The 45,269-nt window shown below is 66.1% G+C and carries 49 protein-coding genes and 1 tRNA gene; 49 read left to right on the top strand and 1 reads right to left on the bottom strand.

Features of this window, described 5'->3' with window-relative positions:
• The first annotated feature begins 6 nt into the window (after window positions 1-6).
• The 43 genes from tuf (WCD84_RS11570) (at window position 7) to WCD84_RS11780 (ending at window position 34,943) form a co-directional block, all read left to right on the top strand.
• Window positions 7-1,197, top strand: a complete 1,191-nt coding sequence (tuf, locus tag WCD84_RS11570) for an elongation factor Tu (RefSeq protein ID WP_343281467.1) — start codon at window positions 7-9, stop codon at window positions 1,195-1,197.
• Window positions 1,198-1,368: 171 nt separating this feature from the next.
• Window positions 1,369-1,444 (top strand) — tRNA-Trp (locus tag WCD84_RS11575).
• A 24-nt stretch (window positions 1,445-1,468) separates the two neighbouring features.
• Window positions 1,469-1,852, top strand: a complete 384-nt coding sequence (gene secE, locus WCD84_RS11580; RefSeq protein ID WP_343279935.1) for a preprotein translocase subunit SecE — start codon at window positions 1,469-1,471, stop codon at window positions 1,850-1,852.
• A 32-nt stretch (window positions 1,853-1,884) separates the two neighbouring features.
• Window positions 1,885-2,442: a transcription termination/antitermination protein NusG gene (gene nusG / locus WCD84_RS11585; RefSeq protein WP_449280113.1), complete on the top strand. Its 558-nt coding sequence runs from the start codon at window positions 1,885-1,887 to the stop codon at window positions 2,440-2,442.
• Window positions 2,443-2,620: 178 nt separating this feature from the next.
• Entirely contained in the window at window positions 2,621-3,049 is a 429-nt protein-coding gene (gene rplK, locus WCD84_RS11590; RefSeq protein WP_343255893.1) for a 50S ribosomal protein L11, read from the top strand.
• Window positions 3,050-3,053: 4 nt separating this feature from the next.
• The gene (rplA, locus tag WCD84_RS11595; protein WP_343255892.1) at window positions 3,054-3,752 is read left to right on the top strand and encodes a 50S ribosomal protein L1; all 699 of its coding nucleotides are present in this window, start codon (window positions 3,054-3,056) and stop codon (window positions 3,750-3,752) included.
• Window positions 3,753-4,099: 347 nt separating this feature from the next.
• A complete protein-coding gene (gene rplJ, locus WCD84_RS11600) occupies window positions 4,100-4,624 on the top strand; it encodes a 50S ribosomal protein L10 (RefSeq protein ID WP_343255891.1) in 525 nt (174 codons plus the stop codon).
• A gap of 65 nt (window positions 4,625-4,689) precedes the next feature.
• Window positions 4,690-5,061, top strand: a complete 372-nt coding sequence (gene rplL, locus WCD84_RS11605; protein WP_343255890.1) for a 50S ribosomal protein L7/L12 — start codon at window positions 4,690-4,692, stop codon at window positions 5,059-5,061.
• A gap of 228 nt (window positions 5,062-5,289) precedes the next feature.
• Window positions 5,290-9,447 (top strand): DNA-directed RNA polymerase subunit beta, encoded by a 4,158-nt coding sequence (gene rpoB / locus WCD84_RS11610; RefSeq protein ID WP_343255889.1) that lies wholly within the window; start codon window positions 5,290-5,292, stop codon window positions 9,445-9,447.
• Window positions 9,448-9,536: 89 nt separating this feature from the next.
• On the top strand, window positions 9,537-13,781 hold the full coding sequence (gene rpoC, locus WCD84_RS11615) for a DNA-directed RNA polymerase subunit beta' (protein WP_343281466.1): 4,245 nt from the start codon (window positions 9,537-9,539) through the stop codon (window positions 13,779-13,781).
• A 352-nt stretch (window positions 13,782-14,133) separates the two neighbouring features.
• Window positions 14,134-14,508: a 30S ribosomal protein S12 gene (gene rpsL, locus WCD84_RS11620; RefSeq protein ID WP_343255887.1), complete on the top strand. Its 375-nt coding sequence runs from the start codon at window positions 14,134-14,136 to the stop codon at window positions 14,506-14,508.
• Between the two features lie 102 nt (window positions 14,509-14,610).
• Window positions 14,611-15,078: a 30S ribosomal protein S7 gene (gene rpsG / locus WCD84_RS11625; protein ID WP_343255886.1), complete on the top strand. Its 468-nt coding sequence runs from the start codon at window positions 14,611-14,613 to the stop codon at window positions 15,076-15,078.
• A 132-nt stretch (window positions 15,079-15,210) separates the two neighbouring features.
• On the top strand, window positions 15,211-17,301 hold the full coding sequence (gene fusA, locus WCD84_RS11630) for an elongation factor G (protein WP_343255885.1): 2,091 nt from the start codon (window positions 15,211-15,213) through the stop codon (window positions 17,299-17,301).
• A gap of 52 nt (window positions 17,302-17,353) precedes the next feature.
• Entirely contained in the window at window positions 17,354-18,544 is a 1,191-nt protein-coding gene (tuf, locus tag WCD84_RS11635; RefSeq protein ID WP_343281467.1) for an elongation factor Tu, read from the top strand.
• A gap of 469 nt (window positions 18,545-19,013) precedes the next feature.
• Window positions 19,014-19,325, top strand: a complete 312-nt coding sequence (gene rpsJ / locus WCD84_RS11640; protein WP_024891232.1) for a 30S ribosomal protein S10 — start codon at window positions 19,014-19,016, stop codon at window positions 19,323-19,325.
• A gap of 10 nt (window positions 19,326-19,335) precedes the next feature.
• Window positions 19,336-19,989: a 50S ribosomal protein L3 gene (rplC, locus tag WCD84_RS11645; RefSeq protein WP_343279942.1), complete on the top strand. Its 654-nt coding sequence runs from the start codon at window positions 19,336-19,338 to the stop codon at window positions 19,987-19,989.
• Between the two features lie 12 nt (window positions 19,990-20,001).
• On the top strand, window positions 20,002-20,607 hold the full coding sequence (gene rplD / locus WCD84_RS11650; protein WP_343255882.1) for a 50S ribosomal protein L4: 606 nt from the start codon (window positions 20,002-20,004) through the stop codon (window positions 20,605-20,607).
• Complete coding sequence (gene rplW / locus WCD84_RS11655; protein ID WP_343255881.1) at window positions 20,604-20,903, top strand: 50S ribosomal protein L23; 300 nt, start codon at window positions 20,604-20,606, stop codon at window positions 20,901-20,903. Before rplD ends, rplW begins: the two co-directional genes overlap by 4 nt.
• A gap of 10 nt (window positions 20,904-20,913) precedes the next feature.
• On the top strand, window positions 20,914-21,741 hold the full coding sequence (gene rplB, locus WCD84_RS11660; protein WP_343255880.1) for a 50S ribosomal protein L2: 828 nt from the start codon (window positions 20,914-20,916) through the stop codon (window positions 21,739-21,741).
• A 6-nt stretch (window positions 21,742-21,747) separates the two neighbouring features.
• Entirely contained in the window at window positions 21,748-22,014 is a 267-nt protein-coding gene (rpsS, locus tag WCD84_RS11665; RefSeq protein ID WP_343255879.1) for a 30S ribosomal protein S19, read from the top strand.
• Window positions 22,015-22,024: 10 nt separating this feature from the next.
• Complete coding sequence (gene rplV / locus WCD84_RS11670; protein ID WP_343255878.1) at window positions 22,025-22,360, top strand: 50S ribosomal protein L22; 336 nt, start codon at window positions 22,025-22,027, stop codon at window positions 22,358-22,360.
• A 4-nt stretch (window positions 22,361-22,364) separates the two neighbouring features.
• On the top strand, window positions 22,365-23,105 hold the full coding sequence (gene rpsC, locus WCD84_RS11675) for a 30S ribosomal protein S3 (protein ID WP_343255877.1): 741 nt from the start codon (window positions 22,365-22,367) through the stop codon (window positions 23,103-23,105).
• 3 nt (window positions 23,106-23,108) lie between these two features.
• Window positions 23,109-23,522 (top strand): 50S ribosomal protein L16, encoded by a 414-nt coding sequence (rplP, locus tag WCD84_RS11680; RefSeq protein WP_343255876.1) that lies wholly within the window; start codon window positions 23,109-23,111, stop codon window positions 23,520-23,522.
• Complete coding sequence (gene rpmC / locus WCD84_RS11685; protein WP_343255875.1) at window positions 23,522-23,707, top strand: 50S ribosomal protein L29; 186 nt, start codon at window positions 23,522-23,524, stop codon at window positions 23,705-23,707. Before rplP ends, rpmC begins: the two co-directional genes overlap by 1 nt.
• Window positions 23,708-23,720: 13 nt before the next feature.
• A complete protein-coding gene (gene rpsQ, locus WCD84_RS11690; protein ID WP_343255874.1) occupies window positions 23,721-23,987 on the top strand; it encodes a 30S ribosomal protein S17 in 267 nt (88 codons plus the stop codon).
• Window positions 23,988-23,999: 12 nt separating this feature from the next.
• A complete protein-coding gene (gene rplN / locus WCD84_RS11695) occupies window positions 24,000-24,368 on the top strand; it encodes a 50S ribosomal protein L14 (RefSeq protein ID WP_343255873.1) in 369 nt (122 codons plus the stop codon).
• A gap of 22 nt (window positions 24,369-24,390) precedes the next feature.
• Window positions 24,391-24,705, top strand: a complete 315-nt coding sequence (gene rplX, locus WCD84_RS11700) for a 50S ribosomal protein L24 (RefSeq protein ID WP_343255872.1) — start codon at window positions 24,391-24,393, stop codon at window positions 24,703-24,705.
• 11 nt (window positions 24,706-24,716) lie between these two features.
• Window positions 24,717-25,259, top strand: a complete 543-nt coding sequence (gene rplE, locus WCD84_RS11705) for a 50S ribosomal protein L5 (protein WP_343255871.1) — start codon at window positions 24,717-24,719, stop codon at window positions 25,257-25,259.
• A 15-nt stretch (window positions 25,260-25,274) separates the two neighbouring features.
• Window positions 25,275-25,580 (top strand): 30S ribosomal protein S14, encoded by a 306-nt coding sequence (gene rpsN, locus WCD84_RS11710; protein WP_343255870.1) that lies wholly within the window; start codon window positions 25,275-25,277, stop codon window positions 25,578-25,580.
• 81 nt (window positions 25,581-25,661) lie between these two features.
• Window positions 25,662-26,057, top strand: a complete 396-nt coding sequence (rpsH, locus tag WCD84_RS11715) for a 30S ribosomal protein S8 (protein ID WP_343255869.1) — start codon at window positions 25,662-25,664, stop codon at window positions 26,055-26,057.
• Between the two features lie 13 nt (window positions 26,058-26,070).
• Window positions 26,071-26,598: a 50S ribosomal protein L6 gene (gene rplF / locus WCD84_RS11720; RefSeq protein WP_343255868.1), complete on the top strand. Its 528-nt coding sequence runs from the start codon at window positions 26,071-26,073 to the stop codon at window positions 26,596-26,598.
• Between the two features lie 30 nt (window positions 26,599-26,628).
• Window positions 26,629-26,982, top strand: a complete 354-nt coding sequence (gene rplR / locus WCD84_RS11725) for a 50S ribosomal protein L18 (RefSeq protein ID WP_343255867.1) — start codon at window positions 26,629-26,631, stop codon at window positions 26,980-26,982.
• A gap of 172 nt (window positions 26,983-27,154) precedes the next feature.
• Window positions 27,155-27,688: a 30S ribosomal protein S5 gene (gene rpsE, locus WCD84_RS11730; RefSeq protein WP_343255866.1), complete on the top strand. Its 534-nt coding sequence runs from the start codon at window positions 27,155-27,157 to the stop codon at window positions 27,686-27,688.
• A complete protein-coding gene (rpmD, locus tag WCD84_RS11735; protein WP_144892887.1) occupies window positions 27,681-27,878 on the top strand; it encodes a 50S ribosomal protein L30 in 198 nt (65 codons plus the stop codon). The genes rpsE and rpmD overlap by 8 nt, the downstream gene beginning before the upstream one ends.
• A 4-nt stretch (window positions 27,879-27,882) precedes the next feature.
• Window positions 27,883-28,317, top strand: coding sequence for a 50S ribosomal protein L15 (gene rplO, locus WCD84_RS11740; protein WP_343255865.1), 435 nt, complete (start codon window positions 27,883-27,885; stop codon window positions 28,315-28,317).
• Window positions 28,318-28,324: 7 nt separating this feature from the next.
• Window positions 28,325-29,680 carry a preprotein translocase subunit SecY gene (gene secY, locus WCD84_RS11745; RefSeq protein ID WP_343255864.1) on the top strand — a complete coding sequence of 452 codons (1,356 nt, stop codon included), beginning with the start codon at window positions 28,325-28,327 and terminating at the stop codon, window positions 29,678-29,680.
• A 344-nt stretch (window positions 29,681-30,024) separates the two neighbouring features.
• Window positions 30,025-30,381, top strand: a complete 357-nt coding sequence (gene rpsM, locus WCD84_RS11750; RefSeq protein ID WP_343255863.1) for a 30S ribosomal protein S13 — start codon at window positions 30,025-30,027, stop codon at window positions 30,379-30,381.
• A 12-nt stretch (window positions 30,382-30,393) separates the two neighbouring features.
• Window positions 30,394-30,783 carry a 30S ribosomal protein S11 gene (gene rpsK, locus WCD84_RS11755; protein ID WP_343255862.1) on the top strand — a complete coding sequence of 130 codons (390 nt, stop codon included), beginning with the start codon at window positions 30,394-30,396 and terminating at the stop codon, window positions 30,781-30,783.
• Between the two features lie 14 nt (window positions 30,784-30,797).
• A complete protein-coding gene (gene rpsD, locus WCD84_RS11760) occupies window positions 30,798-31,433 on the top strand; it encodes a 30S ribosomal protein S4 (RefSeq protein WP_343255861.1) in 636 nt (211 codons plus the stop codon).
• Window positions 31,434-31,482: 49 nt separating this feature from the next.
• Complete coding sequence (locus tag WCD84_RS11765; RefSeq protein WP_343277311.1) at window positions 31,483-32,481, top strand: DNA-directed RNA polymerase subunit alpha; 999 nt, start codon at window positions 31,483-31,485, stop codon at window positions 32,479-32,481.
• A 25-nt stretch (window positions 32,482-32,506) separates the two neighbouring features.
• Window positions 32,507-32,881, top strand: coding sequence for a 50S ribosomal protein L17 (rplQ, locus tag WCD84_RS11770; protein WP_343255859.1), 375 nt, complete (start codon window positions 32,507-32,509; stop codon window positions 32,879-32,881).
• 91 nt (window positions 32,882-32,972) lie between these two features.
• Complete coding sequence (locus WCD84_RS11775; RefSeq protein ID WP_343255895.1) at window positions 32,973-33,479, top strand: disulfide bond formation protein B; 507 nt, start codon at window positions 32,973-32,975, stop codon at window positions 33,477-33,479.
• A gap of 69 nt (window positions 33,480-33,548) precedes the next feature.
• Window positions 33,549-34,943: a class II 3-deoxy-7-phosphoheptulonate synthase gene (locus WCD84_RS11780; protein WP_343255858.1), complete on the top strand. Its 1,395-nt coding sequence runs from the start codon at window positions 33,549-33,551 to the stop codon at window positions 34,941-34,943.
• A 199-nt stretch (window positions 34,944-35,142) separates the two neighbouring features.
• Here the strand turns inward: WCD84_RS11780 and typA are convergent, their stop codons facing one another.
• Window positions 35,143-36,972 (bottom strand): translational GTPase TypA, encoded by a 1,830-nt coding sequence (gene typA / locus WCD84_RS11785; RefSeq protein ID WP_343255857.1) that lies wholly within the window; start codon window positions 36,970-36,972, stop codon window positions 35,143-35,145.
• Between the two features lie 189 nt (window positions 36,973-37,161).
• Here typA and WCD84_RS11790 point away from each other — a divergent pair, with 189 nt between their 5' ends.
• The 6 genes from WCD84_RS11790 (at window position 37,162) to prpC (ending at window position 44,852) form a co-directional block, all read left to right on the top strand.
• Complete coding sequence (locus WCD84_RS11790) at window positions 37,162-37,656, top strand: peptidylprolyl isomerase (protein WP_343255856.1); 495 nt, start codon at window positions 37,162-37,164, stop codon at window positions 37,654-37,656.
• A gap of 130 nt (window positions 37,657-37,786) precedes the next feature.
• The gene (locus WCD84_RS11795; protein ID WP_343255855.1) at window positions 37,787-38,986 is read left to right on the top strand and encodes an aminotransferase class I/II-fold pyridoxal phosphate-dependent enzyme; all 1,200 of its coding nucleotides are present in this window, start codon (window positions 37,787-37,789) and stop codon (window positions 38,984-38,986) included.
• A gap of 100 nt (window positions 38,987-39,086) precedes the next feature.
• On the top strand, window positions 39,087-40,073 hold the full coding sequence (locus WCD84_RS11800) for a malate dehydrogenase (protein ID WP_343281468.1): 987 nt from the start codon (window positions 39,087-39,089) through the stop codon (window positions 40,071-40,073).
• Window positions 40,074-40,752: 679 nt separating this feature from the next.
• Entirely contained in the window at window positions 40,753-42,639 is a 1,887-nt protein-coding gene (gene prpE / locus WCD84_RS11805; protein WP_343255853.1) for a propionate--CoA ligase, read from the top strand.
• Between the two features lie 120 nt (window positions 42,640-42,759).
• Window positions 42,760-43,641, top strand: coding sequence for a methylisocitrate lyase (prpB, locus tag WCD84_RS11810; protein WP_343255852.1), 882 nt, complete (start codon window positions 42,760-42,762; stop codon window positions 43,639-43,641).
• Between the two features lie 56 nt (window positions 43,642-43,697).
• Complete coding sequence (prpC, locus tag WCD84_RS11815; protein ID WP_343281469.1) at window positions 43,698-44,852, top strand: bifunctional 2-methylcitrate synthase/citrate synthase; 1,155 nt, start codon at window positions 43,698-43,700, stop codon at window positions 44,850-44,852.
• Window positions 44,853-45,269: the final 417 nt, after the last annotated feature.

Consider the following 45,269-nt stretch of genomic DNA (forward strand, 5'->3'; position numbering starts at 1 on the left):
GCAATCATGGCCAAGGGTAAGTTCGAGCGCACCAAGCCCCACGTGAACGTGGGCACGATCGGTCACGTGGACCACGGCAAGACGACGCTGACGGCGGCGCTGACGAAGATCGGCGCGGAACGTTTCGGCGGCGAGTTCCATGCCTATGACGCGATCGACAAGGCGCCGGAAGAGAAGGCGCGCGGCATCACGATCTCGACCTCGCACGTCGAGTACGAGAGCCCGACCCGCCACTACGCGCACGTCGACTGCCCGGGCCACGCCGACTACGTCAAGAACATGATCACCGGTGCGGCGCAGATGGACGGCGCGATCCTGGTGTGCTCGGCCGCTGACGGCCCGATGCCGCAGACGCGCGAGCACATCCTGCTGGCGCGCCAGGTCGGTGTGCCGTACATCGTGGTGTTCCTGAACAAGGCCGACATGGTCGACGACGCCGAGCTGCTTGAGTTGGTCGAGATGGAAGTGCGCGAGCTGCTGTCGAAGTACGACTTCCCGGGCGACGACACCCCGATCATCCACGGTTCGGCGCTGAAGGCGCTGGAAGGCGACCAGTCGGACATCGGCGTGCCGGCGATCATCAAGCTGGTCGAGGCGCTGGACACCTGGATTCCGGAGCCGGAGCGTGACATCGACAAGACGTTCCTGATGCCGGTCGAGGACGTGTTCTCGATCTCGGGTCGCGGCACGGTGGTGACCGGTCGCATCGAGCGCGGCATCGTGAAGGTGGGCGAGGAAATCGAGATCGTGGGCATCCGCCCGACGGTCAAGACGACCGTCACCGGCGTCGAGATGTTCCGCAAGCTGCTGGACCAGGGCCAGGCGGGCGACAACGCCGGCCTGCTGCTGCGCGGCACCAAGCGTGACGACGTGGAGCGCGGCCAGGTGCTGTGCAAGCCGGGTTCGATCAAGCCGCACACGGACTTCGAGGCCGAGGTGTACGTGCTGTCGAAGGACGAGGGCGGCCGCCACACGCCGTTCTTCAAGGGCTACCGTCCGCAGTTCTACTTCCGCACCACCGACATCACCGGCGCCTGCGAGCTGCCGGAGGGCGTCGAGATGGTGATGCCGGGCGACAACGTGAAGATGGTGGTGGCGCTGATCAACCCGATCGCGATGGACGAGGGTCTGCGCTTCGCGATCCGCGAGGGTGGCCGTACGGTCGGCGCGGGCGTGGTCGCCAAGATCATCAAGTAAGTACTCATATCCCGGCGGCCGTTGGCCGCCGCGATATGTGCTGGCGTTGATCCGGACCGGTGGTCCGGATGACGCCAGCGACCATCGGCTCACGCCGACGGCCTGTGGGGACGACGGGGCGAGTCGGGGACGGCTCGCCGTTGGCGTCTAAGAGGTGCCAAGTTTTTGTACACGCCAGTAGCTCAATTGGCAGAGCAGCGGTCTCCAAAACCGCAGGTTGGGGGTTCGAGTCCCTCCTGGCGTGCCATGCCACAACGAGGGCGATAGCGACTTGAACAGCAGGGTCCAACACACCCGGAGCCAGACTTCGGCGGCCGACATTGCCAAGTACGTGGCTGCATCCCTGCTGCTGCTTGGCGGGCTGGTCGCGTTCTACTGGTTCGACGGCCAGTGGCCGACGCCGCTGCGCGTGCTGGCCGTGGTTGCTGGCGTTGCCGCCGCGCTGGTGGTCTTCCTGACCAGCGCCAAGGGCGTCCAGATGCGCGGATTCCTTTCCGAGGCACGTTTCGAGCTGCGCAAGGTGGTCTGGCCGACGCGCCAGGAAGCGATGCGCATGAGCTGGGTCGTGATGCTGGTCGTTGTGATCATCAGCCTGCTGCTGGCCGGCTTCGACCTGGTCATCCAGTGGGTCATCCGCCTGCTGCTCGGCAACTGATGGAGATGTCTGAGTCGATGGAAAGCGAGATCATCAAGCGCTGGTACGTGGTTCATGCCTATTCCGGCTTCGAGAAGTCGGTGGCCCAGGCGCTGCGTGACCGCATCGTGCGCATGGAGATGGACGAGAAGTTCGGCGACGTCATGGTGCCGACCGAGGAAATCATCGAAATGCGCTCCGGCCAGAAGCGCCGCTCCGAGCGCAAGTTCTTCCCGGGCTATGTCCTTGTGCAGATCGCCACCCATGACGAGGGCGGGATTCCCCGCATCGACAGCGAAAGCTGGCACCTGGTGAAGGAAACCCCCAAGGTCATGGGCTTCATCGGCGGTACCGCCGCCCAGCCGCTGCCGATCCGCGACGAGGAGGCCGATGCCATTCTTGCCCGCGTCCAGGAAGGCGTGGAGAAGCCGCGTCCGAAGGTCCTGTTCGAGGCTGGCCAGATGGTCCGCGTCATTGACGGCCCCTTCAACGATTTCAACGGCGTGGTCGAGGAAGTCAACTACGAGAAGAGCCGCCTGCGCGTGGCCGTGCTCATCTTCGGCCGCTCGACCCCGGTTGAGCTGGAATTCGGGCAGGTCGAGAAAGCCTGATCCCGGCCGCTTGGCCGGGAGTACCGGAGCTGCTATAGTTGGCGGCTTCCTGCCCGGAAATCGGGCAAATCGCAATGGCCGCCGCCCTGGCGGCCTTTGCGCGTGACAACGCGATACCGGGACGCGTGATTCCCGGCCCGATGGGGAGCCTGACAGGCGTTCGCACCCGGAGAGGACAATGGCTAAGAAAGTCGTCGGTTACATCAAATTGCAGGTCAAGGCCGGCCAGGCGAATCCGTCGCCGCCGGTGGGTCCTGCCCTCGGCCAGCGCGGCCTGAACATCATGGAGTTCTGCAAGGCGTTCAACGCCGCGACGCAGAAGCTCGAGCCGGGTCTTCCGACCCCGGTCATCATCACCGCGTACTCGGACCGCACCTTCACCTTCATCACCAAGTCGACTCCGGCCGCGGTGCTGCTGAAGAAGGCTGCCAGCGTCCAGACCGGCTCCAAGCGTCCGAACACCGAAAAGGTGGGCAAGGTCACCCGTGCCCAGCTCGAGGAAATCGCGAAGATGAAGGAAGCCGACCTGACGGCGGCCGACCTCGAAGCAGCAGTTCGCACCATCGAGGGCTCCGCCCGTTCGATGGGCCTGACGGTGGAGGGCTGAGACCATGGCACAGACCAAGCGACAGAAGAGCATCGTGGCCGCGACCGTCCCGGGCAAGGCCTACGCCATTGACGACGCGCTGACCATCGTCAAGGACAACAGCAAGGCCAAGTTCGTCGAAGCCGTCGACGTGGCTGTGCGCCTGGGCGTCGATGCCCGCAAGTCGGACCAGCAGGTCCGCGGCTCGACCGTGCTGCCCCAGGGCACCGGCAAGTCGGTTCGGGTGGCGGTGTTCGCCCCGGCCGGCGCCAAGGCTGAAGAAGCCCTGGCCGCTGGCGCCGACATCGTCGGCATGGACGACCTGGCCGAGAAGATGCAGGGCGGCGACCTGAGCTACGACGTGGTGATCGCCACCCCGGACGCCATGCGCGTTGTCGGCAAGCTCGGCACGCTGCTCGGCCCGCGCGGCCTGATGCCCAACCCGAAGGTCGGCACCGTGTCGGCCAACCCGGGCGAGGCGGTCAAGAACGCCAAGGGCGGCCAGGTGCGCTATCGCACCGACAAGGCCGGCATCATCCACTGCACCATCGGCAAGGCCGACTTCGAGTCCGCCCGCCTGAAGGAAAACCTCGAGGCGCTGCTGATCGACCTGGTGAAGGCCAAGCCGGCCACCGCCAAGGGCCAGTACCTGCAGAAGATCTCGGTCAGCTCGACCATGGGCCCCGGCGTTGCCGTGGACCAGTCGACCCTGACGTTGAAGTAATCCAGGTTTTGAGGGCGTCGCCGAAGGCATGAAGCCGGAGGCGGGGCCGTCAAAGACCGCAGGCGCGGCCTGTGTGGCAACGACGACGGGCAGGGATGCTCGAACTGGCATGGATTCGCCGTCGTTGCTTCCATGGGGCGCTTAATCCTCGAACCGCGCAAGCGGCGACGGGCCTGCGCAGATGGTTGCCGACCCTCCAGAAGATCATTGCTCCATCGATCCAAACGGAAAACGGCCACCACCGGGATGCCGCTTGCGGCGTCCCCGGCACCAAGGGACTGGTGCTGCCAAAGGACCAGCCCGGCGTGGATACGCCAGGCTGGATTGCGAAGTACGGAGGAAGTGCAATGGCTCTCAATCTGAACCAGAAGAAGGAAGTCGTTGCCGAACTGGCCGAGGTCGCCGCTACGGCGCACTCGCTGGTTGCCGCGGAGTACGTGGGCCTGACCGTCGAGCAGTTGACCAGCATGCGCAAGAAGGCGCGCGCCGAAGGCGTGTACCTGAAAGTCGCGAAGAACACGCTGGTCTCGCGTGCAGTGGAGAACACCGATTACGCCATCGTCCAGGACGAGCTGACCGGTCCCCTGCTGTACGCCTTCTCGAAGGAAGACCCCGGCGCCGCCGGACGCCTGATCAAGGAGTTCGCCAAGGCGAACGACAAGTTGAAGCCGCGCCTCGTGGCGATCGGTGGGCAGAAGTACCCGGGCACCCATGTGGATGTCCTGGCTTCGCTCCCGACGCGTGACGAAGCGCTGTCGATGCTGCTCAGCGTCATGGTCCAGCCCGCCACCATGCTGGTGCGCGTGCTGGCCGAGCCGGCCTCGCAGGTTGCCCGCGTTACCAACGCGGTCGGCCAGCAGAAGGCGGCTTGAGGCAACAGTTCGGTCGACAACCGACCACAGACGTTTTCCAACATTAGATAACCAGAGGTATCGAGATGTCCCTTTCCAACGAAGAGATCATCGAAGCGATCAGCAGCAAGACCCTCATCGAGGTGATGGAGCTGGTCAAGGCGATGGAAGAGAAGTTCGGCGTGTCCGCCGCCGCCCCGGTCGCCATGGCTGCCGGTCCGGCCGCCGCTGCCGCCCCGGTCGAAGAGCAGACCGAGTTCGACGTGATCCTGAAGTCGCCCGGCGACAAGAAGGTCGAGGTCATCAAGGTGGTCCGCGCGATCACCGGCCTGGGCCTGAAGGAAGCCAAGGACCTGACCGAAGCCGGTGGCACGGTCAAGGAAGGCGCTTCGAAGGAAGAAGCCGAGAAGGTCAAGAAGGACCTGGAAGCGGCCGGCGCCACGGTCGAAGTCAAGTAAGCGTTGTCGCGTCGCCAGCGTGATCGGCGACCACCGGGGCTGGGGGCGTAAGCCCCCGGCCTTCGGCCGTTGAAGCGGCCGGATAGAACCGACACCGAGTCGGCAGTTGGAAGTGGCGGGAGAAGGCGTGCTGGTGCCGGCAATACCAGCGACTTCCAACTGGCGGTTCATTGTTCCCCCTGGGTCGCGCAGCGCGCGGCCCGCAGATGCCAAAGGCGGTAGCCCACCATGACGACGTCATATTCGTTCACCGAGAAGAAGCGCATCCGCAAGGACTTCGGCAAGCGCCGTTCGATCCTCGAAGTGCCGTTCCTGCTTGCCATCCAGGTCGACTCGTACCGCGAGTTCCTGCAGGCCGACAAGGACCCGGCGCGCCGCGAGGACCGTGGCCTGCATGCCGCCCTCAAGTCCGTGTTCCCCATCACCAGCTACAACGGCTACGCAGCGCTGGAGTACGTCGGCTACAAGCTCGGCGACCCGGTGTTCGACGAGCGCGAGTGCCGCAACCGCGGCCTGAGCTACGGCGCCCCGCTGCGCGTGACCGTGCGCCTGGTGATCTACGACCGCGAGTCGTCGTCGAAGACCATCAAGTACGTGAAGGAGCAGGAGGTCTACATGGGCGAGATCCCGCTCATGACCGGCAACGGCACCTTCATCGTCAACGGCACCGAGCGCGTCATCGTGTCCCAGCTGCACCGCTCGCCGGGCGTGTTCTTCGACCACGACCGCGGCAAGAGCCACAGCTCGGGCAAGCTGCTGTACAGCGCCCGCATCATCCCCTACCGCGGCTCCTGGCTCGACTTCGAGTTCGACCCCAAGGACGCCCTGTTCACCCGCATCGACCGCCGCCGCAAGCTGCCGGTCAGCGTGCTGCTGCGCGCGCTGGGCTACAACAACGAAGAAATGCTCAACGAGTTCTTCGAGATCAACCACTTCCACATCGACCCCGAGGAAGGCGTGCAGCTGGCGCTGGTGCCCGAGCGCCTGCGCGGCGAGACCCTCGACTTCGACCTCGCCGACGGCGATCGCGTGATCGTGGAGGCGGGCAAGCGCATCACCGCGCGCCACGTCAAGCAGCTGGTCGATTCGGGCATCGAGGCCCTGGCCGTTCCGGACATCTACCTGGTGGGCCGCATCCTGTCGCACGACGTCATCGACGCCGCCACCGGCGAACTGGTGGCCGCGGCCAATGACGAGATCACCGAGGAGATGCTCGAGGCGCTGCGCAAGGCCGGCGTCGAGGCGGTCGGCACCATCTGGGTCAACGACCTGGACCGCGGCGCATATCTCTCCAACACCCTGCGCATCGACCCGACCAAGACCCAGCTCGAGGCCCTGGTCGAGATCTACCGCATGATGCGTCCCGGCGAGCCGCCGACCAAGGACGCCGCGCAGAACCTGTTCCACAACCTGTTCTTCACCTTCGAGCGCTACGACCTCTCGGCCGTGGGCCGGATGAAGTTCAACCGCCGCATCGGCCGCAAGGAGACCACCGGCGCGCCGGTGCTGTACGACGCGCGCTACTTTGCCGAGCGCAAGGATGATGACTCCGCGCGCCTGCGCGAAGCCAACGGCGACAGCTCCGACATCCTCGACGTGCTGAAGGTGCTGACCGAGATCCGCAACGGCCGCGGCGTGGTCGACGACATCGACCACCTCGGCAACCGTCGCGTGCGCTCGGTCGGTGAAATGGCCGAGAACGTGTTCCGCGTGGGCCTGGTCCGCGTCGAGCGCGCGGTGCGCGAGCGCCTGACCATGGCCGAGACCGATGGCCTGACCCCGCAGGAGCTCATCAACGCCAAGCCGGTCGCGGCGGCGGTGAAGGAGTTCTTCGGTTCGTCGCAGCTGTCGCAGTTCATGGACCAGAACAACCCGCTGTCCGAGGTCACCCACAAGCGCCGCGTGTCGGCACTTGGGCCGGGCGGCCTGACCCGCGAACGCGCCGGCTTCGAGGTGCGCGACGTGCACCCGACCCACTACGGCCGCGTCTGCACCATCGAGACCCCTGAAGGCCCCAACATCGGCCTGATCAACTCGCTGGCCGTGTTCGCGCGCACCAACCACTACGGCTTCCTCGAGACGCCCTACCGCAAGGTCGTGGACGGCAAGGTCACCGACGAGGTCGAGTTCCTCTCGGCGATCGAGGAGAACGAGTACGTCATCGCCCAGGTGAACGCGCCGCAGGATGCGAAGGGCAAGCTCGACGCGCCCTTCATCGCCTGCCGTTTCCAGGGTGAGAACCTGCTCAAGCCGCCGAGCGAGATCCATTACATGGACGTCTCGCCGATGCAGACCGTGTCGGTCGCGGCGGCGCTGGTCCCGTTCCTCGAGCACGACGATGCCAACCGCGCGCTGATGGGCGCGAACATGCAGCGCCAGGCCGTGCCGACGCTGAAGAGCGAAAAGCCGCTGGTGGGCACCGGCATCGAGCGCGCCGTGGCGCGCGACTCGGGCGTGACGGTGAACGCGGGCCGCGGCGGCGTGGTCGAGCAGATCGACGCCGGCCGCATCGTGGTCAAGATCAACGAGGACGAGATTTCCGGCGAGACCGATGCCGGCGTCGACATCTACAACCTGATCAAGTACACGCGCTCCAACCAGAACACCTGCATCAACCAGACCCCGCTGGTCAGCGTGGGCGACGTGGTGGCGCGCGGCGACGTGCTGGCCGACGGTCCCTCGACCGACATCGGCGAGCTGGCCCTGGGCCAGAACATGCTGGTCGCGTTCATGCCGTGGAACGGCTACAACTTCGAGGACTCGATCCTCCTGTCCGAGCGCGTGGTCAAGGAAGACCGCTACACCACCATCCACATCGAAGAGCTGACCGCGGTCGCCCGCGACACCAAGCTCGGTCCGGAGGAGATCTCCGCCGACATCCCCAACGTCTCCGAGCAGGCGCTGAACCGCCTCGACGAGTCGGGCGTGGTGTACATCGGTGCCGAGGTGCGGGCCGGCGACATCCTCGTCGGCAAGGTCACGCCGAAGGGCGAGAGCCAGCTGACTCCGGAAGAGAAGCTGCTGCGCGCGATCTTCGGCGAGAAGGCGTCCGACGTTAAGGACAGCTCGCTGCGCGTGCCGCCGGGCATGGACGGCACCGTCATCGACGTGCAGGTCTTCACCCGCGACGGCATCGAGAAGGACAAGCGCGCCAAGCAGATCGAAGAGTCCGAGATCAAGCGCGTCAAGAAGGACTTCGACGACCAGTTCCGCATCCTCGAGGGCGCGATCTACAGCCGCCTGCGCGAGCAGCTGCTGGGCAAGGTCGCCAACGGTGGCCCGGGCGTCAAGAAGGGCGACACCGTGTCTTCGCTGGTGCTTGACGGCATCAAGAAGTCCGACTGGCTGCAGCTGCGCATGAAGGACGACGACGCCGCCGACGCGATCGAGCGCGCGCAGAAGCAGCTCCAGGTCCACGAGGCGGAGTTCGAACGCCGCTTCCAGGACAAGCGCGGCAAGATCACCCAGGGCGACGACCTTGCCCCGGGCGTGCTGAAGATGGTCAAGGTGTACCTGGCGGTGAAGCGCCGCATCCAGCCGGGCGACAAGATGGCCGGCCGCCATGGCAACAAGGGCGTGGTCTCGACCATCGTTCCCGTGCAGGACATGCCGCACATGGCCAACGGCGAGACCGTGGACATCGTGCTCAACCCGCTGGGCGTGCCGAGCCGCATGAACATCGGCCAGATCCTCGAGGTCCACCTGGGCTGGGCGGCAAAGGGCCTGGGCCAGAAGATCGACCGCATGCTGCAGGCGCAGGCCAAGATCGCCGACCTGCGCAAGTTCCTCGACCAGATCTACAACCACGACGACAAGCTGCATGGGCAGCGGGTCGACCTCAAGCAGTTCTCCGACGAGGAGCTGCTGGTGCTGGCGAAGAACCTGACCGGCGGCGTGCCGATGGCCACCCCGGTGTTCGACGGCGCGGCGGAGGCCGAGATCAAGCACATGCTCGAACTCGCCGACCTGCCGATCAGCGGCCAGGCGCAGCTGTACGACGGCCGCACCGGCGACGCCTTCGAACGCAAGGTGACCGTGGGCTACATGCACATGCTGAAGCTCAACCACCTGGTCGACGACAAGATGCACGCGCGTTCGACCGGCCCGTACTCGCTCGTCACCCAGCAGCCGCTGGGCGGCAAGGCGCAGTTCGGCGGCCAGCGCTTCGGTGAGATGGAAGTCTGGGCGCTGGAAGCCTACGGCGCGGCCTACACCCTGCAGGAAATGCTGACGGTGAAGTCCGACGACGTGCAGGGCCGCAACCAGATGTACAAGAACATCGTCGACGGCGAACACGAGATGGTCGCGGGCATGCCCGAGTCCTTCAACGTGCTGGTCAAGGAAATCCGTTCGCTCGCGATCAACATGGAGCTGGAAGAGAACTGAGGACGCAGCCCGGGGTAGGGCGCGCGCCACGCGCCCGCCACCGGTAAGCACCGCAGCCACGTCCTCGATTCCCGTTCCCGGAGAAACTCATGAAAGACCTTCTGAACCTGTTCAACCAGCAGCGCCCGGCGCTGGACTTCGACGCGATCAAGATCGCGCTCGCCTCCCCGGACCTGATCCGCTCGTGGTCCTTCGGCGAAGTGAAGAAGCCCGAGACCATCAACTACCGCACCTTCAAGCCCGAGCGCGACGGCCTGTTCTGCGCCGCCATCTTCGGGCCGGTCAAGGACTACGAGTGCCTGTGCGGCAAGTACAAGCGCATGAAGCACCGCGGCGTGGTCTGCGAGAAGTGCGGCACCGAGGTCACGCTGGCCAAGGTGCGCCGCGAGCGCATGGGCCACATCGACCTGGCCAGCCCGACCGCGCACATCTGGTTCCTCAAGTCGCTGCCCTCGCGCATCGGCCTGATGCTGGACATGACCCTGCGCGACATCGAGCGCATCCTGTACTTCGAGGCCTTCGTGGTCACCGAGCCGGGCCTGACGCCGATGGAGCGTGGCCAGCTGCTCAACGAAGAGCAGTACATGCAGATGCGCCAGGAGCACCAGGACGACTTCGACGCCGCCATGGGCGCCGAGGCCGTGTTCGACCTGCTGCGCACGATCGACCTGCAGGCGGAGCTGGTGCGCCTGAAGGAAGACATCGCCGCCACCGGTTCGGAGACCAAGCTCAAGCGCCTCACCAAGCGCATCAAGCTGGTCGAGGCCTTCCTCGAGTCGGGCAACCGCCCCGAGTGGATGGTCATGACCGTGCTGCCGGTGCTGCCGCCGGACCTGCGCCCGCTCGTTCCCCTGGACGGTGGCCGCTTCGCGACCTCCGACCTCAACGACCTGTACCGCCGCGTCATCAACCGCAACAACCGCCTGCGCCGCCTGCTTGAACTCAATGCGCCGGACATCATCGTGCGCAACGAAAAGCGCATGCTGCAGGAGTCGGTTGACGCGCTGATGGACAACGGCCGTCGTGGCCGTGCGATCACCGGAACCAACAAGCGCCCGCTCAAGTCGCTCGCCGACATGATCAAGGGCAAGCAGGGCCGGTTCCGCCAGAACCTGCTCGGCAAGCGCGTCGACTACTCGGGCCGTTCGGTCATCGTGGTCGGCCCGACCCTGCGCCTGCACGAGTGCGGCCTGCCGAAGAAGATGGCGCTGGAGCTGTTCAAGCCCTTCATCTTCGCCAAGCTGCAGCGCCGTGGCCTTGCCACGACGATCAAGGCGGCCAAGAAGCTGGTCGAGCGCGAAGAGGCCGAGGTGTGGGACATCCTCGAAGAGGTGATCCGCGAGCACCCGGTGCTGCTCAACCGCGCGCCGACCCTGCATCGCCTCGGCATCCAGGCGTTCGAGCCGGTGCTGATCGAGGGCAAGGCCATCCAGCTGCACCCGCTGGTCTGCACCGCGTTCAACGCCGACTTCGACGGTGACCAGATGGCCGTCCACGTGCCGCTCTCGCTGGAAGCCCAGCTGGAAGCGCGCGCGCTGATGATGTCGTCGAACAACATCCTCTCGCCCGCCAACGGCGAGCCGATCATCGTGCCGTCGCAGGACGTGGTGCTGGGCCTGTACTACATGACCCGCGCGCTCGAGAACACCCAGGGCGAGGGCATGGCGTTCGCCAACGTCGCCGAGGTCAAGCGCGCCTATGACAACAAGGCCGCCGGCCTGCACGCCAAGGTCAAGGTGCGCATCACCGAGACGGTGATCGACGAGGAGGGCAACCGCGAAAAGAAGACCTCGATCGTGGACACCACGGTCGGGCGCGCCCTGCTGGCCGAGATCCTGCCCGACGGCCTGCCGTACGCGCTGGCCAACACCGAGCTGACCAAGAAGAACATCAGCCGCCTGATCAACTCCTGCTATCGCATGCTGGGCCTGAAGGACACGGTCGTGTTCGCCGACAAGCTGATGTACACCGGCTTCGCGTACGCCACGCGCGCCGGCGTCTCGATCGGCATCGACGACATGATCATCCCCGACGAGAAGAAGGGCATCCTGGCCGAGGCCGAGACCGAGGTGCTGGAGATCCAGCAGCAGTACCAGTCGGGCCTGGTCACCGCCGGCGAGCGCTACAACAAGGTGGTCGACATCTGGTCGCGCACCAATGAACGCGTCGCCCAGGCGATGATGAAGACCATCGGCACCGAGATCGTGACGAATGCGAAGGGCGAGAAGGTCGAGCAGAAGTCGATGAACTCGGTCTTCATCATGGCCGACTCCGGCGCGCGTGGCTCGCAGGCGCAGATCCGCCAGTTGGCCGGCATGCGCGGCCTGATGGCCAAGCCCGACGGCTCGATCATCGAGACCCCGATCACCTCGAACTTCCGCGAGGGCCTGAACGTCCAGCAGTACTTCATCTCGACCCACGGTGCCCGCAAGGGCCTGGCGGATACCGCGCTGAAGACCGCGAACTCCGGCTACCTGACCCGTCGCCTGGTCGACGTGGCCCAGGACGTGGTGATCACCGAAACCGACTGCGGCACCCTCGACAGCCTGACCATGACCCCGATCGTGGAAGGCGGCGACGTGGTCGAACCGCTGAAGGATCGCGTGCTGGGCCGCATCGTGGCCGAGGACGTGTTCCTGCCCGGCGACGACGACGAGCCGATCGTGACCCGCAACACCCTGCTCGACGAAGCCTGGGTGCAGAAGCTCGAGGAAGCCGGCGTGCAGACCATCCAGGTCCGCTCGACGATCACCTGCGAGTCGTCCTTCGGCGTTTGTGCGTACTGCTATGGCCGCGACCTGGGCCGTGGGCACCTGGTGAACCTCGGCGAGGCCGTGGGCGTGGTTGCCGCGCAGTCGATCGGCGAGCCCGGTACCCAGCTGACGATGCGCACGTTCCACATCGGTGGCGCGGCATCGCGTGCGGCGGCGATCGACAACGTGACCGTCAAGACCACCGGCTCGGTGAAGTTCAACAACGTCAAGTCGATTTCGCACTCCGCCGGCCACCTGGTGGGCGTGTCGCGCTCGGGCGAGATCTCCGTGCTCGACCAGCACGGTCGCGAGCGCGAGCGCTACAAGCTCCCCTACGGCGCGACCATCAACGCGAAGGACGGCATGGCGGTGAAGACCGGCCAGACCATCGCGACCTGGGATCCGCATAACCATCCGATCGTGTCGGAAGTGAAGGGCGTGATGCGCTTCGTCGACTTCATCGACGGCATCACCGTGATCGAGAAGACCGACGACCTGACCGGCCTGGCCTCGCGCGAGATCACCGATCCCAAGCGTCGCGGTTCGCAGGGCAAGGACCTCCGTCCGACCATCCGCATCGTCGACTCCAAGACCGGTGAAGGCCTCAACATCCCGGGCACGGACCTGCCGGCGCAGTACATGCTGCCGCCGCGCTCGATCGTCAACATGCAGGACGGCGCCGAAGTCGGCGTCGGCGACGTGGTCGCCAAGATCCCGCAGGAAGCGTCGAAGACCCGCGACATCACCGGTGGTCTTCCGCGCGTGGCCGACCTGTTCGAGGCGCGCAAGCCCAAGGACCCGGCGATCCTCGCCGAGAAGTCGGGCGTGGTCAGCTTCGGCAAGGACACCAAGGGCAAGCAGCGCCTGATCATCAAGGCCGTGGATGGCGACGATCACGAAGAGCTGATCCCGAAGTACCGCCAGATCATCGTGTTCGAAGGCGAGCACGTCGAGAAGGGCGAGACCGTGGTGGACGGCGAGCCGAGTCCGCAGGACATCCTGCGCCTGAAGGGCGTCGAGGAACTTGCGTCGTACCTGACCAAGGAAATCCAGGACGTCTATCGCCTGCAGGGCGTGAAGATCAACGACAAGCACATCGAGGTGATCGTCCGCCAGATGCTGCGCAAGGTCGAGGTCACCGACGCCGGCGACAGCACCCGTTTCCTCAACGGCGAGCAGGCCGAGCGCCAGCGCGTCATCGAGGCCAACGAGAAGCACAACGCCAAGGGCGAGCTGCCGGTGCACTACGACCCGGTGCTGCTGGGCATCACCAAGGCCTCGCTTGCGACCGAGTCGTTCATCTCCGCCGCGTCCTTCCAGGAAACCACCCGCGTGCTGACCGAGGCCGCCGTCCGCGGCACCCGTGACAGCCTGCGGGGCCTGAAGGAGAACGTCATCGTCGGCCGCCTGATTCCTGCGGGCACGGGCATGGCGTACCATGCACAGCGCCGCAAGAACGCCTCGGGGCTGACCGAGTCCGAGATGGAGACCCTGTCCGGGGTCGTCGCGGCCGACGAGGTCGCGGTCCAGGAAGCACCTGTCGAAGACGCCGCCGCCGCAGGCGAGGGCGCGGAAGACTGATACACCGTTAGTGACGGCCCTCCAGGGGGCCGTCCCAGATCCCGAAATGAGGTGCCATGGAGGCGCTTCGTGTTCGGCCCAGGAAGGGCGGGAAAGAAGACTGCGGCCCTGGCCGCGCCCCGGTGACGGGGTGCCGCCTGCCGCGTCCTTGCATGCGTTGACGCTGGTCGTCGGCGCAGGCTATACTTTTCCGTCTCGGCAGGCCGGGTTGAATCCGCCTGCCTTCGTTTTTCGCGTACGGAACCTGGGCCGTGCGGCCGGCGGATCCCTTCGGGGAGCGCTACCAGAGCCGGGCCCAGGCCCGCCACACACCACCGCGGGCCGCGTGCCCGGAGCAGAAGACCCGACACTGATGGCAACGATCAACCAGCTTGTGCGCAAGCCGCGCAGCCCGGAAACCTACCAGAGCAACTCGCCTGCGCTGCAGAACTGCCCGCAGCGTCGCGGCGTGTGCACGCGCGTGTACACGACCACCCCGAAGAAGCCGAACTCGGCCCTGCGCAAGGTCGCCAAGGTGCGCCTGACCAATGGCTACGAGGTCATCTCCTACATCGGTGGCGAAGGCCACAACCTGCAGGAGCACTCGGTGGTGCTGATCCGCGGCGGCCGCGTCAAGGACCTGCCCGGCGTGCGCTACCACACCGTCCGCGGCTCGCTCGACGCCGCCGGCGTTGCCAAGCGCAGGCAGGCCCGTTCCAAGTACGGCGCCAAGCGTCCGAAGGCTTGAGTGTCCCGGGCGATCCGCCCGGGTGGGTTTTCGCGAGGCGGGTAATGTCCCGCCATCCGGAACAAACGGCGGGCCAGTGCCCGCCCTACAGAGAATCGAACAATGTCGCGTAAAGGAAATACCCCGCAGCGCTCGGTGCTGCCCGATCCGAAGCACGGTAGCGAGACCATCGCCCGCTTCATCAACATGGTGATGTACAGCGGCAAGAAGTCGGTTGCCGAGAAGATCGTGTACGGCGCCATGGACGTGATCGGCGAGAAGAATCCCAACCCGCTCGAGGTCGTCGAGAAGGCGCTCGGCAACATTTCGCCGACGGTCGAGGTGAAGTCGCGTCGCGTCGGTGGTGCCACCTACCAGGTGCCGGTCGAGGTGCGCGCTTCGCGTCGCATGGCGCTGGCGATGCGCTGGCTGATCGACTCCGCCCGCAAGCGCGGCGAGAACACCATGCCGCGCAAGCTGGCCGCCGAGCTGATCGACGCCTCCGAGAGCCGCGGTGGCGCGGTCAAGAAGCGCGAAGAAACCCATCGCATGGCCGAAGCCAACAAGGCCTTCGCGCACTACCGCTGGTAATCGCGCGCGGCCGGGACGCTTCGCGTTCCGGCCAAGAGATCGTGTAACCGGGTGCCGCCGCAGGGCGGCATTCGGCCTTTCGAACCAATTCGCACGTCCGCAATCTTGTGGACCAAATACAGAGAGATCGCCGTGGCCCGCACCACTCCCATCGACCGCTATCGCAACTTCGGCATCATGGCCCACATCGATGCCGGCAAGACCACCACGTCCGAGCGCATCCTGTTCTACACCGGCGTCAGCCACAAGCTGGGTGAAGTGCATGACGGTGCCGCCACCATGGACTGGATGGAGCAGGAGCAGGAGCGCGGCATCACGATCCAGTCGGCGGCCACCACCGCGTTCTGGTCGGGCATGGACAAGTCCCTGCCGCAGCACCGCTTCAACATCATCGATACCCCCGGGCACGTCGACTTCACGATCGAAGTCGAGCGCAGCCTGCGCGTGCTCGACGGCGCCGTGTTCGTCCTGTGCGCGGTCGGCGGCGTGCAGCCGCAGTCGGAAACCGTGTGGCGCCAGGCGAACAAGTACCAGGTGCCGCGGATGGCGTTCGTCAACAAGATGGACCGCACCGGTGCCAACTTCGACAAGGTCGTCGGCCAGCTGAAGTCGCGCCTGGGCGCGAGCGCGGTGCCGATGCAGGTGCCGATCGGCGCCGAGGACGGCTTCGAGGGCGTGATCGACCTGCTGAAGATGAAGGCGATCCGCTGGGATACCGCCTCGCAGGGCATGGTGTTCGAAGTCAGCGACATCCCCGCCGAGCTGGCCGACAAGGCCGCCGAGGCGCGCGCCTTCATGGTCGAGTCCGCGGCCGAGGCCAATGAAGAGCTGATGGACAAGTACCTGGAGGGCGGCGAGCTCTCCATCGAAGAGATCGTGGCCGGCCTGCGCGAGCGCGTCATCAAGGTCGAGATCGTGCCGGTGTACTGCGGTACCGCGTTCAAGAACAAGGGCGTCCAGGCGATGCTCGACGGCGTGATCCAGCTGCTGCCGTCGCCGGTCGACCGTCCGCCGGTGCAGGGCCTGAACGAGAGTGAGGAGATCGAGACCCGCGCCGCCGACGACAAGGCCCCCTTCTCGGCGCTGGCGTTCAAGATCATCACCGATCCGTTCGTCGGCTCGCTCACCTTCTTCCGCGTGTACTCGGGCGTGCTCAACGCCGGCGACCAGGTCTACAACCCGATCAAGTCGCGCAAGGAGCGCATCGGCCGGCTGCTGCAGATGCATTCGAACGATCGCGCCGAAATCAAGGAAGTCCGTGCCGGTGACATCGCCGCGGCCGTGGGCATGAAGGACGTCGCGACCGGTGACACCCTTTGCGCGCAGGACGCGATCATCACCCTGGAGCGCATGGTGTTCCCGGAGCCGGTGATCTCGATGGCGGTGGAGCCCAAGACCAAGTCCGACCAGGAAAAGATGGGCATCGCGCTCGGTCGCCTCGCGCAGGAAGATCCTTCCTTCCGCGTGCGCACCGACGAGGAGTCCGGCCAGACCATCATCGCCGGCATGGGCGAGCTGCACCTGGACATCATCGTCGACCGCATGAAGCGCGAGTTCAACGTCGAGGCGAACGTCGGCAAGCCGCAGGTCGCCTACCGCGAGACCATCCGCAAGACGGTCAAGTCGGAAGGCAAGTTCGTGCGCCAGTCGGGCGGCAAGGGCCAGTTCGGCCACGTGTGGCTGGAGATCTCGCCGCAGGAACCGGGCGCGGGCTATGAATTCGACAACGCGATCGTCGGCGGCGTGGTGCCGAAGGACTACATCCCGGCCGTCGACAAGGGCATCCAGGAAGCGATGGCCAACGGCATCCTCGCCGGCTATCCGATCGTCGACATCAAGGTGAAGCTGTACGACGGCTCCTACCACGAGGTCGACTCCTCGGAAATGGCGTTCAAGATCGCCGGGTCCATGGGCTTCAAGGAAGGCTTCAATCGCGCCTCGCCGGTCCTGCTCGAGCCGATCATGAAGGTCGAGATCGTCAGCCCCGAGGACTACCTGGGTGACGTGATGGGCGACGTCAGTCGTCGTCGCGGCATCCTCCAGGGCCAGGACGACAGCCCGTCGGGCAAGATCATCAACGCGATGATCCCGCTGGGCGAAATGTTCGGCTATGCCACCACCCTGCGTTCGATGTCGCAGGGCCGCGCGACCTTCACCATGGAGTTCGACCATTACGCGGACGCGCCGGCGAACATCGCCGACGAAGTGGTGAAGAAGAAGTAAGCGGCGCCGGAAACGGCAACCAAGTCAACCAACTTTCGAAGAGACTGCAATCATGGCCAAGGGTAAGTTCGAGCGCACCAAGCCCCACGTGAACGTGGGCACGATCGGTCACGTGGACCACGGCAAGACGACGCTGACGGCGGCGCTGACGAAGATCGGCGCGGAACGTTTCGGCGGCGAGTTCCATGCCTATGACGCGATCGACAAGGCGCCGGAAGAGAAGGCGCGCGGCATCACGATCTCGACCTCGCACGTCGAGTACGAGAGCCCGACCCGCCACTACGCGCACGTCGACTGCCCGGGCCACGCCGACTACGTCAAGAACATGATCACCGGTGCGGCGCAGATGGACGGCGCGATCCTGGTGTGCTCGGCCGCTGACGGCCCGATGCCGCAGACGCGCGAGCACATCCTGCTGGCGCGCCAGGTCGGTGTGCCGTACATCGTGGTGTTCCTGAACAAGGCCGACATGGTCGACGACGCCGAGCTGCTTGAGTTGGTCGAGATGGAAGTGCGCGAGCTGCTGTCGAAGTACGACTTCCCGGGCGACGACACCCCGATCATCCACGGTTCGGCGCTGAAGGCGCTGGAAGGCGACCAGTCGGACATCGGCGTGCCGGCGATCATCAAGCTGGTCGAGGCGCTGGACACCTGGATTCCGGAGCCGGAGCGTGACATCGACAAGACGTTCCTGATGCCGGTCGAGGACGTGTTCTCGATCTCGGGTCGCGGCACGGTGGTGACCGGTCGCATCGAGCGCGGCATCGTGAAGGTGGGCGAGGAAATCGAGATCGTGGGCATCCGCCCGACGGTCAAGACGACCGTCACCGGCGTCGAGATGTTCCGCAAGCTGCTGGACCAGGGCCAGGCGGGCGACAACGCCGGCCTGCTGCTGCGCGGCACCAAGCGTGACGACGTGGAGCGCGGCCAGGTGCTGTGCAAGCCGGGTTCGATCAAGCCGCACACGGACTTCGAGGCCGAGGTGTACGTGCTGTCGAAGGACGAGGGCGGCCGCCACACGCCGTTCTTCAAGGGCTACCGTCCGCAGTTCTACTTCCGCACCACCGACATCACCGGCGCCTGCGAGCTGCCGGAGGGCGTCGAGATGGTGATGCCGGGCGACAACGTGAAGATGGTGGTGGCGCTGATCAACCCGATCGCGATGGACGAGGGTCTGCGCTTCGCGATCCGCGAGGGTGGCCGTACGGTCGGCGCGGGCGTGGTCGCCAAGATCATCAAGTAAGTACTCATATCCCGGCGGCCGTTGGCCGCCGCGATATGTGCTGGCGTTGATCCGGACCGGTGGTCCGGATAACGCCAGCGGCCATCGGCTCACGCCGACGGCTTTTTTGGCTCCAGGGTGTTGCGCTGAGCCGCTGGAGCCGGCTATACTTGCTGACTACTTCGGCGGAACCCCTCGGGGATTCGCCGGAACCGCGAAATGAGGCGCAGGACGCACCTCGTTTTCGCCAGACAGGGAACACGTCGCGCGGCAGTACCCCGGTCCCTCCCGAAGTTCTTCGGGACATAGCGGACCAGGGGAATTGTCACGTTCGCTTCTCCGTCTGGGCGGGCCGGGTAACCGGCCTGCCTCGTTTTTTGCAGGGAAGGTTGCCGGGGCGCGGGTCGTCAGCCCTGGTTATCAATGAATCCATTGGGGTTCCGCGCACCCAGCCGCGGGCCCGTCGCTCTTTTAACGAAGGAATTCCGTCATGGCGGACCAAAAGATCCGGATCCGGCTGAAGGCGTTCGATCATCGACTGATCGACCGTTCGGCCAGCGAGATCGTCGAAACGGCCAAGCGGACCGGCGCCCAGGTGCGCGGCCCGATTCCGTTGCCGACCAAGATCGAGCGTTACACCATCCTGACGTCGCCGCACGTCGACAAGGATGCGCGTGACCAGTACGAAACCCGCACGCACAAGCGCGTGCTTGACATCGTCGACCCCAACGACAAGACCGTGGACGCGCTGATGAAGCTCGAGCTCGCGGCTGGCGTCGACGTCCAGATCAAGCTGACCTGAGGCCACTGACATGACTGCGAAGAAATATTCGCTGGGTATCGTCGGTCGCAAGGCCGGCATGAGCCGGGTGTTCACCGAAGGCGGCCAGTCCGTTCCGGTGACCCTGATCGAAGCCACTCCCAACCGCATCACGCAGGTGAAGACCAGCGCAACCGACGGCTACAGCGCCGTGCAGGTCGCGGTCGGCAGCAAGCGCGCCGTGCTGGTGAACAAGCCCGAGACGGGGCACCTGGCCAAGGCCAAGGTGGAAGCGGGTCGTGGCCTCTGGGAATTCCGCGTTGCCGACGACCAGGTCGGTGGCTTCGAGGTTGGCGGCGAAGTGAAGGCCGACATCTTCGAGGTCGGCCAGATGGTCGACGTCCAGGGCGTGACCAAGGGCAAGGGCTTCCAGGGCACGATCAAGCGCTGGAACTTCGCCATGGGCGACGCGACGCACGGCAACTCGCTGTCGCACCGTTCGCCGGGCTCGATCGGCCAGCGCCAGACGCCGGGCCGCGTGTTCCCGGGCAAGAAGATGTCCGGCCACATGGGTGCGGTGCAGCAGAGCACGCAGAACCTCGAAGTGGTCCGGGTCGACGCCGAGCGCGGCCTGATCGCCGTGAAGGGCGCGGTTCCCGGCGCACCGGGCGGAGACGTGATCGTGCGTCCCGCGAGCAAGGGTTAAGGAGAGATGACGATGGAACTCTCTATCAGGGATAGCAGCAGCAAGGTGTCGGTTTCCGACGTGGTGTTCGGTCGCGAATTCAACCGTGACCTGGTCCACCAGGTCGTGGTCGCGTACCGCAATGCCGGTCGTGCCGGTACCAAGGCGCAGAAGACGCGCTCGGAAGTGAGCGGCACCACCAAGAAGTCGAAGAAGCAGAAGGGCGGCGGCGCGCGTCATGGCGCACTGACGGCTCCGATCTTCGTCGGCGGTGGCGTCACCTTCGCGGCCAAGCCGCGCAGCTTCGAGCAGAAGGTCAACCGCAAGATGTACCGCGCGGCGATGTCGGCGATCCTGTCCGAGCTCAACCGCCAGGGTCGCCTGCACGTCGTCGAGTCCTTCGACGTCACCGAGACCAAGACCAGCGCGTTCGCCGAGAAGCTGAAGGGCTTCGACCTCGGCAAGCGCCCGCTGATCGTCACCGAGGAGGCCTCGGACAGCCTGTACCTGTCGGCGCGCAACCTGCCGTACGTGCAGATCCGCGACGTCCAGGGCCTGGATCCGGTTTCGCTGGTCGGCGCCGACAGCGTGCTGGTGACCGCGGACGCAATCAAGAAGATCGAGGAGTGGCTGGCATGAACGACGCCAAGCTCTATGCGCTGATCCGTGCGCCGCGCGTGTCCGAGAAGACCGCGCGCCTGCAGGAAGCGTCCAACCAGTACGCGTTCGAAGTCGCCGTCGATGCCACCAAGGCCGACATCAAGATCGCGGTCGAGAAGCTGTTCGACGTCAAGGTCGAATCGGTCAACGTGCTGAACGTGAAAGGCAAGCAGAAAGCCTTCCGCAATCGCAACGGCCGTCGCGCCGACTGGCGCAAGGCGTACGTGAAGCTCGCCGACGGCCAGTCGATCGACGTCATGAACGCCAAGGCCTGAGGAAGCCCCCATGCCATTGATGAAATTCAAGCCAACTTCCGCCGGTCGCCGTTCGGCGGTCCGCGTGGTCGCCCCCGAGCTGCACAAGGGTGAGCCCTATGCGCCGCTGCTCGAGAAGCAGAGCCGCTCGGGTGGCCGCAACCACCATGGTCGCATCACCACGCGCCACATCGGTGGTGGCCACAAGCAGCACTACCGCATCATCGACTTCAAGCGCGACAAGGAAGGTATTCCGGCGCGCGTCGAGCGGATCGAGTACGACCCGAATCGCACCGCGCACATCGCGCTGCTGTGCTACGTCGACGGCGAGCGCCGCTACATCATCGCTCCCAAGGGCCTGAAGGCCGGCGACCAGGTGATCGCGGGCAACGACGCCCCGATCCGCGCCGGCAACACCCTGCCGCTGCGCAACATCCCGGTCGGTTCCACGGTGCATTGCATCGAGATGAAGCCGGGCAAGGGTGCGCAGATCGCCCGTGCCGCCGGCGCCGGCGTGCAGCTGGTCGCGCGCGAAGGCGTGTACGCCACGCTCCGCCTGCGTTCGGGCGAGATGCGTCGCGTGCCGTCCGAGTGCCGCGCCACCATCGGTGAAGTCGGCAACGTCGAGCACAACCTGCAGAAGCTGGGCAAGGCCGGTGCGAAGCGCTGGCTCGGCATCAAGCCGACCGTCCGCGGCGCGGCCATGAACCCGGTCGACCATCCGCACGGCGGTGGCGAGGCCAAGGCCGGCCAGGGCAACCCGCATCCGGTCACCCCGTGGGGCGTCCCGACGAAGGGCTACAAGACCCGCCATAACAAGCGGACGCAGCAGTTCATCGTGCGCGACCGCAGGAGCTGATAGACCATGGCACGTTCACTCAAGAAGGGCCCGTTCGTCGACCACCACCTCGTCAAGAAGGTGGAAGCCGCGGGTAACACCAAGCGTCCGATCAAGACCTGGTCGCGCCGGTCGATGGTGCTGCCGGAGATGGTCGGTTACACCATCGCCGTGCACAACGGCCGCAACCACGTCCCGGTGCTCGTCAACGAGAACATGGTCGGCCACAAGCTTGGCGAGTTCGCCCTGACCAGGACCTTCAAGGGTCATGGCGGCGACAAGAAGTCGCGTTAAGGAGATGACAATGGAAGCGAAGGCAATCCTGCGCACCGTGCGCATCTCCCCGCAGAAGGCACGCCTGGTCGCAGACCAGGTCCGCGGCCTCTCGGCCTCGCGTGCCCTCGACCTGCTGAAGTTCAGCGACAAGAAGGCCGCGCACCTGATCTACAAGGTCGTGTACTCGGCCACGTCGAACGCCGAGAACAACCTCGGTGCCGACGTCGACGAGCTCAGGGTCAAGACGATCATGGTCGACGAAGGCCCGACGTTGAAGCGCTTCATGGCGCGCGCCAAGGGGCGCGGCACGCGCATCCTCAAGCGCACCAGCCACATCACCGTCGTTGTCGGCGAGGGGAAGTAAGCATATGGGTCACAAAGTTCATCCGACCGGCTTCCGCCTTGGCATCGCCAAGGACTGGAACTCCAAGTGGTATGCCGGCAAGAAGGATTACGCCGAGTACCTGATCTCGGACCTGAAGGTCCGCGAGATGCTTCGCAAGAAGCTGGCGGCCGCCGGTATCAGCCGCATCCTGATCGAAAGGCCCTCGAAGTCGGCCCGCGTCACGATCCACACCGCCCGTCCGGGCGTGGTGATCGGCAAGCGCGGCGAAGACATCGAGAAGCTGCGCAAGGAAGTCAGTGCGATGATGGGCGTCCCGGCGCACATCAACGTCACCGAGGTCCGCAAGCCGGAGCTCGACGCGCAGCTGGTCGCCGAGTCGATCGCGCAGCAGCTGGAGCGCCGCATCATGTTCCGCCGCGCGATGAAGCGCGCCGTCGGCAACGCGATGCGCCTGGGCGCCCTGGGCATCAAGGTCAACGTCGGTGGCCGCCTGAACGGCGCCGAGATCGCGCGTTCGGAGTGGTACCGCGAAGGTCGCGTGCCGCTGCACACGCTGCGCGCCGACGTCGACTACGGCTTTGCCGAGGCGAAGACCACCTACGGCATCATTGGAATCAAGACCTGGATCTACAAGGGCGAGATCTTCGACTTCGCCCAGGTCGGCCAGGAAAAGCAGGACGATTCGCCGCGTGGCGAGCGTGGCGACCGCGGTGACCGCGATCGTCCGCGTGGCCCGCGCCGTGATCGCGAGGCGAGGGACTAAGTCATGCTGCAACCCAAGCGAACCAAATACCGCAAGATGCACAAGGGCCGCAACGACGGCCTGGCCTGGAGCGGCAATGCCGTCAGCTTCGGCGAGTTCGGCCTGAAGGCCACTCAGACCGGCCAGCTGACCGCACGCCAGATCGAGTCGGCGCGTCGCGCCATCAGTCGCCACGTGAAGCGCGGCGGCAAGATGTGGATCCGCGTGTTCCCGGACAAGCCGATCTCCAAGAAGCCGATCGAAGTGCGCATGGGCTCGGGCAAGGGCAGCGTGGAGTTCTGGGTTGCCCAGATCCAGCCCGGCCGCATGATCTATGAGATCGAGGGCGTTGACGAGGCGACCGCACGCGAGGCATTCCGCCTGGCGGCCGCCAAGCTCTCGGTCACCACTACTTTCGTGACCCGGACGGTGCGCTGATGGAAATCAAGGAACTCCGCCAAAAGTCGACGGATGAGCTGAAGGCCCATCTGCTCGAGCTGCAGAAGGAGTCGTTCTCGCTCCGCATGCAGAAGGCAACCGGCCAGCTTTCCAAGACCCACGACGCCCGTCGGGTGCGCCGCGAGATCGCTCGCGTCAACACCCTCCTTGGCGCCAAGCAGTAAGGACCGGGCAGACATGACCGAAAATACCGAAAAGAAGCTGCGCACGGTCGAAGGCCGCGTTGTCAGCAACAAGATGGACAAGACCGTGACGGTGCTCATCGAGCGCCAGGTCAAGCACGCGCTGTACGGCAAGTACATCCGTCGCTCGACCAAGCTGCACGCCCACGACGCCGAGAACTCCTGCAACGAGGGCGATACCGTCCGCGTGGTGGAAATCGCGCCGATGTCCAAGACCAAGAACTGGCGCGTCGTCGAGATCGTCGCGCGCTCGGCTGAATAAGGAGGCTCCGAAATGATCCAGATGCAGAGCCACCTGGCCGTGGCCGACAACTCCGGTGCCAAGGAAGTGATGTGCATCAAGGTGCTGGGCGGCTCGAAGCGCCGCTACGCCGGCATCGGCGACATCATCAAGGTGTCGGTCAAGACCGCCATCCCCCGCGGCAAGGTCAAGAAGGGCGAGGTCTACGACGCGGTCGTGGTGCGCACCCGCAAGGGCGTTCGTCGCCCCGACGGTTCGCTGATCCGCTTCGACGGCAACGCCGCCGTGCTGCTCAACAACAAGCAGGAGCCGATCGGCACCCGCATCTTCGGGCCCGTTACCCGCGAGCTGCGCTCCGAGAAGTTCATGAAGATCGTCTCGCTCGCACCCGAAGTGCTCTGAGCCGGACGAAGAGGAAACCGACATGAACCGCATCAAGAAGGGTGACCGCGTCGTCGTCACCGCCGGCAAGGACAAGGGCAAGCAGGGCGAAGTCGTCCGCGTGCTCGGCGAGAAGGTCGTTGTCGCCAACGTCAACATGATCAAGCGCCACACCAAACCGAATCCCCAGGCCAACCAGCCGGGCGGCGTGATCGAGCGTGAAGCTCCGATCGACGCTTCGAACGTGATGCACTTCAACCCTGCCTCCGGCAAGGGCGAGCGCATTGGTACCAAAATCCTCGAGGATGGACGCCGCGTCCGCGTGTTCCGCTCGAGTGGTGAGGCGATTGACGCCTGAGGAATGCTGAAATGACCACCCGTCTGGAAAAGTTCTACAAGGAAGAAGTGGTGCCGAAGCTCACCGAGCAGTTCGGCTACACCAATCCGATGCAGGTCCCGCGCCTGTCCAAGATCACGCTCAACATGGGCGTGGGCGAGGCCGCGGCCAACAAGAAGGTGCTTGAGCACGCAACCGCCGACATGGCCAAGATCACCGGCCAGAAGGCGCTTGTCACCAAGTCGCGCGTTTCGGTGGCTTCGTTCAAGATCCGCGACGGCTGGCCGATCGGCTGCAAGGTCACGCTGCGCCGCGCGAAGATGTACGAGTTCTTCGATCGCCTGGTGAACGTTGCCCTGCCGCGCGTCCGCGACTTCCGCGGCGTGTCGGGCCGTTCGTTCGACGGCCGTGGCAACTACAACATGGGCGTGAAAGAGCAGATCATCTTCCCGGAGGTCGACTTCGACCAGGTTGACGCGCTGCGTGGCATGGATATCGCCATCACCACGACCGCCAAGACCAACGAGGAAGCCCGCGCCCTGCTGGAAGCGTTCCGCTTCCCGTTTCGCAACTGACCGGACAGAGAGACAATGGCCAAGACTTCAATGATCAATCGCGAAGTGAAGCGCGCGAAGCTGGCGAAGAAGTTCGCCGCCAAGCGCGACGAGCTGAAGAAAATCGTCAGCAGCGAGTCCGCGAGCTACGAAGAGAGGATGGATGCCGCGGTCAAGCTGCAGAAGCTGCCCCGCGACTCCTCGCCTTCGCGCCAGACCACCCGCTGCGCCCTGACCGGCCGTCCGCGCGCCGTGTACAAGAAGTTCGGCCTCGGCCGCAACATGCTGCGCAAGGCGACGATGAACGGCGACGTCCCCGGCCTGCGCAAGGCCAGCTGGTAACAGGTTCCAGGCCGGCCGCAAGGCCGGTCAAAACGAATTCGCAATCCTGCGGATATCGGTGCACTCATAAGGTGATTTTCAATGAGCATGACTGATCCCATCGCCGATATGCTGACCCGCATGCGCAATGCGGCGGCTGTCGGCAAGCCGACGGTGAAGATGCCGTCCTCCAAGACCAAGGTGGCCATCGCCAAGGTGCTGCAGGACGAGGGCTACATCGCCGAAGCGCGCGTGATCGAGAATGGCGCCAAGGCCGAACTCGAGATCGAACTCAAGTATTACGAGGGCCGTCCGGTCATCGAGCGCATGCAGCGCTTTTCCCGCTCCGGCCTGCGCCAGTATCGTGGCAAGGCCGATCTGCCGAAGGTCCTCAATGGCCTCGGCATCGCAATCATCTCCACCTCGAAGGGCATCATGACCGATGCGCAGGCGCGCCAACAGGGCGTCGGCGGTGAGGTTCTGTGCTTCGTGGCCTAAGGGAGTAACCGCAATGTCCCGAATTGCCAAGAAGCCGATTGCCCTTCCGAAGGGCGTCGAGCTGAAGATCCAGGACGGCACCGTCGCCACCAAGGGCCCCAAGGGCGCCCTGTCGATGGCGATGCCGCTCGGCGTCGAACTCAATATGGAAGACGGCCAGGCCGTGCTTTCGCCGGCAACGCCGGAGCATATGGCCATCACCGGCACCATGCGTTCGGTCATCGCCAACATGGTGCAGGGCGTGTCCGAGGGCTTCGAGCGCAAGCTCGAGCTGGTCGGCGTCGGCTACCGTGCCGCGATGCAGGGCCAGGACCTGAACCTGTCGCTGGGCTTTTCCCATCCGGTGCTGTTCAAGCCGCCGGCGGGGATCACCATCAGCACGCCGACGCAGACCGAAATCGTGGTCAACGGCGCCGACAAGCAGCAGGTTGGCGAAGTCGCGGCAAAGATCCGCGGCTACCGCCCGCCGGAGCCGTACAAGGGCAAGGGCGTCAAGTACGCCGGCGAGAACATCATCCGCAAGGAAGCCAAGAAGGCCTAATCCGGCCTTCAGCTTTCGGAGAACGAGACCATGCAGAAGAAAATTGCCCGCCTGCGCCGCGCCAAGTCCACGCGCGCGCATATCCGCAACCTCGGCGTGCCGCGCCTGTCGGTGCTGCGCACCGGCCAGCACCTCTACGCCCAGCTGTTCACCGCCGACGGCTCCAAGGTCCTGGCTGCGGCCAGCACCACCCAGGCCGACGTCCGCGACGGCCTGAAGAACGGTCGCAACACCGAGGCCGCCGCCAAGGTCGGCCGCGCGATCGCCGAGAAGGCCAAGGCCGCCGGGATCGATTCGGTTGCCTTCGACCGCTCCGGTTACAGGTATCATGGGCGGATCAAGGCCCTGGCCGACGCCGCGCGCGAAGGTGGCCTGCAGTTCTAGGCGTCACGACGTGTTGAATGGGTGGGGCGCCGTCCCCACCCATGCCTACCTGCCGATGCGGGCTGCATCGGACGCCTCCCGGCTTCTGCCCGGGAACGCGGTACACCGATTCATATCACAACCATAAGCGGCTGAAAGCCGTACATCCTTCAACAACACAGGCAATATCAAAATGGCAGAAGAACGCTCCCCGCGCGGTCGCGACCGCAACCGCGAGGAAATCGACGACGGCATGATCGAGAAGCTGATCACGGTCAACCGCGTCAGCAAGACCGTCAAGGGTGGTCGCCAGTTCACCTTCACCGCGCTGACCGTGGTCGGTGACGGCGCCGGCAAGGTCGGCTTCGGCTACGGCAAGGCCCGCGAGGTCCCCATGGCCATCCAGAAGTCGATGGAGCAGGCGCGCCGCAACATGGCCAGCGTCGAGCTCAACGGCGGCACGCTGTTCCACACGGTCAAGGCCGGCCATGGCGCCGCCCGCGTGTTCATGATGCCCGCGTCCGAAGGTACCGGCGTGATCGCCGGTGGCGCCATGCGCGCCGTGCTCGAGGCGGTGGGCGTGAAGGACGTGCTGGCCAAGGCCGTCGGCTCGCGCAACCCGATCAACCTCGTCCGCGCCACGGTCAAGGGCCTGGCCGGCATGCATTCGCCTGGCGCCATCGCGGCCAAGCGCGGCAAGAAGGTGGAGGACATCCTCAATGGCTAAGAACGAAGCCGGCACCGGCACCGTCAAGGTGCGCCTGGTCAAGGGTCTGCGCGGCTCGCAGGCCAAGCACCGCCTGTCCGTCAAGGCCCTGGGCCTGGGCAAGCTCAACTCCGTCCGCGAACTGAAGGACAGCCCGCAGGTCCGTGGCCTTATCAACAAGGTCCACTATCTGGTCCGGGTCGAGGAATAAGCACATGAAGCTCAACACCATGCAGCCCGCAGAGGGCGCCCGCACCGATCGCAAGCGCGTCGGTCGCGGCATCGGCTCCGGCCTCGGCAAGACCGCCGGCCGTGGCCACAAGGGTTCCTTCGCCCGCTCGGGCAAGGGCAAGATCAAGGCCGGCTTCGAAGGCGGCCAGATGCCGCTTCGCAAGCGCCTGCCCAAGGTCGGCTTCCGTTCGCGCATCGCCGGCGATACCGCCGAAGTCATGCTGTACCACCTCGACCGCCTCGAGGGCGACATCGACTTCAAGGCGCTGCGCGCCGCGAAGCTGGTGCCGTCCACGGCCAAGCGCGCCAAGATCGTGCTGAAGGGCGAGGTCTCCAAGGCTTTGATGCTGAAGGGCGTGCTGGCCACGGCCGGTGCCCGCGCAGCGATCGAAGCCGCCGGCGGCAAGGTCGAGGAGTAAGCGACGCATGGCACGCAGCGGCAGCGCAATGGGTGGCATGGGCGGGCTCGGCAAATTCACCGAGCTGCGCCAGCGCCTGCTGTTCGTCGTCGGGGCGCTGATCGTCTATCGCATCGGCTGCTACATCCCGGTGCCCGGCGTGAACCCCGATGCCATGCTGCGCCTGATGGAGCAGCAGGAAGGCACCATCGTGGACATGTTCAACATGTTCTCCGGTGGTGCGCTTTCGCGCTTCAGCCTGTTTGCGCTGAACGTGATCCCCTACATCTCGGCATCGATCATCATCCAGATGCTGGTGCAGATCGTGCCGAGCCTGAAGGCGATCCAGAAGGAAGGCGAGTCGGGTCGCCGCCGGATCACCCAGTGGTCGCGCATCGGCTCGATCCCGCTGGCGGTGTTCCAGTCGGCCGGCATCGCCGTGGCCCTGCAGAGCTCGGGCGCCAGCAACGGCATCCCCGTGGTCTACGCGCCGGGCATCGGCTTCGTGCTGACCGCGATCATCGCGCTCACGGCAGGCACCATGTTCCTGGTGTGGCTGGGTGAGCAGGTGACCGAGCGCGGCATCGGCAACGGCGTGTCGCTGATCATCTTCGCCGGCATCGTGGCCGGGCTTCCGAGCGCGGTCATCACCACGTTCGAGGCCGCCCGCAACGGCGACATGAGCCCGATCGCGGTGATCATGATCGCGCTGATCGTGGTCGCATTCACCTACTTCGTGGTGTTCGTCGAGCGTGGCCAGCGCCGGATCACGGTCAACTACGCGCGCCGCCAGGGCGGTCGCAACGCGTACATGAACCAGAGCTCGTTCCTGCCGCTCAAGCTCAACATGGCGGGCGTGATCCCGGCGATCTTCGCGTCGTCGATCATCATGTTCCCGGCCACGGCCTCGACCTGGTTCAGCCAGGCCGGCTCGGCCACGTGGCTGCAGCGGGTGAGCCAGGCGCTTTCGCCCGGCGAGCCCCTGTACATCCTGCTGTACGCAGGCCTGATCGCGGGCTTCACGTTCTTCTATACCGCGCTGGTCTTCAACTCCCAGGAAACCGCGGACAACCTGAAGAAGTCGGGCGCGCTGATCCCGGGCATCCGGCCGGGCAAGGCCACGGCCGATTACATCGACGGGGTGCTGACCCGGCTGACGGCCGCCGGCGCCACCTACCTGGTGCTGGTCTGCCTGCTTCCGGAATTCATGCGTACCGAGCTCAATGCGTCGTTCTATTTCGGCGGTACGTCGCTGCTGATCGTGGTGGTGGTGGTGATGGATTTCATCTCCCAGATCCAGGCGCACCTGATGTCGCACCAGTACGAGAGCCTGCTGAAGAAGTCCAACCTCAAGGGTGGCGCGCGCAGCTTGCCGCGCGGCTGAAGATTCGAACGGATCCAGAGGGCAGCCGGCATCGCCGGCAGCGCCGAAGGATCCAGGTCCGGCCGTTTCACGGTCGGGCCTTGATGGGCGACCTGCGTGGCGATCCCGCGCGCAGGTGGTTCCCGGGCCGTCCCGGCGCCAGAGTAGCGCCGGGCGGGCAGGTCCCCCAAAGGACCCGTCCAGCCGGGAACCGTCGCCGGAGCATGGGCACACTCCCCATGCCGGGCCGGTCGGACGCTTTTTTGGCGGCCGCGGGCTTTATTGACCGTCGGGATTCTGATACAATTTCTTGTTCACTGCGCCGGATACCCATTCGGCCGCCCCAAACAGTTGGAGATCCGCGCATGGCGCGTATTGCAGGTGTCAACCTGCCTGCCCAGAAACACGTCTGGGTTGGGCTGCAAAGCATCTACGGCATTGGCCGTACCCGTTCGAAGCAGGTCTGCGATGCCGCAGGCGTGGATTCGTCCACGAAGATCCGCGATCTGTCGGAGCCGGACGTCGAGCGCTTGCGCGCCGAAATCGGCAAGTTCGCGGTCGAGGGCGACCTCCGCCGTGAAATCGGCATGGCCATCAAGCGTCTGATGGACCTGGCCTGCTACCGCGGCCTTCGTCACCGTCGCGGCCTTCCGCTTCGCGGCCAGCGCACCCGGACCAATGCCCGCACCCGCAAGGGTCCGCGCAGGGCCATCAGGAAATAAGGAACCACCACCATGGCCAAGCCGGCAGCCAAACCGAAGAAGAAGATCAAGCGCGTCGTCACCGACGGCATCGCCCATGTCCACGCTTCGTTCAACAACACCATCATCACGATCACCGACCGCCAGGGCAACGCCCTGTCGTGGGCGACTTCGGGCGGCGCGGGTTTCCGCGGCTCGCGCAAGTCCACCCCGTTCGCAGCCCAGGTCGCCGCCGAAAAGGCCGGCAAGGTTGCGCTCGATTACGGTGTGAAGTCGCTTGAAGTCCGCATCAAGGGACCGGGCCCGGGCCGTGAGTCCGCCGTCCGCTCGCTGAACAACGTGGGCTACAAGATCACCAACATCATCGACGTGACGCCAATCCCGCACAACGGGTGCCGTCCGCCGAAGAAGCGTCGCGTCTAAGGGGGCGATAAAGAATGGCTCGTTATATCGGACCCACCTGTAAGCTCGCCCGCCGCGAAGGCGCCGACCTCTCGCTGAAGTCGCCCGCCCGCGCGCTGGATTCCAAGTGCAAGCTGGAGCAGAAGCCCGGCCAGCACGGCGCCGGTACCGGCGCACGTCGCAGCAAGCTCTCCGACTATGCCCTGCAGCTTCGCGAGAAGCAGAAGGTCAAGCGCATCTACGGCCTGCTGGAGCGCCAGTTCCGCAACTACTACAAGAAGGCCTCGACCACGAAGGGCAACACCGGCGAGAACCTCCTGCAGCTGCTCGAAACCCGCCTGGACAACGTCGTCTATCGCATGGGCTTCGCGATCACCCGCCCGGCCGCGCGCCAGCTGGTCTCGCATCGCGGCGTCACGGTCAACGGCAAGTCCGTGAACCTGCCGTCCTACCAGGTCAAGGCGGGCGACGCGATCGCGCTGGCCGAGAAGGCCCAGAAGCAGATGCGCGTCCAGGAAGCATTGACGGTGTTTGCGACCATGGACCTTTCGCCGTCCTGGGTCGAGGTCGACTCGAAGAAGTTCAGCGGCGTGTTCAAGGCGGTCCCGGACCGCGGCGACCTGCCCGCGGACATCAACGAAGCGCTGATCGTCGAGCTGTACTCGAAGTAATTCACCCGGCCCGCCGGTCCACCCCGGCAGGCCACAGGAGACACCAAACATGACGGTTACCGCCAACCAGGTCCTGCGCCCGCGTGGCCCCCAGATCGAACGACTCGCCGGCAATCGCGCCAAGGTCGTGATCGAGCCGCTCGAGCGCGGCTATGGCCACACGCTCGGCAACGCCCTGCGCCGCGTGCTGCTGTCGTCGATCCCCGGCTTCGCCATCACCGAGGTCGAGATCGACGGCGTGCTGCACGAATACAGCACCATCGAAGGCCTGCAGGAGGACGTGCTCGAGGTCCTGCTGAACCTCAAGGACGTCGCCATCCGCATGGGCACCGGCGACAGCTCCACGCTGACCCTGGCCAAGTCCGGCCCGGGCGTCGTGACCGCTGCCGACATCAAGACCGACCATAACGTCGAGGTGCTCAACGGCGAGCACGTGATCTGCCATCTGACCAAGGATGCGTCGATCAACATGCGCCTGAAGATCGAGCGCGGCTTCGGCTACCAGCCGGCCGCCGCCCGTCGCCGCCCGGACGAGGAGACCCGTTCGATCGGTCGCCTGATGCTGGACGCGTCGTTCTCGCCCGTCCGCCGCGTGGCGTACGAAGTCGAAGCGGCCCGCGTCGAACAGCGCACCGACCTCGACAAGCTGGTGCTCGACATCGAGACCAATGGCACGATCGACGCCGAGGAAGCCGTGCGGACCGCCGCCGACATCCTCACCGACCAGCTCAGCGTCTTCGGCGATTTCACCCGCCGCGAGGGCAACGACCAGAAGGCCCAGACCCCGGGCGTGGATCCGGTGCTTCTGCGCCCGATCGACGACCTGGAGCTGACGGTGCGTTCGGCCAACTGCCTCAAGGCCGAGAGCATCTACTACATCGGCGACCTGATCCAGAAGACGGAAGTCGAGCTGCTCAAGACCCCGAACCTCGGCAAGAAGTCGCTCACCGAGATCAAGGAAGTGCTGGCCCAGCGTGGCCTCTCGCTCGGCATGAAGCTCGAGAACTGGCCGCCGGCCGGCGTCTCGGCGCACGGCATGCTCGGCTAAGACCAGACAGACAGGAACCAAGACCATGCGCCACCAGAAATCCGGCCGCAAGTTCAGCCGCACCAGCGCACACCGCGATGCCATGTTCACCAACATGGCGGCGTCGCTGCTCAAGCATGAGCTGATCAAGACCACGCTCCCGAAGGCCAAGGAGCTCCGCCGCGTCGCCGAGCCGCTGATCACCATGGGCAAGACCGACGGCGTTGCAAACCGCCGCCTGGCCTTCTCGCGCCTGCGCGACAAGGAAGCCGTGGGCAAGCTGTTCGTCGACCTGGGCCCGCGTTACCGCGAGCGTCCGGGCGGCTACCTGCGCATCATCAAGTGCGGCTTCCGCGACGGCGACAATGCACCGATGGCCTACGTCGAGCTCGTCGACCGGCCGGAAGTCGCGGCGGAGTAACTGCCGCAGCCGTCCGCTTTGCAGGAACCCCGGCCATCCGCCGGGGTTTTTGTTATCTTGGCGTCCGTTTCGCGCGAGCCTGTTTATGACCCTGAATCCGTTGCGCTGGTCATTCCGCCAGCAAGGCTTCGCCGGTTTTGCGATCTGCGTCGCGCTGATCGGCTTTGCCGTCTACTCCCAGTTCGCCTGGGGCCTCGAGCCGTGCCCGCTGTGCATTTTCCAGCGCATCGCGTTCGCCGCGCTGGGCCTGGTCTTCCTGCTTGCGGCCCTGCACGCGCCGCGCGGGGCAGGGACCAGGGCGTTCTACGGAGTCCTCGGCTTTCTCGCTGCCGCCGTCGGCATGGCGATTGCCGGGCGTCATGTCTGGATGCAGTACAACCCACCGGAGATCCCCGGTTGCGGCCCGCCGCTGTCGTTCATGCGCGAAACCATGTCGACCGGCAACGTGATACGCAAGGTGCTGACGGGCAGCGGCGACTGCGGCAACGTCGACTGGACCTTCCTCGGTCTGTCGATGCCGGCGTGGAGCCTGGTGTGGTTCGTGCTGCTGGCGGCGCTGTTCGTGGTCGCCGCCTTCCGTACGCGAAGCCGTCGCTGAGGACCATTGCGATACGCGGCGCGGCGGCGGATGATGGCTGTCGCTGCAGTGCAACAACCGCGAACTCCAATGCCCGCTAAAGAACGAAACCTCCAAGCCGTGAACATCGCCGAAGCCTGGGCGCCAGGAAGCTGGCGCGGCCGCGCCGCGTTGCAGCTGCCCACCTACCCGGACGCCGGCGAGCTGGCGCGCGTCCAGGACGAGGTCCGGGCGCTTCCGCCGCTGGTGACCTCATGGGAAATCATGGCGCTCAAGCAGCAGCTGGCGGAGGCCCAGGAGGGGCGGCGGTTCCTGCTGCAGGGTGGGGACTGCGCCGAGAATTTCAGCGATTGCAGCGCCGAAGTGATCTCCAACCGGTTGAAGGTCCTGTTGCAGATGAGCCTGGTGCTCGTGCACGGCCTGCGCCTGCCGGTGGTGCGGGTGGGACGCTTCGCCGGCCAGTACGCCAAGCCGCGCTCGGCCGATACCGAAACCCGTGGCGATGTCACCCTGCCGAGCTATCGCGGCGACATGGTCAATGGCCCCGAGTTCACGCCGGCCTCCCGCATTCCCGATCCCCGGCGCATGGTCAAGGCGCATGCGCGCTCGGCGATGACCATGAACTTCGTGCGCGCGCTGATCGATGGCGGCTTTGCCGACCTCCACCACCCCGAGTACTGGGACCTGCGCTGGGTGACGCAGTCGCCAATGGCCGAGGACTACCAGCGCATGGTGGGCAACATCGGCGAAGCCGTGCGCTTCATGGAGACCCTGTCCGGCACCGAGGTCCACAACCTCAACCGGGTCGACTTCTTCACGTCGCACGAAGCACTGCTGCTGCCCTACGAGGAAGCGCTGACGCGCGAGGTGCCGCGGCAGTGGGGCTGGTTCAACCTCAGCACCCACTTCCCGTGGATCGGCATGCGCACCGCGGCCGCCGGCGGTGCCCACGCCGAGTATTTCCGCGGGATCCGCAATCCGGTGGCGGTGAAGATCGGCCCGTCGACGGCGCCGGATGAACTCCTTCGCCTGGTCGACCTGCTCAATCCAACGGACGAGCCGGGGCGGCTTGGCCTGATCTGCCGCATGGGCGCAGGCAAGGTCGCGGAGCGGCTTCCGCCGCTGCTCGAGGCCGTCAAGCGGGAGGGGCGTCGCGTACTGTGGATCTGCGACCCGATGCACGGCAACACCGAGTCGACCAGCAACGGCTACAAGACGCGGCGCTTCGACAACATCCGCAGCGAGATCGAGCAGAGCTTCGACCTGCACGCGGCCGCGGGGACCAGGCTGGGCGGCGTGCACCTCGAGCTCACCGGTGAAGACGTGACCGAATGCACCGGCGGCGCGCGCGACCTCGCCGAGTGCGACCTCGAGCGCGCATACCGCACGATGGTGGATCCGCGCCTCAACTACGAGCAGTCGCTCGAGATCGCGATGCTGATCGTGCGCAAGCACGAACAGCTGAAGGTCCCCGCCAGGGCCTGAGCAGCGGGGACGGTCGCCGGATCAACGGCCGCTGCCGCCGCTGGAGGGCCGGGAACGTCCGGGCTGGAGGGGCGCCTGCGGAGCGCGGCGCCGGTCAGCGGTCATTCGCCCGGGGCCTGGCGTCATAGCCGATGAAGCACAGGGTGGCGTGCCACGGTCGGGGCGGCGGCGGCCCGCCACCCCGGCAACAGCGCCGCGCTCACGCCGAGCGGCTGGCCCGCTTGCGGTCGGTTTCGCTGAGGTGCTTCTTGCGCAGGCGGATTTCCTTCGGGGTGACCTCGACCAGCTCGTCGTCCTCGATGAAGTCCAGGGCCTGCTCCAGCGTGTACTTGATCGCCGGCGTCAGCTTGATGGCGTCGTCCTTGCCGGAGGCGCGCATGTTGGTCAGCGGCTTGGTCTTGATGGCATTGACGGTGAGGTCGTTGTCCTTGGAGTGGATGCCGATCAGCTGGCCCTCGTAGACGTTGTCGCCCTCGGCCGCGAACAGCTTGCCGCGCTCTTCGAGCGGCCCAAGCGAGTACGCGGGGGTCGCGCCCGGCGCGTTGGCGATCATCACGCCATTGCTGCGCTTGGCGATCGCGCCCTGTTCCTTCGGGCCGTAATGGTCGAACACGTGGAACAGCAGCCCGGTGCCCTGGGTCAGGGTCTTGAACTCGTTCTGGAAGCCGATCAGGCCGCGCGCCGGGATCATGTAGTCCAGCCGCACGCGTCCCTTGCCGTCGGACTCCATGTTCTTCAGCTGGCCCTTGCGGATGCCGAGCTTCTCCATCACGCCGCCCTGGTGGATTTCCTCGATGTCGATCACCAGCTGCTCGACCGGCTCCATCTGCTGGCCGTCGATGGTCTTGATGATGACTTCCGGACGCGACACGGCGAGCTCGAAGCCCTCGCGGCGCATGGTCTCGATCAGCACCGACAGATGCAGCTCGCCGCGGCCGGAGACCAGGAACTTGTCCGGATCCGAACCTTCCTCGACCTTCAGCGCGACGTTGTGCAGCGTCTCGCGCTCCAGGCGCTCGCGGATCTGGCGGCTGGTGATGAACTTGCCGCCGCTGCGGTCCTTGTTGCCGGCGAACGGCGAGTTGTTGACCTGGAAGGTCATGCTGATGGTCGGCTCGTCGACGGTCAGCGCGGGCAGCGCCTCGGGCGTGTCCAGCGCGCAGATGGTGTCGGAGATCGACAGGTCCGCGATGCCGGACAGGGCGAGGATGTCGCCGGCCTTGCCGCTCTCGACCTCGACGCGCTCCAGGCCCAGGAAGCCCAGCACCTGCAGCACCTTGGCCTGGCGCTTCTTGCCGTGGCGGTCGACCACGCTCACCTGCATGTTGGTCCGCACCGTGCCGCGCTGGATGCGACCGATGCCGATCAGGCCGACGAAGTTGTTGTAGTCCAGCTGGCTGATGCGCATCTGGAACGGGCCATCGGGGTCCACCGTCGGCGCCGGGACGTGCTTCATGATCGCTTCGTACAGCGGAGTCATGTCGCCGTCGCGGACGCTGTCGTCGAGGCTGGCGTAGCCATGCAGCGCCGAGGCGTAGACGATCGGGAAATCGAGCTGCTCGTTGGTGGCGCCGAGCTTGTCGAACAGGTCGAACACCTGGTCGATCACCCAGTCCGGGCGCGCGCCGGGGCGGTCGATCTTGTTGACCACCACGATCGGGTTGAAGCCCATCGCGAACGCCTTCTGGGTCACGAAGCGCGTCTGCGGCATCGGCCCGTCCATCGCATCGACCAGGATCAGCACCGAGTCGACCATCGACAGCACGCGCTCGACCTCGCCACCGAAGTCGGCGTGTCCAGGGGTGTCGACGATGTTGATGCGGTTGCCATTCCAGTTGATGGCGGTGTTCTTGGACAGGATCGTGATGCCACGTTCCTTTTCCTGGTCGTTGCTGTCCATCACGCGCTCGGTCATGACCGTGCGTTCATTGAACGTGCCCGACTGCTTGAGCAGGCAATCTACGAGGGTGGTCTTGCCGTGGTCGACGTGGGCGACGATGGCGATGTTGCGGAGGCGTTCGATGGACATCGGGAAAACCGCACCTCGTGCCTTCTTGGGGCAGGGCGCGCGGGACCTGGTTCGGGTGAGCCGATCATTATACTGCGTTCCAGGCCGGCGCAAAAGTATTGCGAAACCGCCCTGGCGGCTCCATCTCAGCCCGGAGGCCGGTGGCGACGCCCTCGGCCAGCTTTTCAACCCCACTGCAGGAGTTCCAACATGTCCCTGAACGCCGTTTTCGACACCGACCGTGGCCAGATCAAGGTCGAGCTCTACGCCGACAAGGCCCCGCTGACCGTTGCCAGCTTCGTCAATCTCGCCAAGCGCGGCTTCTACGACGGCCTGGGCTTCCACCGGGTGATCCCGGACTTCATGATCCAGGGCGGCTGCCCCAAGGGCACCGGCACCGGTGGTCCCGGCTACAAGTTCGAGGACGAGACCGACAATGGCGTGAAGCATGACCGCGGCGTGCTCTCGATGGCCAATGCCGGCCCGGGTACCAACGGCAGCCAGTTCTTCATCACCCATATCAAGACCGACTGGCTGGACGGCAAGCACACCGTGTTCGGCAAGGTCACCGAGGGCCTGGACGTGGTCGATGCCGTCAAGCAGGGCGATGCCATCAAGTCGGTGAAGATCGAGGGCGATGCCGACGCGGTCCTGGCCGCGAAGGCCGACCGCGTGGCCGAGTGGAACAAGGTGATGTCGGCCTGAGCGATGCCGGCCCGAGCCGGGCCGGACAGGGCGCGATGCTAGAATGGGCGGCTGCCGCGCGTGCAGCGGACAGCCGCGCATCGCGTCCCGGACTCCCCAGAATCCCTCCCAGAATCCCGAGGTTCCCGCAATGCCCAAGCTTGCAAAGCGCATGGGTCGCGCCAAGCCCAGCGCGATCATGGTCGTGGCCGAGACGGCCCAGCGCCTGAAGGCCGAAGGCCGCGACATCATCAGCTTCTCGATCGGCGTCCCCAACTTCCTGCCCGGCGAGCACGTCTACGACGCCGCGCGCAGGTCGCTGGAGTCCGATTCCGGCCAGTACGGCAACAATCGCGGCGCCAACGCCCTGCTTGACGCGTTCATCGCGCACATGGATGGCCTTGGACTCACCGGTTACACGCGCGCCAACTGCGCGACCGGCGTCGGCGCCAAGCACATCCTGTACAACCTGGCCGAAGCGCTGCTGGACGAGGGCGACGGCTTCGCCTTCGCCACGCCGTACTGGACCAGCTACATGGACATCGCCGAGATCGTCGGCGCCGACATCCAGCTGCTGCCGTGCCCGCCCGAGCAGGACTACAAGCTCACCCCGGCCCAGCTCGACGCCGCGCTGGCGAAGAAGCCCAGGGTGTTCCTGTTCAACAACCCGTCCAACCCGACGGGCATGGTCTACACGAAGGACGAGATCGCCGCGCTGGCCGACGTCATCGTGCGCCACCCCGATACATGGATCATCACCGACGACATCTACAACAAGATGGTGTTCGACGATCTCGGCTACCACAACTTCGTGCAGGCGCGCCCCGAGCTGCGCGACCGCGTGATCTTCGTCGATTCGCTGTCCAAGACCTATGGCATGCCGGGCTGGCGCGTCGGCCTGATGGCCGGCCCCGAGGTCGTGGCGCAGGCGGTGACGGTGATGAACTCGAACCACATCACCAGCCTGCCGGAAGTCGTGGCCGCCGCCGCCACGGCCGCGCTGTCCGGCCCCCAGGACGTGCCGGCCGAGCGCTGCGCCGAGTTCCAGGCCAAGCGTGACCAGGTCGTGGCCGCGCTCAACGCCATTCCCGGCGTGGTCTGCCCGGTGCCGCAGGGCGCGTTCTATGCCTTCCCCGACATCAGCTGCGCCTTCGGCAAGTCGCACGACGGCAAGGTCATTGCCAACGACGTCGACCTGTGCAACGCGCTGCTCGAAGCCAAGGGCGTGGCCTGCGTGCCGGGCTCGGCGTTTGGCGAGCCGCGCGGCCTGCGCATCAGCTACACCTGCCCGACGCCGCAGCTGGCGCCTGGCCTCGCGCGCATCCAGGAATTCTTCGCCGAACTGTCCTGAGCCGGCCGACAGTGGCCGGGGCCGTCACGGTCCCGGCCGCCAGCCGTCAGGTCCTCGCGCCTTCCGTTCCCTCCAGTCCCACGTATCCGGAGCCACCCACATGAAGACCCCCGTCCGAGTTGCCGTCACCGGCGCCGCCGGCCAGATCGGCTATGCCCTCCTGTTCCGCATCGCTTCCGGCGAGATGCTGGGCCGCGACCAGCCCGTCATCCTGCAGATGCTCGAACTGCCGATGGAGAAGGCCCAGGCCGCGCTCAAGGGCGTGATGATGGAGCTTGAGGACTGCGCCTTCCCGCTGCTGGCCGGCATGGTCGGCACCGATGATCCGGAAGTCGCGTTCAAGGACGCCGACATCGCGATGCTGGTCGGTGCCCGCCCGCGCGGCCCCGGCATGGAGCGCAAGGACCTGCTGCTCGAGAACGCCAAGATCTTCACAGCGCAGGGCGCGGCGCTGAACAAGGTCGCGTCGCGCGACGTCAAGGTGCTGGTGGTCGGCAACCCGGCCAACACCAACGCCTACATCGCGATGAAGTCGGCGCCGGACCTGAAGGCCGGCAACTTCACCGCCATGCTGCGCCTGGACCACAACCGCGCGCTGAGCCAGCTCGCCAACAAGGCCGGCGTGGCCGTGGGCGACATCGAGAAGCTGGTGGTCTGGGGCAACCACAGCCCGACCATGTATCCCGACTACCGCTTCGCCACCGTCAAGGGCGAATCGCTGAAGGACCGGATCAACGACGCCGACTGGAATGCCAGCGACTTCATCCCGCAGGTCGGCAAGCGCGGCGCGGCGATCATCGAGTCCCGCGGCCTGTCGTCGGCCGCCTCGGCCGCCAACGCCGCCATCGACCACATCCGCGACTGGGTGCTGGGTTCGAACGGCAAGTGGGTGACCATGGGCGTGCCGTCCGACGGCAGCTATGGCATTCCCGAGGGCGTGATCTACGGCGTCCCGGTGATCACCGAAAACGGCGAATACACCCGCGTCGAAGGCCTGGAGGTCGATGACTTCAGCCGTGCCGCCATGGACAAGACCCTGGCCGAGCTCGAGGAAGAGCGCGCCGGCGTCGCCCACCTCCTGGGCTGACATCGCCGCGGGCTCCGTCCCGCATGCCGCATCGAAACGACCGGGCCAGGCCCGGTCGTTTTCGTTTGGCTTGCTCCCGGTCGGGGGCGCGCTGCCCGCCGCGGACGCAGGGGGGATGCCCAGCCAGATGTCTCCGCGTCCTGCTCCCATCATCCGGCCGCCGGCCATCCATGGCCGGCTCTGGGCATCCCCCCTGCATCCACGGCGGGCCCGGACCTTCGGGGCGGTCTGGTGGAGCGAGCGTGCGCTACGTCCTGGTCGGTCGAAGTTTCCCCGGACCGGACGACTACGGTCCGGCTGCACGCGCGCCCGCTTTTGCTCTTCCCCCGCGAAGCCGAAGAACGCCACGGCCCGTCCCGTGCCCAGGGGGTGTGCGCACAGCCGGCCATGGATGGCCGGCGGCCGGCAGTGGGAGCAGGACGCGGAAACTGCCGGGGGAGCACACCGCCTGGGCACAGGACGGGCAGCCCGGACCATCACGGAGTGCGCACCATCGCCCCCCTGAGGCGCCCCAGCGCTCCAAGCGCCCTAGCGCCCCAGCACGCGCGCCGGCGCCCCGGACTCCGGAGAAGACCCTCCCGCGTCCCGCCCGGACATTGCGCGGCAAGGCATTCGACCAACGTCGTAGCGCACGGGGGCCCTTGGCGGACTAGCCTCGATCGGAGCATTGGAGATCGTCATGCGCTACGAAGACGTGTACCGGCGTTCGGTCGAGGCGCCGGAGGCCTTCTGGGCCGAGCAGGCCGAAGCCATTTACTGGCACAAGGCGCCGGAGAAGATCCTCGACTACTCCAACCCGCCGTTCCGCAGCTGGTTCGTCGGCGGCGAGACCAACCTCTGTTACAACGCGGTCGACCGGCACCTGGAGGAGCGCGGCGACCAGCTCGCGCTGGTGGGCTACTCCACCGAGACCGACAGCGTGCGCGAGCTGAGCTACCGCGAGCTCCATCGCGAGGTCAACGTGTTCGCCGCCGTGCTCGGTTCGCTGGACGTGGGCAAGGGTGACCGGGTGGTTATCTACATGCCGCACACGGTGGATGCGGTGGTGGCGATGCTGGCCTGCGCGCGCATCGGCGCGATCCACTCGGTGGTGTTCGGCGGCTTCGCCTCGAAGAACCTGGCGCTGCGGATCGACGATGCCGAGCCGAAGGTGCTGGTCTGCGCCGATGCCGGCAGCCGCGGCGGCAAGGTCATCCCGTTCAAGCCGCTGGTGGACGAGGCACTGGCCCAGGCCGCGCATCCGCCGGCGCGCGTGCTGGTGGTCAGCCGCGGGCTGGCCGACGTGACGATGCAGGAGGGGCGCGACTTCGACTACGCGACACTGCGGCGCGGCCACGAAGAGGCACAGGTGCCCGTGCAGTGGCTGGAGTCCAACGAGCCCAGCTACATCCTCTATACCTCCGGGACCACCGGCACGCCCAAGGGCGTGCAGCGCGACGTCGGCGGATACGCGGTGGCACTGGCGCTGTCGATGTGGGCGGTCTACGACATCCGGCCCGGCCAGGTGATGTTCTCCACCTCCGACATCGGATGGGTGGTGGGGCACTCCTACAACGTCTACGGGCCGCTGGTCGCGGGCGCCACCTCGATCATCTACGAGGGAATGCCGACCCGGCCGGATCCGGGCATCTGGTGGGAGCTGTGCGAACGCTACGGCGTGCGCACGCTGTTCTCCGCGCCCACCGCGCTGCGGGTATTGAAGAAGCACGACACGTCCTACATCACCGACCGCGACCTGTCGAAGCTGGAGTACCTGTTCCTGGCCGGCGAGCCGCTGGACGAGCCGACCGCGCGCTGGATCACCGGCGTGCTGGGCAAGCCGGTGATCGACAACTACTGGCAGACCGAGACCGGCTGGCCGGTGCTGACCCTGATGCCGGGGCTGGACATGAAGCCGGTCAAGTTGGGCTCACCGGGCCTGCCGAACCTGGGTTACAAACTGCGGGTGATCAACGAGATCACCGGCGAGGACGCGCCGGCCGGCGAGAAGGGCGTGCTGGTGATCCAGCCGCCCCTGCCGCCAGGATGCCTGAGCACGGTCTGGCGCAACGACGAGCGTTTCATCGCCAGCTACTTCAGTCATTTCAGGGAGCCGCTCTACAGCTCGCTGGACTGGGCGATCCGCGACGAGGACGGCTACGCGTACATCCTCGGGCGCACCGACGACGTGATCAACGTGGCCGGGCACCGCCTGGGCACGCGCGAGATCGAAGAATCGGTGTCGGGCCATTCGAGCGTGGCCGAGGTCGCGGTGATCGGCGTGCACGACGAGATCAAGGGCCAAGTGCCGGTGGTGTTCGCCACGCTTAGGCAGGCCGCCGACGCGGCGCTGGCCGCGCACGAGATGCAGGCCAGGGTGGTGGAACAGCTCGGCGCGATCGCGCGCCCGGTGCGGGTCTACGTGGTCGCGTCGCTGCCCAAGACGCGCTCGGGAAAGCTGCTGCGGCGCTCGATCCAGGCCCTGGCCGAGCATCGCGATCCGGGCGATCTGTCGACCCTCGATGATCCGGGGGCGCTCGGCGCGATCGCCGATGCGATCAAGCGTGGTGCCGACGCCGGCAGCTGAGGTCCCGAAGGCTGCGCAGTGGCGCGCTCCGGCGGGGCGGCCGGGGTTGCGCCCACGGCGGCGGGATTGGCGCCTGCCTGCTCCGTTAGAATGGTGCCGATCCCCTACGCAGAATTTCCCATGTCCGAGCATGTTTCCGCAGGCACACGCTTCCGCGCCGCCGTCGCCGACGAATCCCCGCTGCAGGTGATGGGCGCCATCACCGCCTATGCCGGCCTGATGGCCAAACGCACCGGTTACAAGGCGCTGTACCTGTCCGGTGGCGGCGTCGCCGCGAACTCGCTGGGCATGCCCGACCTCGGCATTTCGACCATGGAGGACGTGCTGATCGACGCCCGCCGCATCGTCGAGGCCACCGGGCTGCCGCTGCTGGTCGACATCGACACGGGATGGGGCGGTGCCTTCAACATCTCGCGCACCGTTCGCAGCTTCGAGCGCGCCGGCGTCGCCGCCGTGCACATGGAGGACCAGGTCGGCCAGAAGCGCTGCGGCCACCGTCCAAACAAGGAAGTGGTGTCGAAGGGCGAGATGGTCGACCGGGTCAAGGCCGCCGTCGACGGTCGCACGGAGGCCGGCTTCGTGATCATGGCGCGCACCGACGCCGCCGCGGTGGAGGGCATCGACGCCGCCATCGAGCGCGCGATCGCCTACGTGGAGGCCGGCGCCGACATGATCTTCCCCGAGGCGATGAAGTCGCTCGAGGACTACCGCAGGTTCAAGGACGCGGTGAAGGTGCCGATCCTGGCCAACCTCACCGAGTTCGGCTCCACCCCGTTCTTCACCACCGACGAGCTGCGCTCGGCCGGCGTCGACATCGCGCTCTACTGCTGCGGCGCCTATCGCGCCATGAACAAGGCGGCGCTGAACTTCTACGAGACCGTACGCCGCGAAGGCACGCAGAAGAACATCGTCGACACCCTGCAGACGCGCGCGGAGCTGTACGACTTCCTCGGCTACCACGCCTACGAGGACAAGCTCGACACGTTGTTCTCGACCGACTGACCCACCACGCCGGCACGCGCGCTGCGCGACCCACACACGTTGCTACGGAGTACCTGATGAGCGAAACCCCCAGCACCCTGCCCAAGCCGAAGAAGTCGGTGGCCCTGTCCGGAACCGCCGCCGGCAACACCGCGCTGTGCAGCGTCGGCCGCAGCGGCAACGACCTGCATTACCGCGGCTACGACATCACGCAGTTCGCCACCACGGCCGAGTTCGAAGAGGTCGCCTACCTGCTGGTCCACGGCAAGTTGCCCTCCAAGGCCGAGCTGGCCGGCTACAAGGCGAAGCTGAAGTCGCTGCGCGGCATCCCGGCCGCGGTCAAGGCGGCGCTGGAGGAGCTGCCGCCTTCGGCGCACCCCATGGACGTGATGCGTACCGGCGTTTCGGTGCTGGGCTGCGTTTCTCCGGAGAAGGACGACCATAACCATCCCGGAGCGCGCGACATCGCCGACAAGCTGATGGCCTCGCTGGGTTCCATCCTGTTGTACTGGTACCACTACAGCCACAACGGCCGGGTCATCGACGTCGAGACCGACGATGACTCCATCGGCGGGCACTTCCTGCACCTGCTGCACGGTGAGCCGCCGCGCGAGAGCTGGGTGCGCGCGATGCACACCTCGCTGATCCTGTATGCGGAGCACGAGTTCAACGCTTCCACGTTCGCCTCGCGCGTCATTGCCGGCACCGGCAGCGACATGCATTCCTGCATCACCGGTGCGATCGGCGCGCTGCGCGGGCCCAAGCACGGCGGCGCCAACGAGGTCGCGTTCGAGGTCCAGCAGCGCTACGACTCGCCGGACGAGGCCGAGGCCGACATCCGCGAGCGCGTTGGCCGCAGGGAAGTCGTGATCGGCTTCGGCCACCCGGTCTATACCGTTTCCGATCCCCGCAACGGCATCATCAAGGAGGTCGCGAAGGAGCTGTCGGCAGAGCAGGGCGACAACACGATGTACGACATCGCCGAGCGCCTGGAGTCGGTGATGTGGGACGCCAAGAAGATGTTCCCCAACCTCGACTGGTTCAGCGCGGTGAGCTACCACATGATGGGCGTGCCGACGGCGATGTTCACGCCACTGTTCGTGATCGCGCGCACCAGCGGCTGGAGCGCGCACGTCATCGAGCAGCGCATCGACGGCAAGATCATCCGTCCGAGCGCGAACTACACCGGTCCCGAGAATCGCGACTGGGTGCCGATGGCCGCCCGCGGCTGAGGCGAGGCCGGGCTGCAGATGAAGACGGCGCCCGATGGGCGCCGTTTTTTTGGGTTCTTCTCCCAAGTGAGGGAGAGAGGCGTACGGCCGACCCGGCGGAGTGGCTGGTTCTTCTCGCGGCTCCGGGGTGCTGACGTGACAGTTGGAGCACGTTGTTGCGGCGTGAGCTCCGTTGTGGTCCGCGCTGCCCGTCCCGTGCATTTCTCCGTTTTAGCCCGCGCTGCCCGTCCCGCACACAGGGGGTGTGCTCCCCCGGCCTGTCCGCGTCCTGCTCCCAAGGCCGGCCGCCGGCCATCCATGGCCGGCTGTACGCACACCCCCTGTGCACGGGACGGGCCGTGGCGTTTTCCTGCTTCGGGTCGAAGATCAAGAGCGGGCGCGCGCTCGATCGTGGCCGTGGTGTGACGTGGCGTGGCC

It is taken from the genome of Luteimonas changyuni (assembly GCF_039548395.1).
GTDB lineage: Bacteria > Pseudomonadota > Gammaproteobacteria > Xanthomonadales > Xanthomonadaceae > Luteimonas.

Bases quoted from the DNA above. Each gene is read 5' to 3' on its own strand.
- WCD84_RS11800 (WP_343281468.1), top strand. From the start codon at position 39,087: ATGAAGACCCCCGTCCGAGTTGCCGTCACCGGCGCCGCCGGCCAGATC.
- rplJ (WP_343255891.1), top strand. From the start codon at position 4,100: ATGGCTCTCAATCTGAACCAGAAGAAGGAAGTCGTTGCCGAACTGGCC.
- rpsC (WP_343255877.1), top strand. From the start codon at position 22,365: ATGGGTCACAAAGTTCATCCGACCGGCTTCCGCCTTGGCATCGCCAAG.
- rplF (WP_343255868.1), top strand. From the start codon at position 26,071: ATGTCCCGAATTGCCAAGAAGCCGATTGCCCTTCCGAAGGGCGTCGAG.
- rpsM (WP_343255863.1), top strand. From the start codon at position 30,025: ATGGCGCGTATTGCAGGTGTCAACCTGCCTGCCCAGAAACACGTCTGG.
- rplV (WP_343255878.1), top strand. From the start codon at position 22,025: ATGGAAGCGAAGGCAATCCTGCGCACCGTGCGCATCTCCCCGCAGAAG.
- rplE (WP_343255871.1), top strand. From the start codon at position 24,717: ATGACCACCCGTCTGGAAAAGTTCTACAAGGAAGAAGTGGTGCCGAAG.
- rplR (WP_343255867.1), top strand. From the start codon at position 26,629: ATGCAGAAGAAAATTGCCCGCCTGCGCCGCGCCAAGTCCACGCGCGCG.
- rpsG (WP_343255886.1), top strand. From the start codon at position 14,611: ATGTCGCGTAAAGGAAATACCCCGCAGCGCTCGGTGCTGCCCGATCCG.
- rpsL (WP_343255887.1), top strand. From the start codon at position 14,134: ATGGCAACGATCAACCAGCTTGTGCGCAAGCCGCGCAGCCCGGAAACC.
- rpsS (WP_343255879.1), top strand. From the start codon at position 21,748: ATGGCACGTTCACTCAAGAAGGGCCCGTTCGTCGACCACCACCTCGTC.
- rpoB (WP_343255889.1), top strand. From the start codon at position 5,290: ATGACGACGTCATATTCGTTCACCGAGAAGAAGCGCATCCGCAAGGAC.
- rplL (WP_343255890.1), top strand. From the start codon at position 4,690: ATGTCCCTTTCCAACGAAGAGATCATCGAAGCGATCAGCAGCAAGACC.
- rpoC (WP_343281466.1), top strand. From the start codon at position 9,537: ATGAAAGACCTTCTGAACCTGTTCAACCAGCAGCGCCCGGCGCTGGAC.
- WCD84_RS11780 (WP_343255858.1), top strand. From the start codon at position 33,549: ATGCCCGCTAAAGAACGAAACCTCCAAGCCGTGAACATCGCCGAAGCC.
- prpC (WP_343281469.1), top strand. From the start codon at position 43,698: ATGAGCGAAACCCCCAGCACCCTGCCCAAGCCGAAGAAGTCGGTGGCC.
- rplO (WP_343255865.1), top strand. From the start codon at position 27,883: ATGAAGCTCAACACCATGCAGCCCGCAGAGGGCGCCCGCACCGATCGC.
- secY (WP_343255864.1), top strand. From the start codon at position 28,325: ATGGCACGCAGCGGCAGCGCAATGGGTGGCATGGGCGGGCTCGGCAAA.
- tuf (WP_343281467.1), top strand. From the start codon at position 7: ATGGCCAAGGGTAAGTTCGAGCGCACCAAGCCCCACGTGAACGTGGGC.
- WCD84_RS11795 (WP_343255855.1), top strand. From the start codon at position 37,787: ATGCCCAAGCTTGCAAAGCGCATGGGTCGCGCCAAGCCCAGCGCGATC.
- rplA (WP_343255892.1), top strand. From the start codon at position 3,054: ATGGCACAGACCAAGCGACAGAAGAGCATCGTGGCCGCGACCGTCCCG.
- prpE (WP_343255853.1), top strand. From the start codon at position 40,753: ATGCGCTACGAAGACGTGTACCGGCGTTCGGTCGAGGCGCCGGAGGCC.
- rpmC (WP_343255875.1), top strand. From the start codon at position 23,522: ATGGAAATCAAGGAACTCCGCCAAAAGTCGACGGATGAGCTGAAGGCC.
- rpsH (WP_343255869.1), top strand. From the start codon at position 25,662: ATGAGCATGACTGATCCCATCGCCGATATGCTGACCCGCATGCGCAAT.
- typA (WP_343255857.1), bottom strand. From the start codon at position 36,972: ATGTCCATCGAACGCCTCCGCAACATCGCCATCGTCGCCCACGTCGAC.
- rplW (WP_343255881.1), top strand. From the start codon at position 20,604: ATGAACGACGCCAAGCTCTATGCGCTGATCCGTGCGCCGCGCGTGTCC.
- rplX (WP_343255872.1), top strand. From the start codon at position 24,391: ATGAACCGCATCAAGAAGGGTGACCGCGTCGTCGTCACCGCCGGCAAG.
- rplD (WP_343255882.1), top strand. From the start codon at position 20,002: ATGGAACTCTCTATCAGGGATAGCAGCAGCAAGGTGTCGGTTTCCGAC.
- rplQ (WP_343255859.1), top strand. From the start codon at position 32,507: ATGCGCCACCAGAAATCCGGCCGCAAGTTCAGCCGCACCAGCGCACAC.
- rpsQ (WP_343255874.1), top strand. From the start codon at position 23,721: ATGACCGAAAATACCGAAAAGAAGCTGCGCACGGTCGAAGGCCGCGTT.
- rpsE (WP_343255866.1), top strand. From the start codon at position 27,155: ATGGCAGAAGAACGCTCCCCGCGCGGTCGCGACCGCAACCGCGAGGAA.
- WCD84_RS11790 (WP_343255856.1), top strand. From the start codon at position 37,162: ATGTCCCTGAACGCCGTTTTCGACACCGACCGTGGCCAGATCAAGGTC.
- rplB (WP_343255880.1), top strand. From the start codon at position 20,914: ATGCCATTGATGAAATTCAAGCCAACTTCCGCCGGTCGCCGTTCGGCG.
- rplP (WP_343255876.1), top strand. From the start codon at position 23,109: ATGCTGCAACCCAAGCGAACCAAATACCGCAAGATGCACAAGGGCCGC.
- rpsN (WP_343255870.1), top strand. From the start codon at position 25,275: ATGGCCAAGACTTCAATGATCAATCGCGAAGTGAAGCGCGCGAAGCTG.
- rpsD (WP_343255861.1), top strand. From the start codon at position 30,798: ATGGCTCGTTATATCGGACCCACCTGTAAGCTCGCCCGCCGCGAAGGC.
- WCD84_RS11765 (WP_343277311.1), top strand. From the start codon at position 31,483: ATGACGGTTACCGCCAACCAGGTCCTGCGCCCGCGTGGCCCCCAGATC.
- tuf (WP_343281467.1), top strand. From the start codon at position 17,354: ATGGCCAAGGGTAAGTTCGAGCGCACCAAGCCCCACGTGAACGTGGGC.
- rpsK (WP_343255862.1), top strand. From the start codon at position 30,394: ATGGCCAAGCCGGCAGCCAAACCGAAGAAGAAGATCAAGCGCGTCGTC.
- rplC (WP_343279942.1), top strand. From the start codon at position 19,336: ATGACTGCGAAGAAATATTCGCTGGGTATCGTCGGTCGCAAGGCCGGC.
- rpmD (WP_144892887.1), top strand. From the start codon at position 27,681: ATGGCTAAGAACGAAGCCGGCACCGGCACCGTCAAGGTGCGCCTGGTC.
- rplN (WP_343255873.1), top strand. From the start codon at position 24,000: ATGATCCAGATGCAGAGCCACCTGGCCGTGGCCGACAACTCCGGTGCC.
- rpsJ (WP_024891232.1), top strand. From the start codon at position 19,014: ATGGCGGACCAAAAGATCCGGATCCGGCTGAAGGCGTTCGATCATCGA.
- rplK (WP_343255893.1), top strand. From the start codon at position 2,621: ATGGCTAAGAAAGTCGTCGGTTACATCAAATTGCAGGTCAAGGCCGGC.
- prpB (WP_343255852.1), top strand. From the start codon at position 42,760: ATGTCCGAGCATGTTTCCGCAGGCACACGCTTCCGCGCCGCCGTCGCC.